The 57671-nt window shown below is 29.0% G+C and carries 53 protein-coding genes and 1 riboswitch (1 of these 54 running past the window's edge); of the genes, 40 read left to right on the plus strand and 13 right to left on the minus strand.

The features are described from left to right. The 3 genes from HMPREF0202_RS02560 to HMPREF0202_RS02570 all read right to left on the minus strand — a co-directional run. Nucleotides 1–549 (minus strand): hypothetical protein (locus HMPREF0202_RS02560; protein ID WP_023051816.1); only part of this gene is annotated, 549 nt, incomplete at its 3' end. A gap of 63 nt (nucleotides 550–612) precedes the next feature. Next, nucleotides 613–1338, minus strand: coding sequence for a 3-oxoacyl-[acyl-carrier-protein] reductase (fabG, locus tag HMPREF0202_RS02565; RefSeq protein ID WP_023051817.1), 726 nt, complete (start codon nucleotides 1336–1338; stop codon nucleotides 613–615). 78 nt (nucleotides 1339–1416) lie between these two features. Further along, nucleotides 1417–3006: a ClC family H(+)/Cl(-) exchange transporter gene (locus HMPREF0202_RS02570; RefSeq protein ID WP_023051818.1), complete on the minus strand. Its 1590-nt coding sequence runs from the start codon at nucleotides 3004–3006 to the stop codon at nucleotides 1417–1419. Nucleotides 3007–3164: 158 nt separating this feature from the next. On the opposite strand from HMPREF0202_RS02570, the gene dapF reads away from it, so the two are divergent. Together dapF and paeA are read left to right on the plus strand one after the other, a co-directional pair. Beyond that, nucleotides 3165–3998 carry a diaminopimelate epimerase gene (dapF, locus tag HMPREF0202_RS02575; protein ID WP_040406171.1) on the plus strand — a complete coding sequence of 278 codons (834 nt, stop codon included), beginning with the start codon at nucleotides 3165–3167 and terminating at the stop codon, nucleotides 3996–3998. Further along, nucleotides 3989–5299, plus strand: a complete 1311-nt coding sequence (gene paeA, locus HMPREF0202_RS02580) for a polyamine export protein PaeA (RefSeq protein WP_023051820.1) — start codon at nucleotides 3989–3991, stop codon at nucleotides 5297–5299. The genes dapF and paeA overlap by 10 nt, the downstream gene beginning before the upstream one ends. 31 nt (nucleotides 5300–5330) lie before the next feature. On the opposite strand, the gene HMPREF0202_RS02585 is transcribed toward paeA, so the two are convergent. The 5 genes from HMPREF0202_RS02585 to HMPREF0202_RS02605 form a co-directional block, all read right to left on the minus strand. Continuing rightward, entirely contained in the window at nucleotides 5331–6506 is a 1176-nt protein-coding gene (locus HMPREF0202_RS02585; protein ID WP_023051821.1) for an NAD(P)-dependent malic enzyme, read from the minus strand. Between the two features lie 24 nt (nucleotides 6507–6530). After that, the gene (locus tag HMPREF0202_RS02590) at nucleotides 6531–7073 is read right to left on the minus strand and encodes a Fe-S-containing hydro-lyase (RefSeq protein ID WP_023051822.1); all 543 of its coding nucleotides are present in this window, start codon (nucleotides 7071–7073) and stop codon (nucleotides 6531–6533) included. Beyond that, on the minus strand, nucleotides 7070–7912 hold the full coding sequence (locus tag HMPREF0202_RS02595) for a fumarate hydratase (RefSeq protein WP_023051823.1): 843 nt from the start codon (nucleotides 7910–7912) through the stop codon (nucleotides 7070–7072). The genes HMPREF0202_RS02590 and HMPREF0202_RS02595 overlap by 4 nt, the downstream gene beginning before the upstream one ends. A gap of 91 nt (nucleotides 7913–8003) precedes the next feature. Beyond that, nucleotides 8004–8501, minus strand: a complete 498-nt coding sequence (locus tag HMPREF0202_RS02600; RefSeq protein WP_023051824.1) for a PTS sugar transporter subunit IIA — start codon at nucleotides 8499–8501, stop codon at nucleotides 8004–8006. Nucleotides 8502–8649: 148 nt separating this feature from the next. Further along, on the minus strand, nucleotides 8650–9672 hold the full coding sequence (locus HMPREF0202_RS02605; RefSeq protein WP_023051825.1) for a threonine aldolase family protein: 1023 nt from the start codon (nucleotides 9670–9672) through the stop codon (nucleotides 8650–8652). Between the two features lie 114 nt (nucleotides 9673–9786). Further along, nucleotides 9787–9884, plus strand: a riboswitch (purine riboswitch). A gap of 90 nt (nucleotides 9885–9974) precedes the next feature. Between HMPREF0202_RS02605 and HMPREF0202_RS02610 the strand changes: the two genes are divergently transcribed. Next, the gene (locus tag HMPREF0202_RS02610; RefSeq protein ID WP_023051826.1) at nucleotides 9975–11261 is read left to right on the plus strand and encodes an NCS2 family permease; all 1287 of its coding nucleotides are present in this window, start codon (nucleotides 9975–9977) and stop codon (nucleotides 11259–11261) included. Nucleotides 11262–11285: 24 nt separating this feature from the next. Here HMPREF0202_RS02610 and brnQ (HMPREF0202_RS02615) read toward each other — a convergent pair whose 3' ends face one another. After that, nucleotides 11286–12545, minus strand: coding sequence for a branched-chain amino acid transport system II carrier protein (gene brnQ / locus HMPREF0202_RS02615; RefSeq protein ID WP_023051827.1), 1260 nt, complete (start codon nucleotides 12543–12545; stop codon nucleotides 11286–11288). 307 nt (nucleotides 12546–12852) lie between these two features. Here brnQ (HMPREF0202_RS02615) and HMPREF0202_RS02620 point away from each other — a divergent pair, with 307 nt between their 5' ends. From HMPREF0202_RS02620 to HMPREF0202_RS02635, 4 genes are all read left to right on the plus strand, one after another. Then, nucleotides 12853–14202, plus strand: coding sequence for an alanine/glycine:cation symporter family protein (locus HMPREF0202_RS02620; protein WP_023051828.1), 1350 nt, complete (start codon nucleotides 12853–12855; stop codon nucleotides 14200–14202). Nucleotides 14203–14231: 29 nt separating this feature from the next. Beyond that, complete coding sequence (locus tag HMPREF0202_RS02625; RefSeq protein ID WP_023051829.1) at nucleotides 14232–15086, plus strand: WYL domain-containing protein; 855 nt, start codon at nucleotides 14232–14234, stop codon at nucleotides 15084–15086. Nucleotides 15087–15214: 128 nt separating this feature from the next. Beyond that, on the plus strand, nucleotides 15215–16447 hold the full coding sequence (gene brnQ, locus HMPREF0202_RS02630) for a branched-chain amino acid transport system II carrier protein (protein ID WP_023051831.1): 1233 nt from the start codon (nucleotides 15215–15217) through the stop codon (nucleotides 16445–16447). 143 nt (nucleotides 16448–16590) lie between these two features. Then, a complete protein-coding gene (locus tag HMPREF0202_RS02635; protein ID WP_023051832.1) occupies nucleotides 16591–17352 on the plus strand; it encodes a formate/nitrite transporter family protein in 762 nt (253 codons plus the stop codon). Nucleotides 17353–17392: 40 nt separating this feature from the next. On the opposite strand, the gene HMPREF0202_RS02640 is transcribed toward HMPREF0202_RS02635, so the two are convergent. Genes HMPREF0202_RS02640 through HMPREF0202_RS02655 form a run of 4 tightly spaced genes read right to left on the minus strand, consistent with a single transcriptional unit; the run spans nucleotide 17393 to nucleotide 21811 of the window. Next, nucleotides 17393–18166, minus strand: coding sequence for an SDR family NAD(P)-dependent oxidoreductase (locus HMPREF0202_RS02640; RefSeq protein WP_023051833.1), 774 nt, complete (start codon nucleotides 18164–18166; stop codon nucleotides 17393–17395). Between the two features lie 12 nt (nucleotides 18167–18178). Continuing rightward, the gene (locus HMPREF0202_RS02645) at nucleotides 18179–18697 is read right to left on the minus strand and encodes a shikimate kinase (protein ID WP_023051834.1); all 519 of its coding nucleotides are present in this window, start codon (nucleotides 18695–18697) and stop codon (nucleotides 18179–18181) included. A gap of 5 nt (nucleotides 18698–18702) precedes the next feature. Next, the gene (locus HMPREF0202_RS02650) at nucleotides 18703–19032 is read right to left on the minus strand and encodes a DUF1904 domain-containing protein (protein ID WP_023051835.1); all 330 of its coding nucleotides are present in this window, start codon (nucleotides 19030–19032) and stop codon (nucleotides 18703–18705) included. A gap of 1 nt (nucleotide 19033) precedes the next feature. Then, complete coding sequence (locus HMPREF0202_RS02655) at nucleotides 19034–21811, minus strand: M16 family metallopeptidase (RefSeq protein WP_023051836.1); 2778 nt, start codon at nucleotides 21809–21811, stop codon at nucleotides 19034–19036. 135 nt (nucleotides 21812–21946) lie between these two features. Here HMPREF0202_RS02655 and HMPREF0202_RS02660 point away from each other — a divergent pair, with 135 nt between their 5' ends. From HMPREF0202_RS02660 to HMPREF0202_RS02820, 33 genes are all read left to right on the plus strand, one after another. Beyond that, a complete protein-coding gene (locus HMPREF0202_RS02660) occupies nucleotides 21947–23563 on the plus strand; it encodes a putative glycoside hydrolase (RefSeq protein ID WP_245576441.1) in 1617 nt (538 codons plus the stop codon). Nucleotides 23564–23631: 68 nt separating this feature from the next. Further along, a complete protein-coding gene (gene truB / locus HMPREF0202_RS02665; RefSeq protein WP_023051838.1) occupies nucleotides 23632–24489 on the plus strand; it encodes a tRNA pseudouridine(55) synthase TruB in 858 nt (285 codons plus the stop codon). Between the two features lie 18 nt (nucleotides 24490–24507). Continuing rightward, on the plus strand, nucleotides 24508–26313 hold the full coding sequence (gene typA, locus HMPREF0202_RS02670) for a translational GTPase TypA (protein ID WP_023051839.1): 1806 nt from the start codon (nucleotides 24508–24510) through the stop codon (nucleotides 26311–26313). A gap of 19 nt (nucleotides 26314–26332) precedes the next feature. After that, nucleotides 26333–27133, plus strand: a complete 801-nt coding sequence (locus HMPREF0202_RS02675) for an ankyrin repeat domain-containing protein (RefSeq protein ID WP_023051840.1) — start codon at nucleotides 26333–26335, stop codon at nucleotides 27131–27133. Between the two features lie 126 nt (nucleotides 27134–27259). Next, nucleotides 27260–28606, plus strand: coding sequence for a TrkH family potassium uptake protein (locus HMPREF0202_RS02680; protein ID WP_040406173.1), 1347 nt, complete (start codon nucleotides 27260–27262; stop codon nucleotides 28604–28606). Between the two features lie 16 nt (nucleotides 28607–28622). Then, nucleotides 28623–29279, plus strand: coding sequence for a potassium channel family protein (locus HMPREF0202_RS02685; RefSeq protein WP_023051843.1), 657 nt, complete (start codon nucleotides 28623–28625; stop codon nucleotides 29277–29279). Between the two features lie 15 nt (nucleotides 29280–29294). Then, on the plus strand, nucleotides 29295–31184 hold the full coding sequence (mnmG, locus tag HMPREF0202_RS02690) for a tRNA uridine-5-carboxymethylaminomethyl(34) synthesis enzyme MnmG (protein ID WP_023051844.1): 1890 nt from the start codon (nucleotides 29295–29297) through the stop codon (nucleotides 31182–31184). Continuing rightward, complete coding sequence (rsmG, locus tag HMPREF0202_RS02695) at nucleotides 31185–31889, plus strand: 16S rRNA (guanine(527)-N(7))-methyltransferase RsmG (protein ID WP_023051845.1); 705 nt, start codon at nucleotides 31185–31187, stop codon at nucleotides 31887–31889. It abuts the gene before it with no gap. 26 nt (nucleotides 31890–31915) lie between these two features. Next, nucleotides 31916–36253, plus strand: coding sequence for a translocation/assembly module TamB domain-containing protein (locus HMPREF0202_RS02700; protein WP_023051846.1), 4338 nt, complete (start codon nucleotides 31916–31918; stop codon nucleotides 36251–36253). A gap of 17 nt (nucleotides 36254–36270) precedes the next feature. After that, nucleotides 36271–38352, plus strand: a complete 2082-nt coding sequence (locus tag HMPREF0202_RS02705; RefSeq protein ID WP_023051847.1) for a BamA/OMP85 family outer membrane protein — start codon at nucleotides 36271–36273, stop codon at nucleotides 38350–38352. 27 nt (nucleotides 38353–38379) lie between these two features. Further along, nucleotides 38380–38865, plus strand: a complete 486-nt coding sequence (locus HMPREF0202_RS02710) for an OmpH/Skp family outer membrane protein (protein ID WP_023051848.1) — start codon at nucleotides 38380–38382, stop codon at nucleotides 38863–38865. Nucleotides 38866–38886: 21 nt separating this feature from the next. Beyond that, on the plus strand, nucleotides 38887–39885 hold the full coding sequence (gene lpxD / locus HMPREF0202_RS02715; protein ID WP_023051849.1) for a UDP-3-O-(3-hydroxymyristoyl)glucosamine N-acyltransferase: 999 nt from the start codon (nucleotides 38887–38889) through the stop codon (nucleotides 39883–39885). 131 nt (nucleotides 39886–40016) lie between these two features. Beyond that, nucleotides 40017–40604 (plus strand): TIGR03936 family radical SAM-associated protein, encoded by a 588-nt coding sequence (locus tag HMPREF0202_RS02720; RefSeq protein ID WP_023051850.1) that lies wholly within the window; start codon nucleotides 40017–40019, stop codon nucleotides 40602–40604. 31 nt (nucleotides 40605–40635) lie between these two features. Next, complete coding sequence (serS, locus tag HMPREF0202_RS02725) at nucleotides 40636–41907, plus strand: serine--tRNA ligase (RefSeq protein ID WP_023051851.1); 1272 nt, start codon at nucleotides 40636–40638, stop codon at nucleotides 41905–41907. Further along, on the plus strand, nucleotides 41894–42364 hold the full coding sequence (locus HMPREF0202_RS02730; protein WP_023051852.1) for an energy-coupling factor transporter transmembrane component T family protein: 471 nt from the start codon (nucleotides 41894–41896) through the stop codon (nucleotides 42362–42364). The genes serS and HMPREF0202_RS02730 overlap by 14 nt, the downstream gene beginning before the upstream one ends. A 72-nt stretch (nucleotides 42365–42436) precedes the next feature. Next, nucleotides 42437–43414: a class II fructose-1,6-bisphosphate aldolase gene (gene fba / locus HMPREF0202_RS02735; RefSeq protein ID WP_023051853.1), complete on the plus strand. Its 978-nt coding sequence runs from the start codon at nucleotides 42437–42439 to the stop codon at nucleotides 43412–43414. A 148-nt stretch (nucleotides 43415–43562) separates the two neighbouring features. Then, nucleotides 43563–44057 carry an NADH-quinone oxidoreductase subunit NuoE family protein gene (locus HMPREF0202_RS02740; protein ID WP_023051854.1) on the plus strand — a complete coding sequence of 165 codons (495 nt, stop codon included), beginning with the start codon at nucleotides 43563–43565 and terminating at the stop codon, nucleotides 44055–44057. Between the two features lie 40 nt (nucleotides 44058–44097). Further along, nucleotides 44098–45885, plus strand: coding sequence for an NADH-quinone oxidoreductase subunit NuoF (locus HMPREF0202_RS02745; RefSeq protein ID WP_023051855.1), 1788 nt, complete (start codon nucleotides 44098–44100; stop codon nucleotides 45883–45885). A 12-nt stretch (nucleotides 45886–45897) separates the two neighbouring features. Beyond that, nucleotides 45898–47658: an NADH-dependent [FeFe] hydrogenase, group A6 gene (locus HMPREF0202_RS02750; RefSeq protein ID WP_023051856.1), complete on the plus strand. Its 1761-nt coding sequence runs from the start codon at nucleotides 45898–45900 to the stop codon at nucleotides 47656–47658. Nucleotides 47659–47796: 138 nt separating this feature from the next. Next, on the plus strand, nucleotides 47797–48900 hold the full coding sequence (locus tag HMPREF0202_RS02755) for a M20/M25/M40 family metallo-hydrolase (RefSeq protein WP_040406175.1): 1104 nt from the start codon (nucleotides 47797–47799) through the stop codon (nucleotides 48898–48900). A gap of 2 nt (nucleotides 48901–48902) precedes the next feature. Next, a complete protein-coding gene (gene mreC, locus HMPREF0202_RS02760) occupies nucleotides 48903–49709 on the plus strand; it encodes a rod shape-determining protein MreC (RefSeq protein ID WP_023051858.1) in 807 nt (268 codons plus the stop codon). Further along, nucleotides 49706–50260 carry a LolA family protein gene (locus HMPREF0202_RS02765; protein WP_023051859.1) on the plus strand — a complete coding sequence of 185 codons (555 nt, stop codon included), beginning with the start codon at nucleotides 49706–49708 and terminating at the stop codon, nucleotides 50258–50260. The genes mreC and HMPREF0202_RS02765 overlap by 4 nt, the downstream gene beginning before the upstream one ends. After that, nucleotides 50257–50958 carry a DNA repair protein RecO gene (recO, locus tag HMPREF0202_RS02770; protein ID WP_023051860.1) on the plus strand — a complete coding sequence of 234 codons (702 nt, stop codon included), beginning with the start codon at nucleotides 50257–50259 and terminating at the stop codon, nucleotides 50956–50958. Before HMPREF0202_RS02765 ends, recO begins: the two co-directional genes overlap by 4 nt. After that, nucleotides 50952–51422: a PTS sugar transporter subunit IIA gene (locus HMPREF0202_RS02775; RefSeq protein WP_023051861.1), complete on the plus strand. Its 471-nt coding sequence runs from the start codon at nucleotides 50952–50954 to the stop codon at nucleotides 51420–51422. Before recO ends, HMPREF0202_RS02775 begins: the two co-directional genes overlap by 7 nt. 9 nt (nucleotides 51423–51431) lie before the next feature. Further along, nucleotides 51432–51893, plus strand: coding sequence for a transcriptional regulator NrdR (nrdR, locus tag HMPREF0202_RS02780; RefSeq protein WP_023051862.1), 462 nt, complete (start codon nucleotides 51432–51434; stop codon nucleotides 51891–51893). After that, nucleotides 51890–52321 (plus strand): type II 3-dehydroquinate dehydratase, encoded by a 432-nt coding sequence (gene aroQ, locus HMPREF0202_RS02785; RefSeq protein ID WP_023051863.1) that lies wholly within the window; start codon nucleotides 51890–51892, stop codon nucleotides 52319–52321. The genes nrdR and aroQ overlap by 4 nt, the downstream gene beginning before the upstream one ends. Before the next feature lie 8 nt (nucleotides 52322–52329). Next, entirely contained in the window at nucleotides 52330–53262 is a 933-nt protein-coding gene (fmt, locus tag HMPREF0202_RS02790) for a methionyl-tRNA formyltransferase (RefSeq protein WP_023051864.1), read from the plus strand. Nucleotides 53263–53287: 25 nt separating this feature from the next. Continuing rightward, the gene (locus tag HMPREF0202_RS02795; RefSeq protein ID WP_023051865.1) at nucleotides 53288–53938 is read left to right on the plus strand and encodes a redox-sensing transcriptional repressor Rex; all 651 of its coding nucleotides are present in this window, start codon (nucleotides 53288–53290) and stop codon (nucleotides 53936–53938) included. Between the two features lie 2 nt (nucleotides 53939–53940). Then, nucleotides 53941–54795 carry a bifunctional methylenetetrahydrofolate dehydrogenase/methenyltetrahydrofolate cyclohydrolase FolD gene (folD, locus tag HMPREF0202_RS02800; RefSeq protein ID WP_023051866.1) on the plus strand — a complete coding sequence of 285 codons (855 nt, stop codon included), beginning with the start codon at nucleotides 53941–53943 and terminating at the stop codon, nucleotides 54793–54795. Between the two features lie 13 nt (nucleotides 54796–54808). After that, a complete protein-coding gene (locus HMPREF0202_RS02805) occupies nucleotides 54809–55249 on the plus strand; it encodes an ACT domain-containing protein (RefSeq protein ID WP_040406188.1) in 441 nt (146 codons plus the stop codon). Nucleotides 55250–55258: 9 nt separating this feature from the next. After that, the gene (gene accB, locus HMPREF0202_RS02810) at nucleotides 55259–55717 is read left to right on the plus strand and encodes an acetyl-CoA carboxylase biotin carboxyl carrier protein (protein ID WP_023051868.1); all 459 of its coding nucleotides are present in this window, start codon (nucleotides 55259–55261) and stop codon (nucleotides 55715–55717) included. Between the two features lie 135 nt (nucleotides 55718–55852). After that, nucleotides 55853–57112 carry a hemolysin family protein gene (locus HMPREF0202_RS02815; RefSeq protein ID WP_023051869.1) on the plus strand — a complete coding sequence of 420 codons (1260 nt, stop codon included), beginning with the start codon at nucleotides 55853–55855 and terminating at the stop codon, nucleotides 57110–57112. Nucleotides 57113–57115: 3 nt separating this feature from the next. Further along, a protein-coding gene (locus HMPREF0202_RS02820) for a DUF502 domain-containing protein (protein ID WP_023051870.1) crosses the window boundary here: on the plus strand, nucleotides 57116–57671 show its 5' portion. It continues 104 nt past the right edge of the window; only the first 556 of its 660 coding nucleotides appear in the window; it begins with the start codon at nucleotides 57116–57118; its stop codon lies off the right edge, out of view.

A 57671-nucleotide genomic window follows, 5' to 3' on the forward strand; every position in this document is an offset into this window, starting at 1 on the left:
TTTAAATTGTATATTAATCTCTTTTTGTATAATTACATCAATATAATCAGTATTTTGAATTAAAAAATTTATTAAATTATTAGATAGAGTTTTTGAAAAATTATCTTTATTAAAACTAGAGCTAAAAAATTTAGATAAATTTTTATCAAACTGAATTTTATCGTCAATTTCTTTAAGAAATTCAGTAGTTTTTTCATTTGAATTATTTGTGTTAGTAAGGGGTGAAGATATCAAGTTATTATTAAAGCTAATTCCATTAAGAGTTAAATTGCTAATAGTAAAGTTATTTTTAGATTTAAAAAATGTTTTGAAATCCATTTTACATTCAACATTTTCAATTGAAATGTTATATTCAATTAAAGATAAATTTTTTAATTCAAAAGAGTTATTAAAAAAACTAAAATTAGCTTTTTTAATAGTTACTTCTTGCTTAAAAGAAGTTGAAAGCTGTTTTGTGATAATATTTTTAAAATATATATTTTTTCCCCAAAAAAGAATAATTAAAAATATTAAAATACTAGATGTAAAAACTAGCATTTTGTTTTTCATAAAATCCTCCTAAAATATTAAAGGCAAGAAATAAATTTCCTGCCTTTAAATAATTTGTTTTAATTATAGTGCTAATCCACCACTAACTTCAATTGTTTGTCCAGTAATGTATGAAGATTCATCACTTGCTAAAAATAATACAGTGTTAGCAATATCTTCAGGCATTCCTAATTTTCCTAAAGCTGTTCTCTCAAGCATTCCATTGATAACATCTTCTGGTAAAACGTCAGTCATTGGAGTAGAGATAAATCCAGGAGCAACACAGTTAGCTCTAACTTGAGCACCTTTTCTAGCTAATTCTTTAGCCCAAGTTTTAGTCATTGCAATAACTCCACCTTTAGTAGCAGCGTAGTTAGCTTGACCAATGTTTCCGTATAAACCTACAACAGATGAGATAGTAACAATTGATCCTTTTTTATTTTTAGTCATTAAAGGAGCAACAGCTTGAGTCATATTGAAAACTCCTTTTAAATTAACATTAATTACAGCATCCCAAGCATCTTCACTCATTCTTACAAATGGTGCATCTTTAGTAATACCTGCATTGTTAACAAGAATATCGATTCTACCAAATTCATCTTTTATTTTTTTAACTAATTCTTTAATAGCATCTCTATCAGTTACATTTAAAATTTCATGTCTAACATTAGTTTGTTCAAAAGTAGCTTCACCCATATCACACGATATAACTAATTCAGCACCTTCAGAAGCTAACTTCTCAACTATAGTTCTTCCAATTCCTCTAGCACTTCCAGTAACTAAAGCAATTTTTCCTTCTATTCTATTCATATAGATCCTCCTATAAAATACATGTGTCATTTAATAGTATAATCATTTTAAAAAAATGTCAATAATTTCCTTAAAAAATTAGTGAGATGTTCCCATTTTGAATAGAGTTTCATTTAATTTATCAGCTTGTTTTTCTGGAAGTAAAAGAACTAAAACATCACCAGCAAGAATTTTACTACTTCCTTTAGGAATATACTCAGTTTCTCCTCTTCTGATGGCAACAACAAGAGTATTTTTAGGCCAAGCAACATCTCTTATTAATTTTTCATCGAATTCGGATTCTGCAGAAACAGGAATACAAATTAGTGTCTTTTCATGATGCTCATGACGATCTTCTTCGAAGTCATCCTCAATTTTTTTCTTAGGCATTCTTTCGTATAAAATTTCATAAATAGGCTCTAATTTTAGAATATCTGTAATATAGTATGCTACTATAGAAACTGTTGCAATCGCTAAAAGATGATCAAAGCTACCAGTCATTTCTAAAATTAGAATAACTCCAGTTATAGGAGCTCTAACAACGGCAACAAAAAATCCAGCCATTCCTAAAATCATATAGTGAATGACAAAATCACTATGAAGATTAAAAGTTGTTATAAGTGTAAGTGCATAAATTTTTCCAAGAATAGCACCTAAAACAAGCATTGGTAAGAATATACCACCTTGAAATCCCGTTGCATATGATATTGTTGTAAACAATAGCTTAACAATAAAAACTAATAAAAGAAATAGTATTGTTTGATTAAGATGAGGCAACTCTTCAACTAAGTGATGTCCACCACCTGTTATATCAGGCATAACAAAACATATAATAAACGATAATGTCATAACAGATGATATTTTTACGGCTCTAGGAAGTTTAATTCCTTTAAAAATATCTTGTGTTTTAATTAGTGAAACTGTAAAAAGCTTTCCAAAAAATGCAATGACAATTCCAAAAACTATAAAAAATAAAAATTGAAAATACGGATTAACATCTGTAGGATACTTAATATTTAAATTAAAAGATGGATCCATTCCAAAAATTCTTCTAGCTACGAAATTAGAGCAAATACTAGCTAAGAATGTGCAGATAATAAGTTTAGAAGAAAAGAAACGATGAAGCTCCTCCATGCTAAATATAACTCCAGCTAATGGTGCACCAAAGGCTCCGGCTAAACCAGCACTTGAACCAGCTGTTACAAGATACTTTTCATCAGTATAATTTCTTTTAAAAATTTTAGTAAAGCCATATCCAATATATGATCCTAATTGTACTGAAGGACCCTCTCTACCTAAAGATAAACCAGCTCCAATACCAAGTAAACCACCAAAGAATTTGACTAAAAGTTCTTTTACCCAAAAGATATAATCTAGTTTTCTTAAAATTAAAGCTTTAACTTGTGGAATACCACTTCCACCTGTTGTAGGAAATTTTCTAGATAAATAATCTACAAAAAGACCTATAACGATAAAAATTCCCCATATTAAAAGAAGTTTAGAGGGATTTGTAAGAAGTTCCCTACTAATATAGTGTTCTCTAAGATTACCAGCAATTCCTAAACCATATCTGTAAATAGATACGATAACTCCAGTAATAACACCTACAAGAAGAGAGAGTCCATACAGACCTCTATTTCCTTTTTGGAGAAGTTCAACATGATTTTTGATTTCTCTTTTTCTGCTCATAAAAATCTCCTTGATGACATATTGTACTACTTGGGAATATTAACACAAAACCTATGAAAAGTAAAGTAGAATCAAACAAAAGTGAAGGGGGTTGCGTTAAATGAAAGGATAGGGTAGAATATAATGTAATAGAAAGTTATACTAATGAGGTGATTAATTTGAAATTTAATAAAATGCAAGGAGCTGGTAATGATTTTTTACTTTTTAATGGAGTAAAAAATAAATATGAAAATTATTCAAAGATGGCCAAAAAACTTTGTGATAGACGTTATGGAGTTGGAGGAGATGGTATAATGATTGCGGAGGAGAGTCAAAAAGCTGATATAAAAATGGTTTATTATAATTCAGATGGCTCAAAAGGTGAGATGTGTGGAAACGGAATTAGATGTTTCTCAAAATTTATTTATGAAGAGGAAATCATAAAAAAAAGCGAAATAACAATAGAGACAGGTGATGGAATAAAAACAGCTTATTTAACTATAGATGATAAAAATAAAGTGCAATCAATAATGATATCTATGGGTAAAGCAAGATTAAATTCTAAAGAGATTCCAGTATTAATAGAAAAAAATAAAGTTATAAATGAAAAAATAAGTATTGATGGTGAAGATATAATTTTTTCAGCTGTATTAATTGGAGTTCCACATGCAGTAATAATAAGAGAAGATTTGGAGAGTATTGATGTAAATACTTTGGGAGCAAAGATTGAAAAAGATAAATTATTTCCTAAAAATATAAATGTAAATTTTATTCAAATTTTAGATAAATGTAGAATAAAAATAAAAACATGGGAAAGAGGAGCTGGAAGAACACTAGCTTGTGGAACAGGATCATGTTCAGGAGTTTATATTTCTAATTTATTAGGATTAGTCGAAGATGAAGTAGTTGTAGAAACAGAGGGTGGAGTATTAAAAATTAAATTACAAGGGGATGAGGTATTTATGATAGGAACAGCAGAAACCACATTTAAAGGAGAGATAGTATGGGAATAGCAGAAAAATTAATGTTTATTCTTTTTTTAATTTTGATAAGTGCATTTTTCTCTATGGCAGAGATATCTTTGGCAGGAGCAAGAAAAATTAAATTACAATTATTAGTGGATGAAGGTAATGAAAATGCAAAAAAAGTTATTGATCTTCAAAGTAATCCAGGAAACTTTTTTACAACTGTACAAATAGGATTAAATATAGTAGCTATATTAGCTGGTATAATTGGAGATGGAATATTATCACCAATAATAAATAAATATATAGGAAATCCAACAATAGCATTTTTGATATCATTTATATTTGTAACAGGTTGTTTTATAGAATTTGCAGATTTAATACCAAAAAGATTGGCAATGGTTTATCCAGAAAAAATAGCACTTACTTTAGTAAATCCAATGACTTTAACAATAAAGATTTTAACACCAATTGTATTTATATTTAGTGGTGTGGCTAATTTAGTTTTTAAAGTGTTTAATACACCAAACTCAAGAGATGAACTAATAACTCATGATGATATTTTTGCGTTAGTAGATGCGGGAGCAGAAGCAGGAGTAGTGCATACAAAAGAGCACCATCTAATTGAAAATGTATTTGAACTTGAGCAAAGATGGGTATCATCAGCAATGACAACGAGAGATGAAATAGTATATTTTACTTTAGAAGAGACAGAAGAAAGTATAAAACAAAAAATAGCAGAGTACCCACATTCTAAATTCTTAGTTTGTGAGAGTGATATAGATTCTATATATGGATATGTTGGTTCAAAAGATATCTTACCTAGAATTTTAAAAGGAGAATCTAGTGGACTTCAAAATATAAAAGAGATAACAAATAGAAATATTTTGATTATTCCTAATACACTTACTCTTTCAGAGATGCTAGATAGATTTAATGAAGCTAGAGAGGACTTTGCTGTAATATTAAATGAGTATGCTCATGTTGTAGGAGTTATAACTTTAAATGATGTTGTTTCGACTTTAATGGGAGACGTAGTTTACCCAATGCAAGAGGAATATATAATAAAAAGAGGAGATGGCTCTTGGCTAATAGATGGGGTTACAGCTACTGAGGATGTAAAAAAAGTTCTAGAAATAGAAGCGTTTCCAGAAGAGGATAGCTATGAAACAATAGCTGGCTTTATGATGTATATGTTGAAAAGTATACCTAAAAAAGGTGCCCACATAGAGTTTGATGGTTATAGTTTTGAAGTGGTAGATGTAGATAACTTTAAAATAGACCAACTTTTAGTTATAAAAGAGGAAAAGAAATCAGAGGATGATTTAGAAAATAATGAGAATGAATAAAAAAAGGTAGCTTTGTAGGCTACCTTTTTTACTATCTTGTTATATTTTGTTCTTTAGCAATTCTTTTAACCTCTTCAGCAACAACAGTAGCTACTCTTGGATCAAAAGCATTTGGGATAACATATTCTGGTGTTATTTCATCGTCCTGAATTAATTTAGCAATTCCAACAGCTGCAGCAATTTTCATCTCTTCAGTTATTTTTTTAGCTTTAGCATCAAGAGCTCCTCTAAATATTCCTGGGAAAGCTAAAACATTATTAACTTGATTAGGGTAGTCAGATCTACCAGTACCTACAATTTTTGCTCCTCCTGCAATAGCATCTTCAGGCATAATTTCAGGATTAGGGTTAGCCATAGCAAAAACAATAGCATCTTTATTCATAGTTTTAACCATATCAACTGATAAAATATTAGCAGCAGAAACTCCTATGAAAACATCTCTTCCAATAACAGCTTCTTTAAGTCCACCTTTAATATTTTCAGGATTTGTAATATCAGCTATTTCTGATTTTAAGAAATTGTAGTTAGCTTTATCGTCTCTGTTTATAATACCATCAATATCATTAACAACAATGTCTTTTGCACCCATTTTAATAAGAAGTTTGATAATTGAACTACCAGCAGCACCTGCTCCACTAACAACAAATTTAGCAGATTCAAAAGATTTATTAACTAATTTAAATGAGTTGATAAGAGCAGCTACAACAACAATAGCTGTTCCATGTTGATCATCATGGAAAACAGGAATATCAAGTTCATTTTTTAATCTTGTTTCAATTTCGACACATCTAGGAGCAGAAATATCTTCTAAATTTATACCCCCAAATCCAGGTGCGATTAATTTAACAGCTTTAATAATCTCTTCAGTATCTTGTGTATCTAAGCAGATAGGAAAAGCGTCAACATCTGCAAATTGTTTAAAAAGAATAGCTTTTCCTTCCATAACAGGGAGAGCAGCTTCAGGACCAATGTTTCCTAAACCTAGTACAGCAGAACCGTCAGTAACAACAGCAACCATATTTCCTTTAGATGTGTATTTATATACATTTTCAACATTTTCTTTTATTGCTAAACAAGGAGCAGCAACTCCAGGAGAATAAGCTAAACTTAGTTCCTCTTTATTTGTAACAGCAACTTTTGACACAACTTCAATTTTTCCTGAATGAGTCTCGTGTAGCTTTAAAGATTTTTCAAAAACTGTAGACATAATATATTACCCCTTTAATTAAATTTATTTTGAGCTATTTCTAGCTATTTCATATAGGTCATTTCCTTCGCAATCATTTATAACGATTGCTGGGAAGTCAACAACTTCAAGTCTTCTAATTGCTTCAGCACCTAAATCCTCATAAGCAATGATTTCACTACTTTTTACAGACTTAGCAATTAATGCAGCGGCTCCACCAACAGCTGCAAAATATATAGCTCCATTTTTAACAATAGAATCTTTAACTTTTTGATCTCTTGCACCTTTTCCAATCATTCCTTTTAAACCTTGATCTAAAATAGCAGAAGAGTATGAATCCATTCTATAACTAGTAGTAGGTCCACAGCTTCCAATAGGTTGCCCAGGTTTAGCAGGAGTAGGTCCAGCATAATAGATAATTTGTCCTTTTACATCAAAAGGTAGTTCTTTACCTTCTTCTAAAAGTTTAACTAATCTAGCATGTGCAGCATCTCTAGCAGTATAAATAACACCAGTTATAGAAACAGCATCACCAGATTTTAATTTTTTTATATCTTCATCTCTTAACGGAGTAGTTAATTTTATCATAATGTTACCTCCTTGTGTCTAGCAGCATGGCAATTTAAGTTAACAGCAACTGGTAAAGATGCAAAGTGACATGCTTGAGTTTCAACTTTAACAGCAAGAGCAGTAGTTTTTCCACCAAGACCTTGAGGACCAACATTAGTATCATTTATTAATTTTAAAAGTTCAGCTTCTAACGCTGCAGCAATTGGATCAGGATTAACATCTTCAATTTCTCTTAGAAGAGCTTCTTTAGCTAACTCAGCACATCTTTCGAAGTTTCCACCAATTCCAACACCAACAACGATAGGAGGACAAGGGTTTCCACCGGCGTTTTTAATACTATCTACAACAAACTTTTTAATACCCTCTACTCCATCAGCAGGTTTGAACATTTTTAATGTACTCATATTTTCAGACCCACCACCTTTAGGAGCTACAATAATTTTAACTTTATCAGAACCAGGTACAAGTTTAGTGTGGATAACAGCAGGAGTATTATCCTGTGTATTAACTCTATCTAGAGGATGTCTAATAACAGATTTTCTTAAATATCCATCTTTATATCCTTTGGCAACTCCAGCATTAACAGCAGAGTAAATATCTCCATTGATTTTAACTTCAGTTCCAATTTCTAAGAAAACAACAACAAGACCAGTATCTTGACACATAGGAACATTATCCTTTGCAGCAATCTCGTCATTCTCAATAATTTGACTTAAAATAACCTTCCCCAACTCACTAGTTTCTGTTTTTTGGCATTCTTTAATTTTGTTTAAAACGTCACTGCCAATAAAGTAGTTAGCTTCAATACAAAGTCTAGCAACTTCATTAGTAACTAAATCTAAATCTAGTACTTTCATTTTTCCTCCTTAAATTTCCGTGTATGCTTTTTTATTAATAAAGAAAGGTACCATCCTTTCCTAAATAGTAAAGAGGCACCTTCTTAAAAAACTACTTTTTGATTTTAACTCTCATTAAAAGGTCTCCTATTTTAACATCTCCAGAAGCAACTACTTCAAGTGCTTCAACTTGGTCCATGTTTGCAATAATAACAGGAGTCTTTGTTGATTTAGCATGTTCTTTAATGTAAGCTAAATCATATTTAATAAGCTCATCTTTAACCTCTACAGTTGATCCAGGTTCAGCAATTCTAGTGAATCCTTCTCCATTTAATTTTACTGTGTCAATTCCAAAGTGAACTATTAACTCAAGTCCGTTAGGAACTTCAAAACTAACAGCGTGGTTAGTAGCGAAAATATCAATTTCACCAGCAACAGGTGAGCAGATTGCTCCCTCAGTAGGATCAATTCCACATCCATCCCCAATCATTTTTTGAGAAAAAGCGTCATCTGGTATTTCGCTTAAAGGAATAACTTTTCCGTTTAATGGTGAATAGATATTAAACCATTCATCCTCTTTTTTCTTTTTAAAGAAATCAAATAATCCCATAGTCAAATCTCCTTTCAAATAAAATGCGAAATATATGTAATATTATTTCACATTTAGTTCATTAAATCAATAATATTTTTAAAAAAAAGCATACAAAGAATAAAAGAAAAATCTATGTACTATAAATAAATTATATCATAAGATTTATTTATTTTCCTAGTAATTCTTTTATTTTTTTAATAAAATTATCAACATCCTCTTTTGTGCTGTCAAAAGATGTAACAAGTCTTACTTCATGGATATTTTCATTCCATATATAGAAATAAAAAGACTTTTGAAGTTCAGAAATTATTTCTTTAGGTAAAATAGCAAAAACAGCATTAGCTAAAACTTCTTTTGTTACGGGTATTTCAATTTTTTCTAACTCTAATTTTAAATATTGAGCAATATCATTTGCATTTTTAGCACATTCAAACCAAATATTGTTTTTTATATAAGGAACGAATTGAGCAGACATAAATCTCATTTTTGAATACAATTGAAGATTTTGTTTTCTTATCCAAGAAAATTCTTTAGCTAATTCTTTATTGAAAAATATAAGAGCTTCACCAAACATTAATCCATTTTTAGTACCACCAAAAGATAAAACATCAACTCCTAAATCTCCAGTCATCTCTTTAAAAGAACATCCTAAGGCTACAGCAGCATTAGAAATTCTTGCTCCATCCATATGTAAAAGCATATTATTTTCCTTAGCAAAATTAGAAATAGCTTTAATTTCATCTAATGTATAAACAGTTCCATATTCTGTAGTTTGGCTGATTGAAATAATTTCAGCTTTTGGTTTATGAAAGTTATTTTTAAAAGTTAACCATTTTTTAGCAGCTTCTAAGTCAAGTTTTCCATCTGTACTTGGAACTGTAAGAAGTTGCATACCAGTTATCTTGCTAGGAGCTCCAGTTTCATCTTGCACAATGTGAGCATTCTCAGGAGTTATAACAGCAGATGCTCGAGCTTTCATTCCTTCTAGTGCTAATACGTTAGCTCCAGTACCATTAAATACAAAAAACACTTCAACATCCCCAAATATATCTTTGAAGCATTCAATCGCTTCTTGAGTGATTTCATCTGCTCCATAAGCAGAAACATGGCCGTTATTAACTTCAATTATTTTTTCTAAAATTTTCTGATGGACACCACTATAGTTATCACTAGCAAAAGATTTTTTCATAAATTATATTACCTCCCAGTATATTTATTTTAATACATTATAGTTTTTTTCTTTATAAAAAGCAAAAATAAATAAAACTTGACAAAATTGGAAGAAATCTTTAATATTTAGGTAAAGATTATATTTAATTTGAACCATATATACTCCGAATACGGCGGAGAGTTTCTACGAGCTACCTTAAATAGCTTTCTATGGGTCACAACTTAGTATTTTTTATTAAGTTTTTTGACCTGTTTTTGCAGGTCTTTTTTATTTTAGTCAGTAATTATTATAAAATATTAAAATAAATCTAGGAGGGAAACATGGAAAAATTGTTTCAATTAAAAGAGCACGGAACGACAGTAAAACAGGAGATAATAGCGGGGGTTACAACATTTTTAACAATGGCATATATTATATTTGTTAATCCCTCAATATTATCAATGACGGGAATGGATAAAGGTGCATTAATAACAGTAACATGTTTAGCATCAGCGATAGGAACGGCTATAACAGCATTTTGGGTAAATGCACCATTAGCTATGGCACCAGGAATGGGATTAAATGCATTTTTTACTTTTACACTTGTTTTAGGAAATGGAGCGACATGGGAACAGGCTTTAGGAGTAGTATTTATATCTGGAGTTATCTTCTTAGCGCTAACATTTTCAGGATTGAGAGAGAAAATAATTGATGCTATACCAGCTGAGATTAGGTTAGCTGTGGGAGCGGGAATAGGTTTATTTATAGCTTTTATAGGAATGCAGGGAATGGGATTAATTGTAAGCAATCCAGCAACAGTGGTGGCTTTAGGGAAATTTAATTTAAATGTTGTTTTAGGATTAGTAGGTTTTGCAATTATGGGATTCTTAGAGATGAAAAAAGTTAAGGGTGGAATTTTAATAGGAATTGTAGCTACAACAGTTTTAGGAATTATATTTGGTGCAGTTCAATTACCATCACAAATAATATCAATGCCTCCAAGTCCAGCACCAATTGCTTTAAAACTTGATGTTTTAGGAGCAATTAAGCCAATATTTTTAGGATCGATTTTTTCATTTATGTTTGTCGATTTATTTGATTCTTTAGGAACTATAATGGCTTGTGCTCATGAAGCTGAAATGATAGATGAAAAAGGTAAGATAAAAAATGTTAGTAAAATATTAGAGGCTGATGCAATAGCGACAGTAATAGGTTCTTTATTAGGAACATCAACAACTACAACATTTGTAGAGTCAGCTTCAGGAATTGCAGTTGGTGGAAGAACAGGATTAACAGCGCTAACAACAGCGGTATTATTTGCGATTTCACTATTCTTTTCTCCAATTATAGGGGTTGTACCAGCATTTGCAACGGCTCCAGCTTTAATACTTGTAGGAGTTTATATGTTTAAAAATTTATTGGATATAGATTTTCATAATATAGAAGTTGCAATACCTTGTTTCTTAATAATAATAATGATGCCATTAACTTATAGCATATCAATTGGAATTTCTTTTGGATTTATTTCTTACATATTAGTATGTTTATTTGGTGGGAAAATTACACATGTAAAGCCTATAATGTGGGCGATAGGATTTTTCTCAGTTGTAGAGTTAATGTTTAAATAAAAAAAAGGAGCTTAGCTCCTTTTTTTATGCATTCTTTTTTAAAGTTAGTTTTTCAGTTTTAAAGGTAAAAGATATTCCAAAAGCTATTAAAGCTGGTATAACCCAAGGGAATCCGTGGTTAGCAAGAGGAATAAAGCTTAAATCTACTTTTAACATTTCAGCTATACTGATTATTAAAGTTACTGCAACAACAGATTTAAAGGTAAAGTGATTTTTAATACCAAAAATATTTAGTAAAATAAGAACGATAGTAACTGGATAAAGTATTACTAAAACAGGTACAGATAAACTAATTATATAGTCTAATCCTGCAACAGAAAGTATTGTTGAGAAAATACAAATTCCAAGAGCTATTTTTTTATAAGATATTTTAAATAGTTTTGAAAACCATTCACTAGCTAAAGCAACTAATCCTACAGAAGTTGTTAAACAAGCTGCAGCAACACAAATTCCAAAAGCTATTTTCCCAATATTTCCAAGAGTCAGTTCTGCTAAAGTTAATGTTGTTTGAGCAGTTGTAAGACCTTTTATACTACTAATTTGTGCTCCTAAATAGATTAAGCTTAAATAGATAAATCCAAGACCAATAGCAGCAATAAATCCAGCATTACTTAAAAAAGATTTTTGTTCATTTGTATCAGTTACTCCCTTTCCTTCAAGTCCTCTAATAATTATAACTCCAAATAGAACAGAAGCTAAAGCATCCATTGTCTGGTAACCACTAACAAATCCATAAGAGAAAGGGTTTCCATTTATTATAGAGTCAACAGGCGTTCCTAAATCGCTAGTTATTCCTAAAATAGTTATTAATGAAAGAATTAATAAGATAATAGGTGTTAAAAATTTACCTAGAATATCAGTTATACTTGATTCATTTAAAACTAAGAATAAAGTTACTCCAAAGAAAATAACAGATGTTAACACAGCTATAATAGTAGGGTTTGAATTAGGAAATAAAGGTAAAACTCCCATTTCAAAAGTAGTTGATCCTGTTCTTGGTATAGCAAATAGAGGACCTATAACTAATATTAATATAGTAGAATAGATTGTATTAAATTTATTTGAAACTTTATTTGCAAACTCATCTAGACTTCCAACTTTTGTGAATGCAAGAATTCCAAGTAGTGGTAAACCAATTCCAGTTAGAAAAAATCCTAGACCAGCCTCAAACCAATCCTTTCCTACAGCTACTCCAACAGAAGGTGGGAATAGTAAATTTCCTGCTCCAAAAAACATAGAGAATAGAGCGAAACCTAAAATTAAAATTTCTTTCTTTTTATTCATTGTAACCTCCAAAAAATTAGTATTATTGTAATAAAAAAATGTGTGTGTTTAAATAATTAGAAAAATTGTATCAAAAAATCAGAAAAAAATCAAGAATAAAATAATGAAAAAAAGGTATGAATGTACTAAAAAAATGGTATATAGAACAATAAAGTTTAGAAAAAAATACAAGAACCCTTTAAAAACAATGGGTTTGTTTTCCAAAAATACGAACAAAAAAATAAAAAAATTGTTATCTATTAAGTAGGAAAAATAAATGTTAGGATTATTTTAGAAAATATTAAGGGTAAATTAAGGAGGAGTCATTATGGAAATATTGAAGTCTATAATAAATGGAACTAATGCAATTTTGTGGGAAAAAAATGTACTTGTGGTAATGCTTATTGGGATGGCTTTATATGCCAGCTATAAAACTAAATTTATGCAAATTAGATTATTTGGAGAAATAGTAAAAACTTTAAAAGGTGAAAAAACAACTGGAGAAAAAATAAGTTCTTTAGAGGCTTTTTATTTAGGAACAGCTTGTAGAGTAGGAGCAGGAAATATAGCTGGAGTTGTAGCAGCTATATCTATAGGAGGACCTGGGGCATTGTTTTGGATGTGGATAGTAGCATTATTAGGGGCCTCAACAGCATTTGTTGAATCAGTTCTATCTGTAATTCATAGGGAAAAAGACTCTAATGGAAATTATAGAGGTGGAACACCGTGGGTTATAAAAAATAGATTAAAAAAGAGATGGTTAGGAATAGTTTATGCAGTAGCTTCAGTAATATGTTATATTGGAGTTATTCAAGTTATGGCAAACTCTGTAACTGAGTCAGTAGTTGGAGCTTATAAATTAAATCCAACAATAATTTCAGTAATATTGGCATTATTAGTTGCAATAACAATTTTTGGTAAAGGAAGAAAAGATAAAATTGTAACAGCATTAAATAAAATTGTTCCTGTAATGGCTTTTATGTATTTAGCAGTTGTATTATATGTTCTTTTAACTAATATAACAGAAATACCAATGGTCTTTGGAAAAATATTCTCGGCAGCATTTGGAATAAATCAATTTGCAGGAGGAGCTTTAGGTGGAGCAATCATGCAAGGAGTAAGAAGAGGGTTGTTTTCTAATGAGGCAGGGAGTGGTAACGGGAATTACGCAGCAGCCTTAGCAGATGTAGATGAACCTGTAAAACAAGGAATGGTTCAATCATTAAGTGTTTTTGTGGATACATTAGTTATTTGCAGTGCAACAGCCTTTGTTGTGTTATTAGCAAGTGATTCTAGGTTAAGTGAGCTAAATGGAATGGTGCTATTCCAAGAAGCTTTAAAAAGTCATATTGGCTGGATAGGAATACCCTTTACAGTAATAATATTATTTTTCTTTTCTTTTAGCACGATACTGGGAGTTACTTTTTATGGAAGAAACGCATTACAATTTATTAGTGAGAATCCTAAAGTAAATACAGGTTATCAATTGATAGTTGTATGGATGGTTTATGTTGGTGGAGTTGAACAAAATTATTTTGTTTGGTCTTTAGCTGACTTTGGATTAGGATTAATGACTGTAATTAATATTGTAGCGATAGCTCCCCTAATAAACGAAAGTATTGTATATTTGGAAAAATACGAGCAAAAATTAAAGGGATGTGCTAAAATAAACCCATAAATTATGTAAAGTTATGGGGGAACTGAAGTATGAAAAAAGTAAGAGTTACAGTTTCAGAAGATATTTGGAGACTTTTAAAAAAAGATTCAGAAGAGTTTGGAATAAACAATAATAAATTATGTAATTTTATTTTAGATAAATTTAAATACACTAAAAAGTTTGATATTGATAAGTTTATAGAACCTCAAGGAAGACCTTTAAAAAAAGTTATACAATTTGATTTAAATGTAGCTAATAAAGGTATATATTATGATATTTTAAAGGCAAATGATGTAGAGGTAGAAGCTGAGTTTTTTAGAGATCTTTTTGAAATATATTCATCACAATTTAAGTATCAACGAGAAATATTTATATTTCAAGATACTTACAAAGTAGTTTTAGAAGCTATAAAAAATAAATCAAAAATGAGAATATTATATATGGAAGATAATTTAATAATATCTCCATATTTTATAAAAAGAGAGGATCAAGGAGATGAAAATTTTATATTTGCTTATGATGATGAGAATAGAATTTATAGAAGTATAAAATTAAAAGATGTGATTATTTTAGGTGTGCTAAATGAAAAAATTCAAATTAGAGATAAAAAATATATTGAAAATATGAGGAAAAATTTCGATCCATTTTTAGGAGAGAGATTATTAATAAAAGCTATTTTTACTCCAATAGGAGAGAGTATGCTAAAAAGTTTTACTAACTATAAACCTAAACTTATAAAAAAAGATGAAAATATTTATCAATTTGAAATGACTTTAGAGAATGCTAAGTTTTATTTTGCTTCTTTTTTAAAAGAGGTTACGATAATAGAGCCACAAAAATTAAGAGATGAATTAAGAAGTTCTTTTTTACAAGCATATAAAATTTATGATGATAAAAAAATTTAAAAAACTTGAAAAAATAAAAAAAAAGTGTTATTATTTACAAAAATTAAAATTAATTATCAAAATAAAGGCAATCTTTTCTAAACAGGTTGCCTTTTTAATAATATTTATTTTATATGGGGAGGAAAAGAATGAATAAAAGAAAAGAGATTTTAGTTTTAGGGTTAGCATTATTTTCGATGTTTTTTGGAGCGGGGAACTTGTTATTTCCACCATCTCTTGGGGTAGCAGTTGGACAAAGTTGGTTTATAGCAGGAATAGGATTTTTTATAACTGGAGTTGGATTACCACTACTTGGAATTCTTGCTTTTACAAAAGGTGGAAGTCTAGATGAGTTTGCAAGTAAAGTTTCTAAAAAATTTAATACAGCATACTTAACAACATTAATTTTAGTAATTGGACCATTATTTGCAATTCCAAGAACAGGATCAACTACTTTTGAAATGGGAGTATTACCACTAATAGGAGGAGCGGACCCTAAAATTTCTGCAATAGCTTGTTCTGTTATATTTTTCGGAATAACACTATTTTTAGTTTTAAATGAATCTAAAGTAACAGATGTTTTAGGAAAGTTTCTGACACCTATTATATTAGTGATTTTAGCTTTAATAACAGTATTTGGAATTTTAAATCCGATTGGAGAACCAGTAGCAAGCATAGTTGAAGGAAGTCAATTTTCATATGGATTTATAAATGGTTATCAAACAATGGATGCATTAGCTTCAGTTTTATTTGGTGTAATAATAGTAAAAGGATTAGAAGGAAAAGGTGTTACAGATTCTAAAGAGCAAAAAGTTTTTTTAACTGGAGCAGGATTTATAGCAGCATTAGGATTAGGATTAATATATTTTAGTTTAATTTATCTAGGAGCACAAATTAGCAGTATGCAAAATTTATCTACAGCTCAAACAGCATTAATGGTAGCTGAATTAACATTAGGAAGTTCAGGAAAGATTGCATTTGGTATTTGTGTAGCTGCAGCATGTTTAACAACTTCTGTAGGATTAACAGCATTAGTGAGTGATTGGTTTTCAAAGCTAACAAATGTATCATATAAAAAAGTAGCTATTATAACATGTATATTTTCAGCAATATTAGCAGTAGCAGGTTTAGACTATATCATAAGCTTAGCTGTACCAGTTTTAGTAATCCTTTACCCAGTTACTATTGTATTAATTGTTTTAAATATTTTTGGAGTTGAAAATAGAAATTGTTTTGCCTTTGCAACGATAATTACTTTAATTATAAGCATTTTAGAAGTTTTAAAAGTAAACTTATCATTTATACCTCTATCAAATTTAGGTTTTGCATGGATTATTCCAGCAATAATTGCCTTTTTAATTGGAAAAGTTATAAAAAATTAACTAGAAAGTTTGTTTGTATATACTTAATATATTAAAATAGAACTCAATCATATTTTGATTGAGTTTTTTTAATATTATCTTGAAAAAAAAGGATAAAGGGTGTATAATTCCAAACTGTATGAAAAAAAATCAGGAGGGAAAAAGTGAAGGTTTATTTAACAAACAAAGAAACAACAGAGCAAGTTCTTCTTTTAGGAGAGAATAAGGGGCATTACTCATTTACTAAAACTACTTTACTAGGATTTATGGGAGGAGTGTACATAGCTCTTTCAGCTTTGGGAAATTTAATAGCTAACTTTACTGTAGGTGGAGGCGCTGGAAAATTTATAGGAGCTGCTGTTTTCCCAACAGGATTAATGCTTGTTGTATTAGTAGGAGGATCATTATTTACAGGAGATTGTCTAGGATTATTGGCTTTTACTAAGGGAAAGGTAGAAAAGACAACATACACAAGAAATTTATGTGCAGTATGGATAGGGAATTTTTTAGGATCAATATTTATAGCGTATGTGTCTTACTTAGCAGGAAATTATTCATCACCAGAATTTTCTAAATATGTAGTTGGAGTTGCAGAACATAAAGTTCATCTTACATTTACAGAAGCAGTAGCAAGTGGATTTTTATGTAACGTATTAGTTGCTATTGGTGTTTGGTTTGCTTTAGCAGCAAAAGATTTAGCAGGAAAAATATTAGCTATTTGGTTCCCGATAATGTTATTTATCTTAGGAGGATTCCAACACGTGGTTGCTAACATGTACTATGTAAGTATAGGAAAAATACTTATGTCTACAGTATATTCTCCAAGTGAAATGGCAATTCATTTCTTAGCTGTTACAATTGGAAACTTTTTATCAGGAGCATTATTTTTACCATTAATATATAAAAAGTTATACATGAATGATTAATTAAAAAGGAGTAGAAATTTAATTTCTACTCCTTAATTTTTTAATTTTCTCTATGAACAGTTCTTCCATCAGCTTGATGGTTTGGTGTCATTGCAATTTCTGTCAACTGTATATTTTCAGGAAGGCCAGTAGCATAAATAACAACATTTGCTACATCATCAGGAGTTAAAGCATCGATACCTTTATACGTATTATTAGCTTTTTCAAGATCTCCTTTAAATCTTACCTTACTAAATTCTGTTTCAACTAAACCAGGCTTAATATTAGTAACTCTAATATTTGAATCAACTAAATCAATTCTTAATCCATCAGAAAAAGTTTTAACAGCGGCTTTAGAAGCGCAATAAATAGCTCCACCTGCATAAGCAGCATCCCCAGCGATAGAACCGATATTAACAACATATCCAGAGTTATTTTTTAACATTAAAGGAACTATAGCACTTGTAACATAAAGCATCCCTTTAATATTAGTATCAATAACAGTGTCGATATCTGTAGGAGAGGCTAGATAAACTTTGTCTAGACCTAAAGCTAATCCAGCATTATTGATTAAAATGTCAATTTTTTTAAAAGACTCAGGTAAAGATTTTACCTTATCTTCAACATCTTTGCTATTACGCACATCAATAACTAAAGTATGAACTCTTATACCATATTTTCTAATTAATTCTTCTTTTAAAGAATCAAGTAAATCGGAACTTCTAGCAGTTAAAATTAGGTTTGCACCTTTTTCTGCATACGCTAAAGCACAACTTCTTCCAATACCTTTTGTTGCTCCAGTAATAAAAATAGTCTTACCGTATAAATTGTTCATAGAAAAACCCCCTTAGCTTAATATATAAGCATTTTTTATTTTTTCAACACTATCATAAATATTTGTGTTTGAATCTATTTTAATTGAAAAATCAGAAGATATTTTGTACAATGTTTGTCTTTTATCATACAAGTCTTGTATTGTTTGTAACATGTCTTCTGAGTTTGTAAGAAGTGGTCTAGTTTTACTTCTTTTTACTCGTTCGTAAATAGTATTAACATCACAATCTAAATAAACTACAAAAGAAGTGGATTTTAGATTTTTAATATTAACATTATCAATAATTGCTCCACCACCAGTGGAAATAACTATATTGTTATCTTTAGATTCTTCTTCAATAATAGATCTTTCTAAATCTCTAAAATATTTTTCTCCATGTTCTTCAAATATTTCAGGGATAGTTCTTTTTTCTTTCATAGATATGCAACGATCAATATCTATGAATTTCATATCTAGGCTTCTAGCTAGAATTCTACCTATAGTAGTTTTTCCACTTCCCATAAAACCTATAAGAGCGATATTAGCTTTCATAAAAATTAAAAATGTTCCCCATTATCATAATAATTTGAACCTTCAAGGGGATAGAAGATAACAGTAGTATCGTTGTTGTTTGTTAATTTTTTACAAAATTTTGTGATGAAGTCTGCAACAATATTTTTAGTTTCTTGTCCTCTGTCAAACCAAGCAACATCAACAAAAGTATAACCAGGAACGATAGCTCCATCGAAAATATACTCAGTTTCAGTATGCTCAATAGTAAACCAAGTTCTATCACATTGTACAATTGAAGTAAGTCCATCAATTAATTCTTTACTATTTTCAATTAAACTTTTTTTATCAATACCTCTAAATTTTAAATGTGGCATTTTATTCCTCCTTTTCTGGCAAAAGAATAACTTCTACACAGTTTTTTATATTAAGTGCTCTATTAGAAAAATTTATAATAGAGTTATAGTTTACTGTCTTATTATACCTCATAGGAGTATAAAATTCATAGTCAGATATTAAATTTTTTTTCTCTAGGTAATTATTCCAAAAACTATTGGTATTTAATGCAGTCTCAAAATTTAGTTTATAGTTTTTTTGAATATCTAAAATTTTATTTTCTGGAAAAGTTCCTTTTTGAATATTTTTAATAGTATTTTTGACTTTAGATACAACTTCATCAACTCTTTTAGTATCTGTACTAAACATAATTTGAAGATAATTTTCACCAAAATTTAATTTTTCAAGGTTAGAATATGAAGAAATAGAATAAACACCACCAATTTTTTCTCTAACATCTTCGATTAGGAGTATATTTAATAAATTAGAAAAAGCTCCATATAAAACTCTATTTTCTAATGAAAAATTACTTTGATAAGGAAAAGTTAAAATAACTGTAGCTTTTTTATCAATTCCTTTGATAATAGTTTTTTTAACAGACTCAGTAGGGTAAACTACATTTAAGTCTTTGTATTCTAATTGATTAGTATTTATAGGAAGATTAGCAAAGTAATAATCTAAATTTTTAATTAAAATTTGTTCATCAATAGAACCTGTAACAACTAGTTTATAATTTTTAAAATTACTAAATAAATGTTCAAATGTATTTAAAAGAGATTCTTTGTTAACATAAGAAATATCATCTATTTCTAAAGGAACTTTTCTTGGATGATTGTTATTTAAAGTTTCTAAATATGTTTTTTTAAATAAAGCTTTAGGAGAAAAGTCTCTATTTTTTATTAACTCTCTATTTGTTTTTAAATTTGATTCAATAATATTTTCATCAAATTTTGGATTAGAGATAAGTGTTCTAAAAAACTTTAATGCTTCAGAAAGATTCTCTTTATTTGTAGATATTGTAAACCCTTGTGTATAATCATCAATAAATGGTTCAACACTAAAATTTTTTCCTTTGAAATATAACTCTAAAGAGCTATAGTTAATATCTCCTACTCCAGAATTAGAAAGAATTTCTGGAAGGAAAAGTGAATTAATGTATTCAGGATATTCTAAACTAGAGCTACCTTGCAATTTAGTTAATTTAAAAGTTATCTTATCTTTGTCAAAGTTAGTTTCTTTATAAAGAACTTCTATTCCATTTGAAAGAAGTAGTTTTGTATAATCTTTTTCTTTTGTAATAATTTTAGAAGTACCAGGTATTAAATTTAACTCTGGTAATTCAGTTTTAAAAGATTTTTCTTCAATAGAGGTTGTATTTTTTGTTAAAAGTAAATCAATTAAAGATTTAATTTCATTTGTTTTAGGTAGCTTATCTTTCATATTTTCTCTAGAAGTTATTAAAACGTCGTAATTTAAAGAAGTAAGATTACTAGCAATATTTTTTAAGTCATCAATAGTTATACTTTTTAAAATATTTTCAGTTAATTCATATTCCGCATCAGGTTCCATAAAAACATTATTATTTAAAATATAATCAACGATAGAATCCATGTAGATATCATTTTTAATACTTTCTTTATTGCTAACAATAGTCTTTAGATTGTTTAAAAGATTTATTTTTTCATTTTCTAATTCTTGAGATGAAACTCCATTTAATGAAATACTTTTTAAATTATCAATTATATCCGTTATAGATTTATTTATATTTTCATCCTTTATAAGTGCTGAAATTGCATAAATTCCAGTGTTTTTATTAAGAGGAAAATTATAAATAGAGGAATATACAAAAGGTGAATCTTTATCTTTAGATAAAATAGAAAATCTAGTATTTAAAATAGAATTAAGTAAGATTTTTTCTAAGTTATTTTTGAATGAAGCTGTAGTATCAATAGTAGATATAGGTTCTTTCCACATTAAATTAAAATTAGTTGTAGTAAGTTCAGGATCAGTAAAAATAGTAACTGAATCCTCAAGGGGTAAAGATATTTCATAATTTGTATTAACAATATTTGTTTTATTTTTTAATGATGCAAAATTATTAGTAATAAGGTGTTTGATATCTTCAGGATTAAAATCTCCAACAGCAACAACAGCCATATTTTCTGGTTGATACCATTTTTCATAATAGTCTCTAAGTTTTTTAGAAGTTGCGCCCTTTATAGTTTCAGGAAAACCTATAGGAAATCTTTTAGAATACCAAGAATCACCATATAAGATTTTCTTTTGTAAATCTCCAACTCTTTGAGAAATTCCTTGTCTTAGTCGCCACTCTTCAATAATTATATTTTTTTCATTTTCAACATCTTTTGGATCGAGAGTTACCTCTGATGCCCACTCTTTAAGAACATTAAAACCAGTTTCTAAATCTGACTTAGAAGTGGGAACTTGAAGTTTATAAACCGTTTCTGAAAAACTGGTATATGCATTTAAATCTCCACCGAAACTTAAACCTAAAGACTGGAGATATGTAACAAGCTCATTTTTTTTATACTCTGTAGTACCATTGAAAGCCATATGTTCTAAAAAATGTGCCAATCCTTGTTGATCTTCCTCTTCGTAAAGAGAACCAGCTTTTACAACAAGATTTAAAGAAGCTCTATTTTCAGGTTTTTTATTTTTAAGTATATAGTACTGTAAACCGTTGTCAAGTGTTCCAGAAATTAGATTTTTAGATACTTGTAGATTTGGTTGGTTACTAGCAAAAATAAAAAGTTGTAAAATTAAAAATATTATAGTAAACGGAAATATTCTTTTTTTCATTGGTAAAACCTCCTCGTATAAGTTAAAGATATTTAGATAGTAACATTTTATAAGTTTTATTAAAAGGATTATTTAGTAGATTTTTTTAGATAAAATTGTTAAAATATGACGAATAAATAATAAATGGAGGATAACGTGAGAGTAAAGGACAAAAAGAAATTCTTTAGATTTTTAATACTAGTAACAATTTTTATTTTTACAATTTCTTGTGGGGTTAAAAGATTTGTTTTTAATGATGAACCTAAAAAAGTAGAAATGGTAAGTGATGAAATAAAAGTGGATGTCTTATCTTTAAATAAAGTAAATACAGACACAGAATTAAAAAAAAAAGATTCAATTATAAAAGAGGATAAAAAAGAGATAGAGTTAAAAAATATAACTGAACAAAAAATACCTGAAATAAAAGAGGAAGTATCAGTAAATGAGCAAAAAGAAGAAAAGAATATTGAAAAAAATATAGTAAATAACTCAAAATATATTAAAAATCAAACGCTGTTTGTTTATAGAGATGAAATGCAAAAAGAAAAAACAGACACTTTGAGAAAAGGGACAAGAGTTGATATTATAGATGAAAAAGAAATAACTGTAAATGATAAGAAAAAGTCATTATTAAAGATTCAATATAAAAAAGATTTGAAAAATAAAAGTGGTTGGATAAGTAAAGTAGATTTAGCAAATAGTTTAAATGAAGTTTTGCCAAAAGAATGGAAAAATCTAGATTTTACATCAAATTATCCAACTAATAATTTTAGTAATAATCCAAGAGTAGATGTAAAAGGAGTGTACTTAAATATTTATACAATTGGAAGTTCTAAAAAAATGGAAAGACTCATAAATCTTGCGAATACAACAGAAATAAATGCTTTTGTAATAGATGTAAAAGATGATAATGGAGTACTATCTTTTGAAATGGAAGCTCCTAAAAAATTCGGAATACCAGTTTCGAAAAATTATCCAATAAAAAATATAGAAGAGTTTATGAAAAAAATGAAAGAAAATAATATATATACGATAGCAAGAATTGTTTCATTTAAGGATCCAACGTATGCAAAAGCAAATCCAGATAAAGTTATTATTTCAAGAGATACAGGAAAACCTTATACAAATAGTGATGGAATAATTTGGGTATCAGCACACGATAGAAATCTTTGGGATTATAATTTATCAGTTGCAGAAGAAGCAGCAAAAGCAGGGTTTAATGAGATACAATTTGATTATGTAAGATTTCCAGCTTCAAATGGTGGGAAGTTAGATGCAAAACTAAATTATAGAAATACCAAAAATGAATCAAAACCAGAAACTATTCAAAAATACTTAAAATATGCAAAAGAAAGATTAAATGTTTTAGGTGTTTATACAAGTGCGGATGTTTATGGGCAAGTAGGAACATTTAGTGATGATATGGGATTAGGACAGCATTGGGAAGCTGTAACTCAAGTTGTAGACTATATTTCACCAATGATGTATCCAAGTCATTATGGAAATGGAGCTTATGGAATAGCAGTTCCAGATGCACAGCCATATAAAACAATATACCACTCATTAAAAGATTCTATAAATAGAAATGAAAATGTTAATTCACCAGCAGTGATAAGACCGTGGATTCAAGCTTTTACTGCAAAATGGGTAAAAGGATATATTCCTTATAATGAAAAGGAAATAAGAGAGCAAATTAAAGCAATGAATGATTTGGGAGTAACAGAGTATTTACTTTGGAGTCCAAGTAATAACTATAAGATTACAGGGAAATAAAAATAAATGTTTAAAAAAAGTATAGTGTATGATATAATGTCATTTGAACTAATTTAAAGGAGAAAAGATTGGAAGGAATAATAGTTATAGATAAACCTATCGGTATAACTTCCTTTGATGTTATAAGGGTTTTAAGAAGAAATTTGAAAGAAAGAAGAATAGGACATACAGGAACTTTAGATCCTTTAGCAACTGGAATTCTAGTTATTTGTGTAGGAAAAGCTACAAAATTAGCACAGGATATAGAAGGATATGAAAAAGAGTATGTTGCAGATTTAGAACTTGGTTTTAAAACAGATACCTATGATATAGAAGGGAAAGTTTTAGCTAAAGTAGAAGAGTTTAATATTTCTTATGAAAATTTTGAAGAAACATTAGAAACATTTAAAGGAGATATAAAGCAAATACCACCAATGTATTCTGCTATAAAAGTGGATGGAAAGAAGCTTTATGAGTTAGCAAGAGAAGGTGTAGAGATTGAGAGAAAAGCTAGAGATGTTAGTATAAAAAATCTAGAAACTATATCTTTTGATGGAGTAAAGGCTAAGATTGATTGTACAGTTTCAAAAGGTACATATATAAGAAGTCTAATTTATGATTTAGGTGAGAAATTAGGAACTTTTGCAACAATGACTGGTTTAAGAAGAACTAGAGTTGGAGAAGAGGATTTAGCAAGAGCATTCACATTAGAAACTATTGAAAAAATGGTATCAGAGAATGATTTTTCTTTCTTAGTTTCAATAGAGGATTATTTTAAATTTCCTAAAGTAGATATTGAAGATGAAAATGATTTAAAACTTTTTGTTAATGGTCAAAGATGTAAAAAAAGAATAAATGAAGGAAAATATAGAGTTTATTCTAAGAATAATTTTATAGGCTTAGGCGAGGTTACAAAAGGATTATTAAAAGGTTACAAATATTATTAATTATAGAGAGGAAGAAATATGAAGATTAAAAACATTGCAATTATTGCACACGTTGACCATGGAAAAACAACTTTGGTTGACTGTTTATTAAGACAATCTGGAGTTTTCGGAGCTCACGAACTTGAAAAAGTTGCTGAGAGAGTAATGGACTCTAACGATATTGAAAAAGAAAGAGGAATAACAATATTCTCTAAAAATGCTTCAGTAAGATATGGAGATTGTAAAATTAATATTATAGATACTCCAGGACACGCGGACTTCGGTGGAGAAGTTCAGAGAATTATGAAAATGGTTGATTGTGTTGTTTTACTAGTAGATGCGTTTGAGGGACCAATGCCACAAACAAAATACGTATTAAAGAAAGCTTTAGAGCAAGGACACAGACCAATAGTTGTAGTAAATAAAGTAGATAGACCAAATGCAAGACCTGAAGAGGTTTTATACATGGTTTACGATCTATTTATCGAACTTAATGCTAACGAATTACAATTAGAGTTCCCAGTTGTGTATGCTTCAGGAAAAGCTGGTTTTGCTAAAAAAGAGTTAAATGATAATAGCGACAATATGCAACCTTTATTCGAAACAATAATAGAACATGTTGAAGATGCAGAGGGAGATAACAACAAACCTACGCAATTTTTAATAACAAACATTGAGTACGATAACTATGTTGGAAAACTAGCTGTTGGAAGACTTTACAATGGTACATTAAAAAGAAATCAAGATGTTATATTAATAAAAAGAGATGGAAAGCAAATTAGAGGAAAGGTTTCAGTTCTTTATGGATATGAAGGTCTAAAAAGAGTTGAAATTCAAGAAGCTTTCTCTGGAGATATAATCTCAGTTGCAGGTTTAGATAACATTGATATTGGAGAGACAATTGCTGATTTCAATGAGCCAATTGCTTTACCAGTAATTGATATAGATGAGCCAACTTTAGCAATGACATTCATGGTAAATGATTCTCCATTTGCTGGAAAAGAAGGTAAATTTGTAACATCTAGAAATATTTGGGATAGACTTCAAAAAGAGCTTCAAACAAACGTTAGTATGAGAGTAGAAGCAACAGAAAGTCCAGATGCTTTCGTAGTAAAAGGAAGAGGAGAACTTCAACTTTCAATACTTTTAGAGAATATGAGAAGAGAAGGATTTGAAATTCAAGTTTCTAAACCAAGAGTTTTATTAAAAGATATTGATGGAGAAAAATATGAGCCAATCGAATTAGCAATGGTTGACGTTGATGATGCATTCGTAGGTGTTGTAATTGAAAAAATGGGTATCAGAAAGGGAGAAATGATAACAATGACTCCTGGAACTGATGGATATACAAGATTAGAGTTTAAGGTACCTGCAAGAGGATTAATTGGATTTAGAAATGAATTCTTAACAGATACAAAAGGAACAGGAATCTTAAATCATTCATTCTATGATTTCGAATTATATAAAGGTCCAATTCCAACAAGAGCTAAAGGAGTTTTAATCTCTTTAGAGCAAGGAACAACTGTAGCTTATGCTTTAGGTGGACTACAAGATAGAGGAGTATTATTTACTGATCCAGGAGTAGCTGTTTATGAAGGAATGATCGTAGGAGAGCATAACAGAGATAACGATTTAGTTGTAAACGTATGTAAGGCTAAGAAGTTAACTAACATGAGAGCATCAGGAAGTGACGATGCTATAAAGCTTGCTACACCTAGAAGATATACTTTAGAGCAAGCTCTTGATTACATAGCAGATGACGAGTTAGTAGAAATCACTCCAACTAATATCAGAATAAGAAAGAAATTCTTAAAAGAGGGCGACAGAAGAAAAAACTCTAAATAATAATTAAAGAGGTATATCTATGAAAAAATTATTGTTTGTAATTTTACTGTTATCAATCTTTGGAGGTTGTAGTGGTTTAAATACAAAAAAGTATACGGAAGAAGAGATTATAGCAGCAGTAGTTGTAGATAATGTGTATATTTTAAATAGAGCAATAAAGAATGGTTTTAACATAGATCAACAGTTAAAAAATGGAGATACTCTTTTAAGCCTAGCTTTAAAAGAGGATTCTCTACAAGTTATAGCTAGTTTGTTATCAAATGGAGCAAATATAACTAATGATTTACCTGCAAAGAAGAATATAGGAACTAATTTAATAACTTCAGCAAGACCACCAATTTTTTATGTAAATAGTATGGATGCTTTACAAATGTTTTTAAATGATAAAGCTGATGTAAATGTATTCACTAGTGATGGTGAACTTCTTTTGAATTTTTATATAAAGACAAGGCCACAAAATTTAGCGATAACATTAATAGAAAATGGAGCATCACTTAGAGTTCTTGATTCTAGCCAATGGTATCCAATATTCTGGGCTGTTAATATAGAAAATGAAAATATTTTAAAAGCATTACTAAAAAAAGATAATAGTCAATATTTATTAAAAGATAAAAAAGGGAATTATCCGATATATTATGCTAATTCAAAAGAAATTATAAAAGAGTTATTAGATGGGGAATATAATCCTAAAGAAAAAAACATATATGGGGAAAATATATTAGGAGAAGTATACCTAAAAGTTAAAAGATTAGGTTATAATGATTTGATTCCTATTTTATTAAAAAAGGGAGTAAATCCTAATTATACCTCATATAAATAGAAAATTATAAAAGTTAAGACAAGGATAGAATTTATTAGTTCTATCCTTGTTAACTATTTAGTGAACTTGAAAAAATGATAAAAATAATGTATAATTGCAAAAGCATTTTTTCATAGGAGGAAATAAATGATAAGAAAACTTTTAAGCCCTATAGATAGATTATCTTTTTCGAGGAAATTAATACTTGGATTTTTAACAGCAATAATTTTAGGGTCAATATTACTATACATGCCATTTTCTCTTCAGGATGGTCAAAGGATAAGTTTTTTAACAGCACTTTTTACAATAACATCGGCAATATGTGTGACAGGGTTATCAGTTATTGACATAAGTAAAGTTTTATCTTTTGAAGGACAAATAATACTGCTTGTATTTATTCAATTAGGTGGTTTAGGTGTAATGACTTTTTCATCTTTATTTTTTCTTTTAATTGGAAAAAAAATTGGATATAAAGATAGAGAGTTAATAAAAGAGGAGAGAAATGCTGAAAATAGTGGAGAAATTGTAGATTTTATAAAAAAAATAGTAATAATTGTTTTTTTAATAGAAGGAATAGGAGCATTTTTTTTAACATTGGAATTTTTAAAAATTTTTGATTTTTCAAAAGCTTTATATTATGGAATATTCCACTCTATATCAGCTTTTTGTAATGCAGGATTTGCATTATTTTCAAATAACTTGGAAAACTATCCAGGAAGCATATTAATGAATATGACAGTAGCGTATTTAATAATATTAGGTGGAATAGGATTTTCCGTGATAAATTCAGTACTAGTAGCAGTTAGAAGGGATGTAAAAAGATTTACTTTGACATCAAAAGTAGCTATATTAGTTTCAATGTTTTTAACATTTGTTGGAATGATTTTATTCTTTTTATTAGAATATAAAAACCCTTTAACAATTGGAAGTTTAAATTGGTTTGATAAAGTTTTGGCTTCTTTTTTCCAAAGTGTTACAACTAGAACGGCAGGGTTTAATACCGTTCCTATGGGAGCTTTGAAACCAGCTACTATATTTATGTTTTGTATTTTAATGTTTATTGGAGCTTCTCCTGGGTCAACAGGTGGAGGAATAAAGACAACAACAATTGGAGTAATTATATTTTATGTTATTGGAGTTGTTCAAGGAAAAGAAAATATAAATGTTTTTAATCGAAGAATAAGTTGGGATATACTAAATAGAGCTTTAGCAATATTAATAATATCAATTATATATGTTTCTATAATAATAATGGCAGTTATGACAATAGAAGATATGAGTTTTGAAAAAGTAACATTTGAAGTTATATCGGCTTTTGCCACTGTTGGATTATCGATGGGAATAACTGCAGATTTAAGTGCAATGTCAAAGATACTATTAATAATAACAATGTTTATAGGAAGATTAGGTCCAATGACATTTGCTTTGGCTTTAGGAGAAAAGAAAGTAAAACAAAACTTAAGATACCCAAAAGAGAATATTTTAGTAGGTTAATTAATGGAGGGAAATTATGAAACAATATGTAGTTATAGGTATGGGAAGATTTGGGTCAAGTGTTGCAGAAACACTATACAAGGCTAATGAAGAGGTTTTAGCAATAGATGAATCTGAAGATATAATTCAAGAAGCAGTAAATAGTGGAGTAGTTGAAAATGCAGTAGTGGCAGACGCAACAGATGATAAAGAATTAAAAAATATAGGATTAGAAGGGTTTGATGTTGCTTTTGTATGTATTGGAGCAATAGAGCCGAGCATAATGGTAACTTTAAATTTAAAAGAGTTAGGTGTAAAAAAGATAATTGTAAAAGCAGTATCTAGAAGACATGGAAAAGTTTTAGAAAAAATAGGTGCAAATCAAGTTGTATATCCTGAAGAGTATATGGGTAAAAGAGCTGCAATGGCTGCAATGGATCCAAATATGATTGAACACTTTAGATTTTCAAAGGACTTTTTATTGGCAGAAATAAAATCACCAGAAATCTTTTGGAATAAAACACTTATAGAATTAGATATAAGAAAAAGATATAATGTAAATATTGTTGGAATAAAAAAGGGGAATAGAAACTTTATTCCTAATTTATCAGCGGATACAATAATAGAGCAAGGAGATATTCTTCTTGTAATAACAGATGCTAAAACAGCAGCAGAATTAAAGAATTTAAAGTAATAGAGAGGAGTAAAAATGCAAAATTTTGATGTTATAGTTGTAGGTGCAGGACATGCAGGATGTGAAGCAGCATTAGCAGCAGCAAGAATGGGAGCTAAAACAGCTATCTTTACGATATTATTAGATAATATTGGATATATGTCTTGTAATCCATCTTTAGGAGGGCCAGCTAAGTCTCATTTAGTGAAAGAAATAGACGCTTTAGGTGGAGAAATGGGAAGAAATATAGATAAAACATTTATCCAAATTAGAGTATTAAATACAAAGAAAGGTCCAGCAGTAAGATCTTTAAGAGCACAAGCAGACAAGGTAAATTATAGTAAAGAGATGAAAAAAACTCTTGAAAATACAGAAAACTTAGATGTTATACAAGGAATGGTAACAGAGATTATCGTTGAAGATAGTAAAGTTGTTGGAGTAAAAACTAAAGAGGGTGTAGAGTACAGAGCAAAAGCTGTAGTAATAGCAACTGGAACATTCATGAGAGGTTTAATTCATATTGGAGAAAAGCAATTTCAAGGCGGAAGAATGGGAGAGTTATCTTCAGAAGAATTACCAGTATCATTAGAAACATTGGGGTTAAAATTAGGAAGATTTAAAACAGGAACTCCACCAAGAATAGATGCTAGAACAATAGATTATTCAAAGGTAGAGGTTCAACCAGGAGATCAAGGAGTATTAAAATTTTCAAGTAGAACAACTGCAGAAGAAGTTTTATCTAGAAAACAGATTCCTTGTCATATGGTATTTACAAACCAAGGAGTTCATGACACAATTATTTCAAATAAAGACAGATCGCCTCTATTTAATGGAACAATTCAAGGAACAGGACCTAGATATTGTCCATCAATAGAGGATAAAGTATTTAGATATCCGGATAAAGATAGACATCATCTTTTCTTAGAAAAAGAGGGATATGATACTAACGAGGTTTATATTAGTGGATTTTCTTCGTCATTACCAACAGATGTTCAATATAAAATGTTAAAAGGCATAGAAGGTTTAGAGAATGCAAAAATAATGAGATATGCTTACGCAATAGAGTATGACTACATAATTCCAGAAGAGATAAAATATAGTTTAGAAACTAAAAAAGTGGAAAACCTATTTTTAGCTGGACAAATAAATGGAACATCAGGTTATGAAGAAGCAGGATCTCAAGGACTTATGGCAGGGATAAATGCTACAAGAAAAGTATTTGGAAAAGAACCTATTATTTTAGATAGAGCAGATTCGTATATAGGAACATTAATTGATGATTTAGTTTCAAAAGGAACAAATGAGCCATATAGAATGTTTACCGCAAGAAGTGAGTATAGATTGGTTCTAAGAGAAGATAATGCAGATTTAAGATTATCTAAAATAGGATATGATATTGGTTTAGTTTCTGAAGAAGAATATGCAAGAGTTCAAAAGAAAGAAAAGGATGTTGCTGAAATAATAGAAAAATTAGAAAAGCAACACGTAGGAAGTAGTAACCCAAGAGTTAATGAAATTTTGATAAAAGCCAATGAACCTGAAGTAAAATCAGGAATAACTTTATTAGAGTTATTAAGAAGACCAGAAGTAACATATTCAGATATAAAATATATTTCTGAATTAATAGAAAAGTTTGATTTAGGGTCTTACGATGAAGATACAGAGTACCAAGTTGAGGTACAAGTTAAATATTCAGGATATATTCAAAAATCTTTGAAAATGATAGAAAAGCATAAAGGATTAGAAAATAAAAAACTTCCAGAAGATATGGATTATGACTCTTTAGAAAATATGCCAAAAGAAGCAAAAGATAAATTGAAGCAAGTAAGACCATATAATATTGGACAAGCTTCAAGAATTTCAGGAGTTTCTCCAGCGGATATTCAAGTTCTATTAATGTATTTAAAGTTGAAAGGAAATAAATAGATGAGAGAGTATTTAGTTGAAGGAATAAAAAAAATAGGATTAAAATATACAGATAAAAAAATTGATAATTTAATAAAGTATTTAGAATATTTGGTAGCTTATAATAAGCATACAAATTTAACAGCCATCAGAGATACTAAAGATGCGATAGAGAAGCATTTTTTAGATTCTCTTCTTTTACAAAATTTATTGGATGAGAAAAATGGGACGAAAGCTATAGATATAGGAACTGGAGCTGGATTTCCAGGGATGGTTTTAGCTATTTTTAATCCCAATATAGAGTTTGTATTAATGGATTCTGTAGGTAAAAAGACAACATTTTTACAAAATGTAAAAGAGTTATTAAATTTAGAAAATGTAACTGTAGTTAATTCTAGAGCAGAAGATTATATAAATGATTCTAATAGAGAAAGTTTTGATATAGGACTTTGTAGAGGAGTTAATAAATTAAATGTTATTTTAGAGTATATGATTCCTTTTATAAAAGTTGAAGGTCATTTTTTAGCTCAAAAAATGGCTGGTACAGAGGAAGAAGGAGAAGCAACAAATGCGCTAGAAACTTTAGGTGCAAAAATTGTTAAAATACATAGATATAAGTTACCAAATTACGGTGATGAAAGATTAGTTGTTGAAATTTTAAAAGAAAAATCAACAGATAAAAAATACCCAAGAAGAGCTGGAGTGGCTTTAAAAAAACCATTATAAATATACTAATTAGGGAGGGAAGAGATATGAGAATTTTTGAAAAATACAAAAAATTAATAATCATATCTCTTTCCATTTTTATTTTTTTGAGTGGAGGATTGTTAATTAAATATAATTTACCAAAAGTTGTAGAAATTATATTGAAAATAGCAGTAGGGCCAACAATATCTTCTCAAGAAATTAAATTTCCAAAATTTGGAGAGATTGATATAACTGATGTGGTATTATCAAAGGGAGATGATGTAATAGTAAAAGCTCCCAAGGTAGTTATAACATATTCAAAAGAATCATTAAAAAACTTTAGATTGAAAGAGATTAACGTTGAAAAACCATGGGTTCATATAGAGCGAAAGGGAGAGAGTGTAAATATTGTAGATGCTTTTTCTAGTGGAACTAAAGGGGAATCTACAGCTAAAGCAGGAACAGCAGTTCCAATAGATATAATAACAGTAAAAGATGGTGAGCTTTTATTTCGAGATACAACATATTCAAGAGAAATAAAACAAGAGTTGAATAATGTAAATGGATATGTTTCATTTAATAAAATAACAGGTATAGATTTAGAGTTTAAAGGTGAATGTCAAAAAGAAAAATATGAATATAGATTTAATAATTTAAATGAACCTTTAGATATGAATATAGTTTTAAAAAATATTGTAGTTAAGCCAGAGCTTATTCAGTATGGTTATGATGATAAAGAAATAAGTGGAGCTACAGGATTATTCGATATGAATTTGACTATTGCAACAAGTGGATTAACTGGAGATGCTGAACTTAAAAATGGAACAGTAACATATGATGGTCTAAGTAGTAAAGTAGAGAATGTAAATGGTAAGATTGATTTTAGAAAAGATAAAATTGATGTTAATTTTACATACTTGTTAGAAAATAATCCTGGAACTTTTGATGTTTTTTATTCAGAGAAATCAGGAGTGAAGGTTGATTTTAAATTTAAAGATTTACCTTATTCTGTTACTAAAAGTTATAAATTATTAGGAGATTTAAATTTACCTTTAGACAATTTAAAATTTAAAAATGTTGATGTTCAATTGTCTTATGAGAAAAGTCAAGGTTTTAAAGCTGAAATTTTATATAATGGTTATCCTTTTGTCTCTTCTGGAGTAGAGATTAGTAACTTAAATGGGAAAGTCTTATTTAAAGATGGAATATTGACTTTGTCAGGAAATAGTTTGAATATATTAGCTTCAGGATTGGAATATAAAAAAGATTTAACATATGAAGTAGCTTTAGATTTAAATGGAGAAGATTTAAAATTTGATGTTATTTCAAATTTTATTAATTTAAATGGAGAATATAAAAAGAAAGAGGAGATATTAAACTTATATCAAGATAAAAAGCTTGTAATGTCTTATAATTTAAAAACTCAAACATTAGAGTTATTAGATTTAGCAGGTAGTAATTTACTTAATAATTATGATTTCTTTTTAAAAGCTCAAGAAAAAGATAAAGTAATTAACTTTGAAGAGATTTCAATGATTAATAAAGATGGACAGATGGTTTTACAAGTCGTTGGAGAGTTAAATAGAGAAAATTTAAAATATAAATTTAAAATGCATACAAAAAATCTTCGTGAAAAAAGTTTGTTGAGCAATCTAAATTTAGATACAAAATTAGATTTTATAGGTGAGATAGCTGGAGAGAGAGATAAATTTATTTTACGAGGAGTAGTTAATGATTTAAAAATAGAAAATAAAGATATTCTTTTAGATGCTTATGCGAATGTTTCAGTGATTAATGATAATGGAATTCAGGCTAATATTCAAGGAGAGTTAAGAGAAGGAAAATACAAAAAAATTAAAGTGCAAGGTATAAAAATTGACTCTACATTTGATAATGGGAAATTAACAATATCTGATATAAGAAATGGATTATTTAAAGTCCGAGGAGAAGTTGATATCTTAGATAAAAAGTTGGATTTGAATTATCATATAACAGGATTAAAAAGTAGTGAATTTGAAAAAAGTAGTGTAGTTTTACTTTTAGAAAATGTATATGGAAATATATCAGGAACTTTTGAAGAGTTTCAAGCTGATGCACAAGTAAAAGAAGCATACTTAGAAATGCCAAATAAAGCTTTGGTATCAATGAGTGGAGATATTTTATATAAAGATAACACTATATCAACAGAGAAGTTTAAATTAAATCAAAGTTTAGCTAGTGGAAAATATAATTTAAAAGAAAAAGATGGAAAGTTTATACTTAATATATTGGAAGAAAATTTATCAAAATATTATAATTTTAAAGCACTAAAATATCGTGTATTATCTAGAGTTGAAGGACAAATATCTGATGGAGTTATTGAAGCAAGTGCAGGAGTAAATATTGATAGAGTATATTTAAATGGCGATATATTACCAAATTTAACTTCAACTTTAAAATATTTAAAAAATGATAAGGAAAATATACTATATATAGATAATTTAGACATATTTAGCTTAGAAGGAAAAAGAGTTTTATTCTCAAAGGGTAGTGTTAATTTAATTGAGAAAACAATAGAATACAATATTCCAAAACAAACACTGCATCTAAGGGATTTTCAAGGTGTAATAAATGTAAAGGATATGAGTGGAAGTATAGGAATAGAAAGTGAAGTTAAAGGTTATTTAGATAATCCACAATATAATTTAAAATTATATGATGGAGAGTACGAAATTAAAGGATTTAATTTTGACGATATTTCTTTGGAGTTAGCAGGAGATAAAGAGATTTTAAAAATTAATGAAATTTTAGCGTATTATGAAAAAAATATGATAAAAGGAAAAGGAGAGTATATAATCTCAAATCAAGAATACAACTTTAATATTTTTTCAAAAAATATAGATTTAAGTTTTTTAAATGCAATTTTATCAAAGGATAATTTAAAAGATATTAGTGGAACAGCTAATATAGATGTACAGTTATCAAGTGATTTAAAAGAAAATAGTGGCTATATAGATTTAATTGATTTTAATGCAACTCTACCAAAAGCTCTATTAAATTTAAATAATTTAAATATGATTTTAAAGATTGATAATGAAAGATTAACAGTAAATTCCTTAGAAGGAAAGTTAAATGATGGTGAAATAAAAGGAAAAGGTTATTTAAAGTTACCATCATTAGATGAGATAAAGGCAGACGATGAGTTTTATAAAAATTTAGACTATGCATTTAATATAACTTTAAAAAATATGATTTATCAATTAAAAGATTATTTTAAAATAGATCTTTCAACAAATTTAGTATATTCTGAAAATAAAGTATCTGGAAATGTTATTATAAATAATGGTGAAATAACGGGAATACTAAAAGAAGATAAGGGCTTGATTTTAACGATTTTAAATTTTATAATAGATAAGACTAGAGCTATAATTGGCGAGAGTAAAAGATTGGGAAAAGATTTTGAAATAAAGAGTGGATTAAATGAAACTCCTGAGTTTAATATAGGGGTTATGATAAGAGATGGTATAAATATAAACATACCAGATATATCAACTTTTGCTCAAGATGTTCAAGGTGTTTTATTAGGAAGATTTAATATTGTTGGAAAAAATGAAAAGATTGGTGTAGTTGGTGAATTAGAAATACAAAAAGGTAGCTTTGTTCTGGGAAGCGAAGACTTTACTGTTACTAGAGCATTACTTTTAGCGGATAAAAAAAATGGCTTAATTTCAGATTTTAATCCGAATTTAATATTTGATGTATCTTCATTAACGGCTAATGGGAATGTAGAAATATCTTTACAAGGAGAGCTAAATAGTTTAAGATTAAATATAGTAACTAATCAAGGAAGTGAAAGCAGTAGTTTGAAAAATCTTTTCGACGGAAGTGGAGAGGGTAATGATAAAAACGTAGTGGCATTGTTATTTAAAACTATTATAGATAGTCAAATTTCAAGTACTTTATTAAGACCAATATCAAGAACTATCCAAAATGTTTTTCATATATCTAAATTTAGGATAGTATCAGATGTCTTTAATCAAGAGGTTTTAGCTAATTCAGATGATCCAAAAACACAAGATCCAAATGTATTTGGATTTGGTGCATATTTAGAAGCGGAGAATCCTATATATAAAGATAAATATTTTTGGATTTTAAAGCTAGGAATAATAGATGGAACGAAGTATGATATAGGTGGGTCTGATAGTGAAAGTCAAAGTAATGAGTTTTCTAACTCTGTAAATCAGTTAGATTTTAAAGTAGAGAGAAGATATAAATCAGGATGGTCTTATGGAGTAGGAGTAGCAAAATTAAACGATGCAAATATGATTGATGAAAAGAAAAAAGGAAAATTAAATTATTATGTTGATTTTAAGTTTGAAAGAAAATATAATAGTATAAAAGATATTTTTTCTAATAAAAAATAATTGGAGGGCAATTTGGGATGAAAAAGCACCTAATCGGAATAATATCACTAGTAGCTTCTATAGTTTCATTTGGAGCAGAGGGAGAATATTTAGTAAAAGGGGTAGAGTTTAAAAACTTAAACGAAATACCTCAAGATGTTTTAATACAAAAGATGAGTTTAAAGAAAGGTCAAGTATTCTCAACAGAGGGATTATTAAAAGACTATAACAACATAAAGAAAAGTGATTATATAGACGAATTGGCTATTTATCCTCAAGTTTATGATGGAGGAATAAAACTAGTAGTAGACGTAAAAGAGAAAAAAGATACTAAAGAACTTTTAGAAAAGCAAGGTATTTTACCAGCTTCTGAAAGAGAGAGAGTAGATACGACATTAGTTGTTTCTAGTTTAGAAATAATTGGTAGTGTAAATGTTCCTGTTAATGAAGTTGCAAAGAAAATACCAATTAAAGTTGGAGGGTATTTTTCAAAAAATAAAATAATTAAAGGACAAAGAGAGCTTTTAGAAACAGGGATGTATAGAGAGGTTATACCTGATGTATACCAATACCCAGAAGGATTAGTTGTTGTGTATTCTGTTATTGAAAATCCAATTATAAATGGAGTTCAAATTAAGGGAAATACTAAATATACTACAGAAGAATTAAAAAGTTTAATTAATATAGAACCAGGAAAAGTTTTAAATCTTAATAATCTGAGAGATGCTAGAGATAAAATATTAAAAAAATATAATGAAGATGGTTATGTTTTAGCTGAAATAGAAGATATTGATTTAACTGGTGGTAATGACTTAACAATAGTAATTAATGAAGGTACAGTGGATAAAGTTAATTTCACAAAAATGGTTACTAAACAAAAAGGTCAAAGAAGAAAAGCTACTGATACATTATTAAAAACTAGAGATTATGTAGTTGAAAGAGAAATAGAGATACAACCTGGTGAAGTATTTAATATAAATGATTATAATGAGACTGTATCAAATTTAATGAGAACAGGATATTTTAAAAATGTAAAATACGAAACAAAACCAGCACCAGGAGAAAATCAAGGTGTTGACTTAGTTCTTCTATTAGAAGAGGAGAGAACTGCAACTTTACAAGGAGCGGTATCTTATGGATCAGAGATAGGATTACTAGGGATGTTATCAGTAAAAGATATGAACTGGCAGGGTAAAGGGCAAGAGTTAGGAGTAACTTTTGAAAAATCAGATGAAAATTATACAAGTTTCTCAATCAATTTCTCAGATCCTTGGATAAAAGGTACAGATAGAATATCTTGGGGATGGAGTTTATATAAAAACGAATATGAAAATAGTGACAGTGTACTTTTCAATGAGACAGATACATATGGTGCTAAGTTAAATATAGGAAAAGGATTAACTAAAAACTTAAGATTAGGTTTAGGAACTAAAGCTGAATATATAACAGAAAAGGCTGATAAGTCGGAATTAGCAATTTATTCTACTCCTGAAAATGATTTACTTAATAAATGGGGAGATAAGAGAAGTTATGGATTATTTAGTGTTTATCCGTCGATAACATATGATACAAGAAATAGCTATTGGAATCCAACATCTGGTTGGTATGGAAAATATCAAGTTGAAGTAGGATATGCTGATACAATAGATTCTGGAACTTTTGCTAATACAACTTTAGAATTAAGAAAGTATCATAGAGGATTATTTAAAAATAATACATTTGCATATAGAGCTGTAGGAGGAGTTATGACTACAACTACTCCGGAATCTCAAAGATTCTGGGTAGGAGGAGGAAGTACTCTTAGAGGATACGATGGAGGATTCTACCAAGGAACACAAAAGATAACTGCAACAATAGAAAATAGAACTCAAATAAATGATGTATTAGGATTTGTTCTATTCTCAGATATAGGAAGAGCATGGGATTATCAAGGGGAAGACCCAGGATATTTAAATGAAAAAAGAGATGCTAGATTCCCAGATGATATAGGAACAACAGTGGGAGTTGGATTAAGAGTTAATACACCAGTAGGACCATTAAGATTTGACTTTGGATGGCCAGTAGGAAATTCAGAAGAAAGTGGAATGAAATTCTACTTTAATATGGGACAATCATTCTAATAAATATATATATATGGAGGATTCACAATGAAGAAAATAGCAATAATAGCAATGTTAGCAGCAGTATCTACATCTGCTTTCGCATTAAAAGTAGGATATGTAAATAGTCAAGAGTTATTTGCAAAATACTCACAAACAAAAGTTATTAGAGATAATTTAACTAAAGAAAAACAAACTTTAGAGACTACATTACAAAAGAAAGAGATTGAATTACAAAAACTTCAAGTTGAATTACAAGGAAAAGGGAAAGATGTAACTGAAGCTGAAAAAAAGGCTTTTGAAGAAAAAGTTGCAGCATTTCAAAAATTAGTAAGAGAGTCTCAAGCTAAACTTTCAAATGAAGAAGCAAAAAAAATGCAAGAGATAGATAGATTAATAAATATTTCTATTCAAAACGTAGCAAGATCAGATAAGTATGACTATGTTCTTGAGCAAGGTGCAATTAAATTTGGAGGAGAAAATATAACTCCAAAAGTGTTAAATGTTATGGAAAAAAGTAAAAAAGTAAACTAATAAAAAATAGAGAGGGATAAAATGACTTATAAAATAGATGAGTTAATAACCCTTCTTGAATGTGAGGTAAAGGGAGATGCCAAGGTAAACATTACAGGGTTATCTCCCTTTTTTCAAGCTGAAGAAGGAGAAGTAACTTTTGCATCAGATGAAAAATTTTTAAAAAAATTAGACGAAACTAAAGCAAGTGTTGTAATTGTTCCATTTGGAATGGTATTACCAGAAAATGGAAAGACATATTTACTAGTAAAGGATAATCCAAGAGTTTTAATGCCTAAGTTATTAGCATTTTTTAAAAGAAAGCTGAAAAAAATGGAAAAATTAGTTGAAGAATCAGCTATAATAGGTGAAGGAACAACTGTTGGAATAAATGCTTATATTGGGCATGATGTTAAACTTGGAAAAAATGTAATGATTTATCCAAATGTAACAATATGTGAAGGGGTCGAGATAGGGGATAATACAGTAATTTATCCAAATGTAACAATAAGAGAGTTTTGTAAAATTGGAAAAGAGTGTGTTATTCAACCAGGAGCAGTAATTGGATCAGATGGATTTGGTTTTGTAAAGGTAAATGGAAATAATACAAAAATAGATCAGATAGGATCTGTAATTCTTGAAGATTTTGTAGAAATAGGTGCCAATACAACAATTGATAGAGGAACGATTGGAAATACAGTAATTAAAAAATATACAAAAATAGATAATCTGGTTCAAATTGCTCATAATGATATAATTGGTCAAAACTGCTTAATCATATCTCAAGTAGGAATAGCTGGAAGTACTGAAGTGGGAGATAATACAACTTTAGGTGGACAAGTTGGAGTTGCAGGACATATTAAGATTGGTAGCAATGTAATGGTTGGAGCAAAATCCGGTATTATAGGAAATGTTGATGATAATCAGGTTTTAGCTGGACACCCATTAATGAATCTAAAAGATGACTTAAAAGTAAAAGCTGCTCAAAAGAAATTACCAGAACTATTAAAAAGAGTAAAAGAGCTGGAAAAGAAACTTTAAAAATAATAAAATAAAGAAAAATCTAAAGAGGTTAAATCAACTTTAGATTTTTTATTTTTTTGAAGAAAGGTATTTAATTTAAAGGTGTAACATGATACAATATATTAAAATAAAAAAAATGAGGTAGTTTAATGAAAAAGAGAATAACTTTTGATAAGTATGGTGAAATGAGATTTATATCCCATTTGGATATGCTTAGATTTGCAGATAGATTATTAAAGAAAGCTCATATACCTATGAAATATACTCAAGGATTTCATCCAAGACCAAAGATATCCTTAGGAAATCCAGTATCTTTAGGAACAGAAGCTTTTAATGAATTAATGGATATAGAGTTATCAGAAATGATGACAAATGAAGAGGTAATGGAAAGAATGAACTCTGCAGCAGTTCCAGGATTTAAAGTAACTAAAGTAGAAACAATCGAAGATAAAAGAAGTATTGTAGATGTATATACAAATGCTATATTTGAAATAACAGGTTCTAAAAGTGATATAGATACCTTAGAAACTCTATTTAATCAAGAGGAAATAATTGAGCGAAAAGAGAAAAAAGGAAAGATATCAGAAAGAAACTTAGGAGAAAGAGTTAAAGATTTTTCAAGAGTAGATGACACAATAAACTTAGAATTGGTTAATACTTCACCAAACTCTTTTTTAATCTTAGCAGGAGTAGATATAAAGGACGTACATATAATAAAAAAAGGTTATAAAATCTAAAACATATAATTAATTATAAAGGAGAAAAGCTATGCTAGATTTAAGATTTATTCGTGAAAACATTGATATGTTACAAGAAATGCTTGTAAACAGAGGAAGCAATATTGATCTTCAAGAGTTTGTAAAATTAGATACAGAGAGAAGAGAGATTTTATCCAAAGTTGAAATGCTAAAAAATAAAAGAAATACAGAGTCTGCAGAAGTAGCTAGAAGAAAAAAGGCAGGAGAGGATGCTTCTGAAATTATAGCTGAGATGGGAAAAGTTTCTGCTGAAATAAAAGAACTAGATGCAAAACTTGCAGAAGTAGAAGAGAAGGTAACATATTTCCAAATGACATTTCCAAATATGTACCACTCAAGTACTCCTATCGGAAAAGACGAAGAGGATAATGTTGAAATAAGAAGATGGGGAACACCTAGAGAGTTTACTTTCCAACCAAAAGAGCACTGGGAAATAGGAGAAAATCTTGAAATTTTAGACTTTGAAAGAGGAGCAAAATTAGGAGGTTCAAGATTTGTAGTATATAGAGGAGCAGCAGCAAGATTAGAGAGAGCTTTAATTAGCTTTATGCTAGATACTCATACAACAGAGCATGGATACACAGAGCATCTAACACCATTTATTGTAAAAAGAGATATTTGTGAAGGAACAGGACAATTACCAAAATTTGAAGAGGATATGTATAAGACAACTGATGATATGTTCTTAATTTCAACATCAGAAATAACATTAACAAATATACATAGACAAGAGATATTAAATGAAAGTGATTTACCTAAATATTATACAGCTTATTCACCTTGTTTCAGAAGAGAGGCTGGTTCTTATGGAAGAGATATGAAAGGGTTAATAAGATTACATCAATTTAATAAAGTTGAAATGGTAAAGTTAGCAACACCTGAAACATCATATGATGAGCTAGAGAAAATGGTTGCTAATGCAGAAACAATATTACAAAGATTAGGATTACCATATAGAGTTATTCAATTATGTTCTGGAGATATGGGATTTGGAGCAGCTAAAACTTATGATTTAGAAGTATGGTTACCTGGTCAAAATAAATTTAGAGAGATTTCATCTTGTTCTAACTGTGGAGATTTCCAAGCTAGAAGAATGGGACTAAAATATAGACCAGAAGGAAATTCGAAAAGTGAATTCTGTCATACATTAAATGGATCAGGATTAGCAGTAGGTAGAACTCTAGTAGCAATTATGGAAAATTATCAACAAGAGGATGGATCATTCTTAATACCAGAAGTTTTAGTACCATATATGGGTGGTATGACTGTTGTTAAAAAGTAGTCTTTTAATTTTATTTGTTTTGAATCTATTTGTTAAAAATATGACGGTATTGGGAGTTCTTCTTTTTATTGGAGTTGTATTGAATATTATATTCAATAAAGAACTTTTAAAACATTTAAAGAAATTAAAATTTCTTATATTTATATATTTAACTACTTTTTTGGCTCAGATATATTATCATCAAGAGGGAGAGGTTCTATTTAAAATTTACAGTATATATGTTACAAAGGGTGGAATCTTAAATTTTGCTTCAAGCTTTTTAAGGATTATAAATTTAATTCTTTTATCTTGGTTAGTAAATACTCAAAATATATTGCCCAAAAGTCTATCTTCATACCAAAGGGTAATAGAAGATGTAATAGAGTTAATACCTGAGGTTTTTAAGATATTTAAAAGTAAAAGAAAGATAAAGTGGTTTTTTAGATATATTTTAAGTCAAATAAAGATAAAAAACTAATAGTTTCAAAAATTGATTTTAGTGTAAAAATTTGTTATATTAATAGATGAATAAAATATTAGGAGGAAAATTATGTCATATAATTACAAAGATTTAGGATTATCTAATACTAGAGAAATGTTCGCAAAAGCTAACAAAGAGCACTATGCTGTTCCAGCATTTAACTTCAATAATATGGAGCAAATGCTTGCAATCGTTGAAGCTTGTGCTGAGATGGGATCACCAGTTATATTACAATGTTCAACAGGAGCATTAAAGTATATGACAAAAGAGGTTACTCCACTTTTAGCTAAGGCAGCTGTAGACAGAGCAAGAGCTATGGGATCAGATATTCCAGTAGCACTTCACTTAGATCACGGACCAAGCTTAGATGCAGTAAAATCATGTATAGATGCAGGATTCTCATCAGTAATGATCGATGGATCTCACTATTCATTTGACGAGAATATAGCAATCACAAAAGAAGTTGTTGAATATGCAAAGAAATTTGACGTTACAGTAGAAGCTGAATTAGGAGTTCTTGCTGGAGTAGAAGATGACGTTGTTGCTGAGCACAGCATATTTACAAATCCTGATGAGGTTGAAGAGTTTGTATCAAGAACTGGAGTGGATTCATTAGCTATCGCTATTGGAACTTCACATGGAGCTCACAAATTCAAACCTGGAACAAATCCAAAGTTAGAGTTAGAAATATTAGCTGAAATCGAAAGAAGAATCCCAGGATTCCCAATCGTATTACACGGATCATCAGCAGTACCTCAAAAATATGTTGAAGAGATCAAAAAATATGGTGGAGTATTAAAAGACGCTATTGGAATCCCTAACACTGAGTTAATGGGAGCAGCAAAATCAGGTGTTGCAAAAATAAACGTAGATACAGATGGAAGACTTGCATTTACAGCAGGAGTAAGAAGAGTATTTGCTGAGCAACCTGGAGAGTTCGATCCAAGAAAATATTTAGGTGTTGCAAAAGAAGAGATGAAATCATACTATAAAGAAAAAATTAAAGAAGTTTTCGGATCAGAGAACGCTTACAAAGCAGCAAAATAATTAAACAATTAAAACCTGTAGATTATGTCTACAGGTTTTTTTATTTGAAAATTTAAATTGTTCTAGCTATTGATTTTTTAAAAAAAATATAGTAATAAAATAGAATAAATTCTTTGGGAAAAATTAAAATGAAAAATAGGAGGTAAAAATGGCTTGTGATAATAAATTAAAAAAAGAGATGTTTGAAGAGTTAAAGAAGTATATAAGTGAGATTGAAGAAAAAAATGGAGCATTAATCTCTGTACTTCATAAAGGACAAGAGATTTTTGGATATTTACCACAAGAAGTACAGGAGTTTATAGCAAAAGAGATGAATATTCCAATTGCTAAAGTGTATGGAGTGGTAAGTTTTTATCATTTCTTCTCAATGAAACCAAAAGGAAAGCATCCGATATCAGTTTGTATGGGTACAGCTTGTTATGTTAGAGGGGCTGAAAAAGTTTTAAATAGTGTAAAAAATTACTTAGGAATTGATGTAGGAGAAACAACAGAGGATGGATTGTTTTCTATAGATGCATTAAGATGTGTTGGAGCATGTGGACTAGCTCCAGTAGTTTTAATAGGAAAAGATGTTTATGGAAAAGAAGAGGTTAAAGATATGAAAAAAATCTTAGAAAAATATAGGAAAGAAGCATCAAAATAGAGGATCGATATTACATTAAAAGTATTTTAGGAGGCTAATTATGAAAGAAAAAAAGAAAATACTTGTTTGTGGTGGTACTGGTTGTTTATCTGCAAAAGGAGAACAGATTGTAGAAAATTTAAGAAATTCAATTAAAGAGCATGGATTAAAAAATGATGTTGAAGTCATACAAACAGGTTGTTTTGGATTTTGTGAAAAAGGACCTATAGTAAAAATAATGCCAGAAAATACATTTTATATTGAAGTAAAGCCAGAAGATGCAGAAAGAATAGTAGTAGAGGACATAATTAGTGAGAAAAGAATAGTAGAGCTACTTTATATAGACCCTAAAAATGGTGAGAGAGTTTTTGAAGGGGAAAATATGGAGTTTTATAAAAAACAGATAAGAATTGCTCTTAAAAATTGTGGTAGTATAGATCCAGAATCGATTGAACAATATATGGCAGCTGAAGGTTATGCAGCTTTAAAAAAAATATTAACAACAATGACCCCTGAAAGTGTTGTAAAAGTAATTAAAGATTCAGGTTTAAGAGGAAGAGGGGGAGGAGGATACTCAACAGGTTTGAAATGGGAATTTGCCTCTAAAAATATATCAGATCAAAAATATGTAGTGTGTAATGCTGACGAAGGAGATCCAGGTGCTTTTATGGACAGATCTATTTTAGAGGGAGATCCACATAGTGTTATTGAGGGTATGATTATTGCTGGATATGCTATAGGAGCTACAAAGGGATTAGTTTACATTAGAGCTGAATATCCATTAGCAATAGAAAGATTGAGAAAGGCGATTGAAACGGCTAGAAAGAATGGAATATTAGGAGAGAAAATATTTGGAACAGATTTCCAATTTGATATTGAAATAAAATATGGTGCTGGAGCATTTGTATGTGGAGAGGAAACAGCATTAATACACTCTATGGAAGGTGGAAGAGGAGAACCAACAACAAAACCACCATATCCAGCTGAATCGGGATATTGGGGGAAACCAACAATAGTAAATAATGTTGAGACTTTAGCTAATATTGCTCAAATAATTTTAAAAGGGGTAGAGTGGTTTAGAAGTATTGGAACAAAAAATTCTCCTGGAACAAAAGTTTTTGCTTTAGCTGGAAAGATAAATAATGTTGGATTAGTTGAAGTTCCTATGGGGACAACTTTAAGAGAAGTTATTTTTGAAATCGGTGGTGGAATAAAGAATAATAAAAAATTTAAAGCTGTTCAGACAGGAGGTCCATCAGGTGGGTGTTTAACTGAAAAAGATTTAGATACACCAATAGATTTTGATACTCTTTTAGCTAAAGGGTCTATGATGGGATCAGGTGGAATGATAGTAATGGATGAAGATGACTGTATGGTTGCAGTATCTAAATTTTATTTAGAATTCACTGTTGATGAATCTTGTGGAAAGTGTGCACCTTGTAGAATAGGAAATACTAGATTGTGGGAAATTTTAGATAGAATAACAAAAGGAGAGGGAAAGGAAGAGGATATAGGACTATTAAAAGAGCTATCTCAAACAATAAAAACAACTTCTCTTTGTGGACTAGGGCAAACTTCACCAAATCCCGTTTTATCTACAATAAATCAATTTTTAGATGAGTATTTAGAGCATATACATGATAAAAAATGTAGAGCCGGACAGTGTCAAGCTTTAAGAAGATATCTAATAAATGATAAATGTGTAGGATGTACAGCATGTGCAAGAGTATGTCCAGTTGCATGTATTGATGGAAAAGTTAAAGAAAGACATGTTATAGACCAAAGTAGATGTATAAAATGTGGTGCTTGTTATAATGCTTGTAAGTTTAGTGCAATAGATATAGCTTAGTGGAGGTAATTTATGAAAAATGTTATTGTTATAATAGATGGTAAAGAAATAGAAGCTTTAGCAGGAACAACAATATTAGAGGCAGCTAAAACAGCTGGAATAAAAATACCAAGCTTATGTTATATGAATATTCCAGAGATTGGATTTAAAAATGATTGTGCCTCTTGCAGAATATGTGTTGTTGAAGTTGTAGGAAGAAAAAATTTAGTTCCAGCTTGCGCAACACCAGTATCACCAGGAATGATAATAAATACAAATACTATGGAAGTTTTAGAAAAAAGAAGGAATGTACTAGAATTAATGTTATCAAATCATCCAACAGATTGTTTAATATGTGCTAAGAATGGTAAATGTGATTTACAGACTTTGGCAATGGAGTTTGGAATAAGAGATATCAGATTTAAGGGGAAAATATTTGAGTATAGAAGAGAGGTTTCTCCATCGATAGTTAGAGATTTAGATAAGTGTATAATGTGTCGAAGATGTGAGAATATGTGTAATAATATTCAAAAATGCCAAGTTTTATCAGCAGTTAATAGAGGATTTAAATCAGTTGTTTCAACAGCTTTTGAATCAGATTTAGATAAAACTAACTGCACATTCTGTGGACAGTGTGTAGCTGTATGTCCAGTTGGAGCATTGTATGAAAAAGATTACACATGGGGGCTTATAAAAGATATTGCAAATCCAAGAAAAAGAGTTACAGTTCAGGTAGCACCTGCAGTAAGAGTTGCAATAGGTGAAGAATTTGGATATGAGCCAGGAACAGATGTAACTGGAAAGTTGGTAACAGCATTAAAAAAATTAGGTTTTGATGATGTATTTGATACGGATTATGCAGCAGATTTAACTATAATGGAGGAAGCAGCAGAATTTAAGCAAAGATTAGAAAAGTATTTAAGTGGTGATAAGAGTGTAAAACTTCCAATTCTAACTTCGTGCTGTCCAGCTTGGGTTAATTTTATAGAACACCATTATCCAGATATGCTAGATATACCATCTTCAGCAAAATCACCACAACAGATGTTTGGAGCGGTATTAAAGAACATATGGGGACCAGCAAGAGGAATTAAAAGAGATGAAATAATAAATGTTTCCATAATGCCTTGTTTAGCAAAGAAATACGAATCCTCTAGGCCGGAGTTTGCAACTGATGGAATTCCAGATGTAGATTATTCAATATCGACAAGAGAATTAGCTCATCTTTTAAAACAATCAAATATAGATTTAAGAAAATTAGATGAATCAGAATTTGATAATCCTTTAGGTTATTCAACAGGAGCAGCTGTTATTTTTGGTAGAACAGGCGGAGTTATAGAAGCAGCAACAAGAACACTATATGAATGGGTAACAAATGAAACTTTAGAAGATGTAGATTTTAAAGCTATGAGAGGAATGGAAGGTATTAAAATAAGTGAAGTTAAGGTTGGAGATACTATTGTAAAAATTGGAATAGCAAATGGGTTATCTGCAGCAAGAGATATTTTAGATAGAGTTAAAACAGGAGAAGAATTTTTTCATGCAATAGAAATAATGGCATGTAAAGGAGGATGTGTTGGAGGGGGAGGACAACCTTACCATCATGGAAATTTTGAAAAAATTGTAAAAAGAGCAGAAGGATTGCAAAGTATAGATAATGGAAAAACATTTAGAAAATCACATGAAAATCCATACATACAATCACTATACGAAAAATATTTAGAGCATCCATTAAGTTCAGAGGCTCATAGAATACTACATACAAAGTATTACTCAAAAAAAGACTTAAAATAACATAAATATATTAGAAAAAAATAACAGTAGTACCTAACTACTGTTATTTTTTGTTACCTTTAACTCTTTACAAAGGAATGACAATGTAATATAATCTAGAGAAGAATATCAAAAAACAGATAACCTGTGGGAGGGCAAATGATAAGAGAAGCTAGATTAGTAGAAAATTTTTTAGATATGGTAAAAATTTCATCTCCTTCAAAAAATGAAAGAGCTATGGGAGACTATTTATTAAAAGTTTTAAGAGAATTAGGGTTAGAAGTAAAAGAAGATAATGCAGGTGAGTTAAATGGTGGAAACTGTGGAAATATAATTGGAATTTTAAAAGCTACAGGAAAGAAGAAGTTTTTATTTAGTGCTCATATGGATACAGTTGTGCCTTGTGAAAAAGTTGTTCCAGTAATAGAGAATGGTATAATAAAATCAGATGGGACATCTATATTAGGTGGAGATGACAAAGGTGGAATTGCAGCTATCATAGAGATGTTAAGAGTAATAAAAGAAAATAATTTAGATCATCCAGAAATAATTGTAGTTTTTTCTATGGGAGAAGAGATTGGGTTATTAGGATCAAAATCTTTTGATATTGATAGCTACGGTGTAGATTTTGGATTTATATTAGATTCAAGTGGAAAGCCAGGAAAAATAATTACAAAAGCTCCGTCAGCAGCTAGAGGAAAAATAACAATTATAGGAAAGCCAGCACATGCAGGTATTTCTCCAGAAAGTGGAATAAATGCATTGACAGTTGCAGCACATGCAATAACTAAAATAAAATTAGGTAGAGTTGATACTGAAACAACTTCAAATATAGGAGTTGTAAGTGGAGGACAAGCCACAAATATCGTTATGCCATCAGTTGAATTAGATTATGAAGCTAGAAGTTTATCAAATGAAAAATTACAATCTTTATTAGATGAAACATTTAATATATTCCAAAAGGTTTGCGATGATTTTGGAGCAAAATTAGAAAATGATGTTAAAGTTGAGTATCCTGGATTTGCACTTGAAGATTGTGAAGAGGTTGTAGAGATTGTAAAAGCTGCTTGTGAAAAAGCTGGTGTAAAAAGTGAGACTGCATCTTCAGGTGGAGGTAGTGATACAAATATTTATAATAGTAAAGGTGTTCCAAGTGTAAACTTAGCTGTAGGAATGACAAAAGTTCACACTTTAGAGGAGTATATTGAGATAAAAGACTTAGTAGATTTATCAAAAATATTAGTTGAAATTATAAAAGGATAGAGATGAAAATAGGAAAGAAAAAAAATAAAGTATTAAACATTATATATATTTTTATAATTTTAATGGTTGTAGTTTTCTTTGCTAAAGACGTATTTATGTATACAATGACAGAGATTGAAGAGATTTTTTTACCTCTTCAATCTCGTGTATATTTTTTAGGTAAAAAAGCTAAAGAGAGCACAGAGAGTGTTATAAATTATAAAGAGTTATTAAATGAAAATAATAAATTGAAACATACGCTAGCAGAAAAGTCTTTAATTGAAGAAAAGAATCAAAGGTTATTAGAGGAAAATGATAGACTAAGAGAACTTTTAGATATGAAAGATCATTTTAAATTTAAATTTAAAGTTGGGAAAATAAGTTTTCAACAAACTAGAGAGATGTATGAAAGTTTTGCTATAAATATTGGTGAAATAGATGGAATAGAAAAAAATATGCCAGTTTTATATAATGAATCTCTAATTGGAAAAGTAGAAAAAGTATTTAAAAATTACTCTGTTGTTCAAATGATAACTTTTCAAGATTCAGTAGTTAGTGCAACTGCAACAGGGGATACAGTAGGTATAGTAAAAGGAAATAGAAGTGATGAACTTATTTTTGAACCTGTATCATTTCATGAAGCACAATTATCTGTAGGAGATAAAGTTTATACTTCTGGAATAAGTGATATATACCCAAAAGGTTTATATATTGGAGAGGTATGTGAAATAAGAAAAAAATATGAAAATAATGTAGAATATTTAGTAAAATTACCATTTAATATAATAGATATGAATGAAATAATAGTTCTTACAGAGGTGGATAGATGATAAAAAAAATAGCTATGTTTTTATTAATAGGAACATCAATTTTTGCATCACCAAATAGAATTTCTGATATAAAAGATATATATTCTACAGTAAAAGAAACAGTATATTTAAATGGTGAGAAAAAAGTGAAGGAATATAAAATTGAGTATATCTCACCAGATTATTTGAGAAAAGAAGTAATCTCGCCAAATGTAAATAAAGGAGAGATATTTCAATATGAAAATGAAAAATCTTTAGTTTATATTCCATTATTTGATGAGGTATCTGAAAATAATGGTGAAGATGTGAGTAATTTTTTATCAATTATAAAAGATTTGAAAAATAAAGATCAAAATGATAAAAACTTTAAAGATAACTATTATTTACAAAAAGTAAAAGAATTAAAATATAAAGATACCTACAGAATAAAAATAAAAGAGTATAAAAAAGTAGATGGGTATTTATTACCGATTAAGATGGAGATATTTGAAAGTGAAAGTAAAGTCGCTGATTTAGACTTGAAAGACACAAAAGTAAATAGTGACCTTAAAAGAAAGGAACTAAAAAAATGAAATTTATAAAAACTAAAGGATTAATAATAAAAAAAGTAGATTTTGGAGAAGGAGATCGAATTATAACTGTTTTTTCTGAAAATTTTGGAAAGATTGATCTTTTAGTTAGAGGAATTAGAAAAAGTAAAAAAAGAGACCAAAGTTCGGTAGATTTATTAACTCTATCAAATTTTACATTTTATAAAAAAGGTGATAATTTTATACTAAATACAATTGATTCGATAGATTTTTTTTATGATTTAAAAAAAGATATAGAAAAATTGGAGATAGTATCTTATATTCTCTCTATTATTAATGAGATAGTCTTGCCAGGAGAGAGAAAAAAGGAGTTTTTTCAAAGAATAGAAAAAGCTTTATACTTTATTATAAAAAGTGATAACTATAATAATTTTATTATGGTTTTAAAAATGATGAATTGGATTATAAAAAATGAAGGTTATAGAATAAATATATCAGGTGAAAAATATTTTAGTATTTCTGAATCAGTTATAACAGATTTTGGAAATGATAAAGTTATACCTTTGAAAAGAGATTTATTTGAAGTGTTAGCAAATGTGGAGAAAAAAGTATCAGATGAGAAAAGGGTGGAATTAAGCACTTTAATTGATGCGATTATTCTTTATGAAAAATATATAAATTATCATTTAGATACAAAATTAAATCTAAAGAAACATTTATTTGGAGGTTACTCATGTTAAACATAGTTAAAATAACTGACTATATGTCAGAAGAACTAATATTACTTAATCTAAAAGCTAAAAATAAAGATGAAGCTTTAAAAGAACTGTCTGCTTTAATAGGAAAATCAGAAAAAATAGAAAAAAAAGATGTAATATATAAAGCTCTTTTAGAAAGAGAGAATTTAGGAAGCACAGGGATAGGAAAAGGGGTAGCAATACCACATGCTAAAACTGATGCAGCAGAGAGTTTAACAATAGCTTTTGGAATAAGTAAAGAGGGAGTAGATTTTAAATCTTTAGATCAAGAAAAAGTAAAAATATTTTTTGTATTTGCATCACCATTTAAAGATAGTCAAATTTATTTAAAAGTGCTGGCAAGAATTTCAAGATTAATAAGAGATGAAAATTTTAGAGAAAAGCTTTTAAATTGTGAAAATGCAAAAGAAGTATTAGAGTGTATAGACAAAGAGGAAGCTTTATAGGGAGAGAGTATGAGATGTCCATTTTGTAATAGTGAAGACACAAAAGTAATAGATAGTAGAGCGTTTTCTGAAAATAATTCTATAAAAAGAAGAAGAGTATGTAATAGTTGTGAAAAGAGATTTACTACCTATGAACGAATAGAAGAAAATCCAATCTATGTTGTAAAAAAAAATAAAAGTAGAGAAAAATTTAATAAAGATAAACTTTTAAGGGGATTAGAAAGAGCAACTAATAAAAGAAACATAAGTAGAGATGATTTAGAAAAATTTATTGCTGATGTGGAAAAAGTAATACAAAACACTTTAAAAAATGAGATAACAACACAGGAACTAGGGGAGCTTGTACTAGAAAAATTAAAGGTATTAGATGAAGTAGCATATGTTAGATTTGCATCTGTATATAAAGAGTTCGATGATATAAAATCTTTTATAGATGTCGTAGAAGATATAAAAAAGGATAAAAAGATATGAAAGTTTTAATAATAAATGGACCAAATTTAAATTTTTTAGGAAAGAGAGAGCCTAAAATATATGGAGATGAAACTTTAGAGTTAATAAATAATAAAATTAAAAAATTTGGTATGAATCATGGGATGGAGGTAGAATTTTTTCAATCCAATCATGAAGGATATATAATTGATAAGATACAAGAAAGTTATGAAAATGTTGATTATCTAATAATAAATCCAGGGGCATTAACACATTATGGGATAGGAATAAGAGATGCAATTTTGTCAACTAATCTAAAAACAATAGAGGTTCACTTATCAAATGTATACTCTAGAGAGGAGTTTAGACATAAATCTGTAATATCGGATATATGCATAGGTAAAATTACTGGATTCGGTTCTGAAGGGTATAAAATGGCTCTTCAATACTTAAGTAATTTAAAGAAATAGGAGGCAAAATGAGAATTTTATTTATGGGAACGCCAGAGTTTGCAGTTCCATCATTAGATATATTAAGAAAAAAGCATGATATAGTAGGAATATTTACAAAGGTAGATAAACCTAATACTAGAGGTAAAAAAATAAAGTATACACCAGTTAAAGAGTATGGAATTGAGAATAATATACCAGTTTATCAACCTGATTCATTAAGAACAGAAGAAACATTTGAGTTAGTAAAAGAATTAAATCCAGATTTAATTGTTGTTGTAGCATATGGAAAAATAATACCAAATAATATTATTGATTTTCCAAAGCTTGGAATAATAAATGTACACTCATCTTTACTTCCAAAGTTTAGAGGTGCAGCACCAATTAACGCAGCAATAATAGCTGGTGAAGAAGAAACAGGTGTTACTATTATGGATATTGCTGAGGAATTAGATGCAGGGGATATTATTTTAAAAGGAACTACTCCAATTTATGAAGAGGATACTTTTTTAACACTTCATGATAGATTGAAAGAAATTGGAGCAGAAAAATTAAATGAAGCTGTAGATCAAATAGAAAATGGAACAGCAAAAAGAGAGAAACAAAACCATGAGTTAGCAACATTTGTAAAGCCATATAAAAAAACTGATTGCTTAATTAATTGGAATAAAAATAAAGAGGAAATTTTTAATTTTGTAAGAGGAATGAATCCATTTCCAACAGCTTATACACACCACAATGATAAGATTTTAAAAGTTTATGCAGTTGAAAAACTTGATAAAATTTATGAAGAAGGGGAAAATGGTGAGATAGTAGATTTGATTAAAGGAAAAGGATTTGTTGTAAAAGTAAATGAAGGAAGCATAATTTTAACTGAGATTAAACCTGAAAATAAAAAAAATATATCAGGAAAAGATAGTATAAATGGAAACTTATTTAAAATAGGTGAGATTTTAAAATAAAAATAATGGGGGGAGAGGTTAAATAATGAAAACTTCAGAAAAGAGAGAAAAAATTTCAAAAAAAACTATACAGAGGTTAACAATGTATTTAAAATGTTTGGAGAAATTTTCGCCAGATGATTATATATCATCAGAAGAGATGGGTGTTTTACTTGGAGTAACGGCTGCTCAAATTAGAAAAGACTTTTCAAACTTTATAATGGATTTAGATTCTTGTATAGGAATAAGGGGTAAAGGGTATAACGTAAAGTGTCTTTACGAAATGATTGAAGATATATTGGGAATAAATAAACAAAACAATGTAATTATTGTTGGAGCTGGAAAGTTAGGGAATGCTATTTTGCTAGAAGGTGACATAGAAAAACCAAGATTTAATATTGTGGGAATTTTTGATATTACAAAAAGCAGAATTGGTAAAGAGTATAAGGGAATAAAGATAAGTAGTGTAAGTGATATACCAAAAATTGCATCTGAGAAAAAAATAGATATGGCAATTATAACAGAAAATAAATCTATAGCTCAGCAAGTAACAGATATAGTAACTCAATCAGGAATAAAAGCTATATTGAACATGACTTCCTTAGAAATAAAAGTACCAAAAGATGTTGTAATAGAACACATAGATTTAAATAGAAAGCTTCAAGAATTAAATTACTGGAAGGAAAAGGCGGAATAGTAATGAAAATTTTAGATGGTAAATATGTATCTCAAAAGGTTAGAGATTTAATAAAAAAAGAGATAATAGAGATAAAAGAAGTTAAAGGAACAGTTCCAGGATTGGCAGTAATACAGGCGGGAGATAACTTAGCATCTAAAATTTATGTTAATTCTAAGATAAAACAATGTGCAGAAGTTGGAATAGAATCAAAAAATTTTATTATGCCAGCAGATGTAACTGAAGAAGAGCTTTTAAGAAAAATAGAAGAATTAAACAGTGATGAAACAGTTGATGGAATATTAGTTCAATTACCATTACCTGATCATATAGATACACCAAAGGTAATAGAAGCAATAGATATAAATAAAGATGTGGATGGATTTAAACCAGAAAATTTAGGAAAAGTAGTTTTAGGAGATGAAACAGCACTAATTTCATGTACTCCTGCAGGTATATTAAGATTATTTGAAGAGTATGAGATAGCTTTAGAGGGAAAAGATATCGTTGTTATAGGAAGAAGTAACATTGTTGGAAAACCTATGACAGCACTTTTAATAAATGAAGGAGCAACAGTAACAGTTTGTAATAGTAAAACAAAAAATCTTGCAGAAAAAACAAAAAATGCAGATGTTGTAATAGTAGCTATAGGAAAAGCTAATTTCTTAAAAGGTGATATGATTAAGACAGGTGCTATTATAATAGATGTTGGAATAAACAGAGATGAAAATAATAAGATTTGTGGAGATGTGGACTTTGAATCTGTAAAAGAAAAAGTATCATATATAACACCTGTTCCAGGGGGAGTAGGACCCATGACTATAGCAATGTTACTTAATAATACGTTAAAGGCGTTTAAAATTGGAAAAAAAATATAGGGGAGAGTTTAGAATGGATAAAAAAGAATTTTATATTGTTGATAAGAGAATACTACCAAATTCGATTCAAAGTGTTATAAAGGTAAATGAGATTGTTCAAGCTGAAAGAATTTCAAAGTATGAAGCTATAAAGAGAGTTGGAATAAGTAGAAGTACATATTATAAATATAAAGACTATATAAAACCATTTTTCGAAGGTGGAAAAGAAAAAGTATTTAGTATACATTTATCTTTAATGGATAGACCTGGAATTTTAGCAAGGGTTTTAGATATTATTGCAGGAGAGCAGATGAACATCTTAACAATTGTTCAAAATATAGCAATAGATGGTGTGAGTAGAGTAACAATTTCTATACAAACAACAGAAAATTTACTTAGAAAAATTGAAGAGATGTTAGAAAAAATCAGTTCTTTAGATTCTGTAAAGGAATTAAGAGTAATAGGAAGTAATTAAGGAGGAACAATGAAGTTAGATTTAGAAAGCGTAAAAAAATTAGCTAAAAGTATAGAGGAGCATAATCTTTCTGAAATTAGTATAGAAGTTAATGGAACAAAGCTTACTATGAAAAAGGAAGAACTAAGACAAGAGGTAGTAACTTCAAATATTAAGTACGTAGAACAACCGACTTTAACTAATAAAGAGATAGAAATTGAAGAAATAGAATCTTCAGAAGAAGTAGTTGTAGAAGGAAAAGAGATTGTTTCTCCAATGGTTGGAACATATTACTCAGCACCTTCACCTGACTCAGAAGACTTTGTAAAAATTGGAGATAAAGTAGAGGTAGGAGATACAGTATGTATAGTTGAGGCTATGAAAATGATGAACGAAGTAAAATCATCAGTAGCAGGAACTGTTGTAGCTTTGAGAGCAGAGAATGGAAAAGTAGTAAAAAAAGGTGACATATTATTTTTAGTAAAATAAGGAAAGCTAACAGCTTTCCTTTTTATTCTTTATTAAAGTGCTGGTTTAAAAAGCACAGTATATTGTTTTTTATGGAGAATTATGGTAGAATATATAAGCATTCAATTTAAAAAATAAGGAAGGTGTATTATAAAGTTGGACACGTATCGTGATATTATTATATTAGTTGTATTAATTTTACTATCTGGTTTTTTTTCAGCCTCAGAAACAGCATTAACATCTTTTAAAACAACAGATTTAGAAGATATTGAGAAGTCGAATAAGAAAACAGCACATTTATTGAAAAAGTGGTTAAAAAGTCCAAATGAGATTTTAACAGGTATGCTTTTAGGAAATAATATAGTAAATATTTTAGGATCATCTATTGCAACTGCTTTAGCAATTAATATAATGGGGAATTCTCCTAGAAGTTTGGCTATCGTAACAGGGATTATGACAGTTTTAATTCTTATATTTGGAGAAATAACACCGAAAATAATGGCCAAAAATAATTCTAAAGGTTTCTCAAAATTAGTAATTGGTCCTATGTATTATTTTGGATTATTAATGAAACCAATTGTAAAAATATTGATGTGGACATCTATATTAATTGGTAGAATTTTAGGAGTTGAAGTAAAAACTGAAAATATAATGTTTACAGAAGAGGATTTAATATCTTTTGTAAATGTAGGTGAAGCTGAGGGTATTATAGAAGAAGAGGAAAAAGAAATGATTCACTCAATTGTAGGATTAGGTGAAACTAATGCAAAAGAAATTATGACACCTAGAACATCAATGTTTGCAGTTGAAGGAAATAAAACTTTAGATGATATTTGGGAAGAGATGATAGAAGCTGGATTCTCAAGAATACCTGTATATGAAGAGACTATTGATAATATTATAGGTGTTTTATATACTAAAGATGTTTTAAATTACTTAAAAGCACATAGCACAGATACTCAAGTTAAAGAGTTAGTAAGAGAGGCTTACTATGTTCCTGAAACAAAGTCAATTATAGAAATTTTACAAGAATTTAAAAGTAAAAAAGTTCATATTGCACTTGTATTAGATGAGTATGGTGGTATTGGTGGAGTTTTAACAATAGAAGACTTATTAGAAGAGATTGTTGGAGAAATTCGTGATGAGTTTGATAATGAAGAGGAAGAAAGCATTAAAGAGATTGATGATAATAGATATGAAGTTGATGCAATGCTTGATATAGAAACAATAAATAAAAGTTTAAATATTGATTTACCAATATCAGAGGATTACGAAAGTTTAGGCGGATTAATAATGTCAGAGCTTGGAAAAATTCCTGCAATAGGAGATATTGTAGACTTTCAAGATGTTAAGTTGGTAGTAGTTGAGGTTGAGAAGATGAGAGTGTCTAAGGTAGAGATACAAAGAGGAGAATAAAAGATGAAAAGAGTAAAAGCCAGTTTTTATAGTGGGCTAATTGCTATATTACCTATAGTTATTACAGTATATATTTTTAACTGGATATTTCAAATTTTCTTAAACTTATTGCAAGATTCTGTTTTAACAGTAGCAATAAGAAAGATTGTTTTACAAACTGGATTAGGAAAAGAACAAGATCTTCATTTATATACTCAAATACTTATAAATGTTTTATCTTTTGTAACTTTGATATTATTATTAATAGCTATAGGAACAGCTATGAGAGTATTTTTATTTAAAAAAATTGGAGCTTTTTTAAACAATCTTTTAGTAAAAATACCATTATTTAGTCAGATATATAGTACAATAACTCAAATAATATCTCTATTTGCATCAGATAGACAAAAATCATACCAAAAAGTTGTGATGTTTGAATATCCTAGACATGGGATTTATAGTATCGGATTTATGACTTCAGATAGTAATCATTTTGTAGAAGAGGTAACTGGTGAGGAGATGTGTAATGTATTTTTACCGACATCACCAAATCCTACTTCAGGGATGTTCATAGTTTTAA

Origin of the sequence: Cetobacterium somerae ATCC BAA-474 (genome assembly GCF_000479045.1) — a bacterium.
In the GTDB taxonomy this organism is placed as follows: domain Bacteria; phylum Fusobacteriota; class Fusobacteriia; order Fusobacteriales; family Fusobacteriaceae; genus Cetobacterium_A; species Cetobacterium_A somerae.

Excerpts from the sequence above, each read along its gene's own strand:
- fabG (WP_023051817.1), bottom strand. The coding sequence starts at position 1,338 with ATGAATAGAATAGAAGGAAAAATTGCTTTAGTTACTGGAAGTGCTAGA.
- HMPREF0202_RS02570 (WP_023051818.1), bottom strand. The coding sequence starts at position 3,006 with ATGAGCAGAAAAAGAGAAATCAAAAATCATGTTGAACTTCTCCAAAAA.
- paeA (WP_023051820.1), top strand. The coding sequence starts at position 3,989 with ATGGGAATAGCAGAAAAATTAATGTTTATTCTTTTTTTAATTTTGATA.
- HMPREF0202_RS02585 (WP_023051821.1), bottom strand. The coding sequence starts at position 6,506 with ATGTCTACAGTTTTTGAAAAATCTTTAAAGCTACACGAGACTCATTCA.
- HMPREF0202_RS02590 (WP_023051822.1), bottom strand. The coding sequence starts at position 7,073 with ATGATAAAATTAACTACTCCGTTAAGAGATGAAGATATAAAAAAATTA.
- HMPREF0202_RS02595 (WP_023051823.1), bottom strand. The coding sequence starts at position 7,912 with ATGAAAGTACTAGATTTAGATTTAGTTACTAATGAAGTTGCTAGACTT.
- HMPREF0202_RS02600 (WP_023051824.1), bottom strand. The coding sequence starts at position 8,501 with ATGGGATTATTTGATTTCTTTAAAAAGAAAAAAGAGGATGAATGGTTT.
- HMPREF0202_RS02605 (WP_023051825.1), bottom strand. The coding sequence starts at position 9,672 with ATGAAAAAATCTTTTGCTAGTGATAACTATAGTGGTGTCCATCAGAAA.
- HMPREF0202_RS02610 (WP_023051826.1), top strand. The coding sequence starts at position 9,975 with ATGGAAAAATTGTTTCAATTAAAAGAGCACGGAACGACAGTAAAACAG.
- brnQ (WP_023051827.1), bottom strand. The coding sequence starts at position 12,545 with ATGAATAAAAAGAAAGAAATTTTAATTTTAGGTTTCGCTCTATTCTCT.
- HMPREF0202_RS02620 (WP_023051828.1), top strand. The coding sequence starts at position 12,853 with ATGGAAATATTGAAGTCTATAATAAATGGAACTAATGCAATTTTGTGG.
- HMPREF0202_RS02625 (WP_023051829.1), top strand. The coding sequence starts at position 14,232 with ATGAAAAAAGTAAGAGTTACAGTTTCAGAAGATATTTGGAGACTTTTA.
- brnQ (WP_023051831.1), top strand. The coding sequence starts at position 15,215 with ATGAATAAAAGAAAAGAGATTTTAGTTTTAGGGTTAGCATTATTTTCG.
- HMPREF0202_RS02640 (WP_023051833.1), bottom strand. The coding sequence starts at position 18,166 with ATGAACAATTTATACGGTAAGACTATTTTTATTACTGGAGCAACAAAA.
- HMPREF0202_RS02645 (WP_023051834.1), bottom strand. The coding sequence starts at position 18,697 with ATGAAAGCTAATATCGCTCTTATAGGTTTTATGGGAAGTGGAAAAACT.
- HMPREF0202_RS02650 (WP_023051835.1), bottom strand. The coding sequence starts at position 19,032 with ATGCCACATTTAAAATTTAGAGGTATTGATAAAAAAAGTTTAATTGAA.
- HMPREF0202_RS02655 (WP_023051836.1), bottom strand. The coding sequence starts at position 21,811 with ATGAAAAAAAGAATATTTCCGTTTACTATAATATTTTTAATTTTACAA.
- typA (WP_023051839.1), top strand. The coding sequence starts at position 24,508 with ATGAAGATTAAAAACATTGCAATTATTGCACACGTTGACCATGGAAAA.
- HMPREF0202_RS02675 (WP_023051840.1), top strand. The coding sequence starts at position 26,333 with ATGAAAAAATTATTGTTTGTAATTTTACTGTTATCAATCTTTGGAGGT.
- HMPREF0202_RS02680 (WP_040406173.1), top strand. The coding sequence starts at position 27,260 with ATGATAAGAAAACTTTTAAGCCCTATAGATAGATTATCTTTTTCGAGG.
- HMPREF0202_RS02685 (WP_023051843.1), top strand. The coding sequence starts at position 28,623 with ATGAAACAATATGTAGTTATAGGTATGGGAAGATTTGGGTCAAGTGTT.
- mnmG (WP_023051844.1), top strand. The coding sequence starts at position 29,295 with ATGCAAAATTTTGATGTTATAGTTGTAGGTGCAGGACATGCAGGATGT.
- rsmG (WP_023051845.1), top strand. The coding sequence starts at position 31,185 with ATGAGAGAGTATTTAGTTGAAGGAATAAAAAAAATAGGATTAAAATAT.
- HMPREF0202_RS02700 (WP_023051846.1), top strand. The coding sequence starts at position 31,916 with ATGAGAATTTTTGAAAAATACAAAAAATTAATAATCATATCTCTTTCC.
- HMPREF0202_RS02705 (WP_023051847.1), top strand. The coding sequence starts at position 36,271 with ATGAAAAAGCACCTAATCGGAATAATATCACTAGTAGCTTCTATAGTT.
- HMPREF0202_RS02710 (WP_023051848.1), top strand. The coding sequence starts at position 38,380 with ATGAAGAAAATAGCAATAATAGCAATGTTAGCAGCAGTATCTACATCT.
- lpxD (WP_023051849.1), top strand. The coding sequence starts at position 38,887 with ATGACTTATAAAATAGATGAGTTAATAACCCTTCTTGAATGTGAGGTA.
- HMPREF0202_RS02720 (WP_023051850.1), top strand. The coding sequence starts at position 40,017 with ATGAAAAAGAGAATAACTTTTGATAAGTATGGTGAAATGAGATTTATA.
- serS (WP_023051851.1), top strand. The coding sequence starts at position 40,636 with ATGCTAGATTTAAGATTTATTCGTGAAAACATTGATATGTTACAAGAA.
- fba (WP_023051853.1), top strand. The coding sequence starts at position 42,437 with ATGTCATATAATTACAAAGATTTAGGATTATCTAATACTAGAGAAATG.
- HMPREF0202_RS02740 (WP_023051854.1), top strand. The coding sequence starts at position 43,563 with ATGGCTTGTGATAATAAATTAAAAAAAGAGATGTTTGAAGAGTTAAAG.
- HMPREF0202_RS02745 (WP_023051855.1), top strand. The coding sequence starts at position 44,098 with ATGAAAGAAAAAAAGAAAATACTTGTTTGTGGTGGTACTGGTTGTTTA.
- HMPREF0202_RS02750 (WP_023051856.1), top strand. The coding sequence starts at position 45,898 with ATGAAAAATGTTATTGTTATAATAGATGGTAAAGAAATAGAAGCTTTA.
- HMPREF0202_RS02755 (WP_040406175.1), top strand. The coding sequence starts at position 47,797 with ATGATAAGAGAAGCTAGATTAGTAGAAAATTTTTTAGATATGGTAAAA.
- mreC (WP_023051858.1), top strand. The coding sequence starts at position 48,903 with ATGAAAATAGGAAAGAAAAAAAATAAAGTATTAAACATTATATATATT.
- HMPREF0202_RS02765 (WP_023051859.1), top strand. The coding sequence starts at position 49,706 with ATGATAAAAAAAATAGCTATGTTTTTATTAATAGGAACATCAATTTTT.
- recO (WP_023051860.1), top strand. The coding sequence starts at position 50,257 with ATGAAATTTATAAAAACTAAAGGATTAATAATAAAAAAAGTAGATTTT.
- HMPREF0202_RS02775 (WP_023051861.1), top strand. The coding sequence starts at position 50,952 with ATGTTAAACATAGTTAAAATAACTGACTATATGTCAGAAGAACTAATA.
- nrdR (WP_023051862.1), top strand. The coding sequence starts at position 51,432 with ATGAGATGTCCATTTTGTAATAGTGAAGACACAAAAGTAATAGATAGT.
- aroQ (WP_023051863.1), top strand. The coding sequence starts at position 51,890 with ATGAAAGTTTTAATAATAAATGGACCAAATTTAAATTTTTTAGGAAAG.
- fmt (WP_023051864.1), top strand. The coding sequence starts at position 52,330 with ATGAGAATTTTATTTATGGGAACGCCAGAGTTTGCAGTTCCATCATTA.
- HMPREF0202_RS02795 (WP_023051865.1), top strand. The coding sequence starts at position 53,288 with ATGAAAACTTCAGAAAAGAGAGAAAAAATTTCAAAAAAAACTATACAG.
- folD (WP_023051866.1), top strand. The coding sequence starts at position 53,941 with ATGAAAATTTTAGATGGTAAATATGTATCTCAAAAGGTTAGAGATTTA.
- HMPREF0202_RS02805 (WP_040406188.1), top strand. The coding sequence starts at position 54,809 with ATGGATAAAAAAGAATTTTATATTGTTGATAAGAGAATACTACCAAAT.
- accB (WP_023051868.1), top strand. The coding sequence starts at position 55,259 with ATGAAGTTAGATTTAGAAAGCGTAAAAAAATTAGCTAAAAGTATAGAG.